The sequence below is a fragment of the Microbacterium wangchenii genome, assembly GCF_004564355.1.
Classification (GTDB): Bacteria; Actinomycetota; Actinomycetes; order Actinomycetales; family Microbacteriaceae; genus Microbacterium; species Microbacterium wangchenii.
Genome location: NZ_CP038266.1, coordinates 2,365,706 through 2,423,376, shown reverse-complemented (window position 1 = coordinate 2,423,376; position 57,671 = coordinate 2,365,706). Strand labels below are relative to the sequence as shown.

General features: G+C 72.0%; 47 protein-coding genes and 2 riboswitches (2 of these 49 running past the window's edge). Of the genes, 30 read left to right on the top strand and 17 right to left on the bottom strand.

Going from position 1 to position 57,671, the window contains the following annotated elements; genetic code table 11:
• A protein-coding gene (locus E4K62_RS11640; RefSeq protein ID WP_135067604.1) for a glycosyltransferase family 2 protein crosses the window boundary here: on the bottom strand, positions 1-656 show its 5' portion. Its footprint begins 286 nt before the window's first position; the window shows 656 of its 942 coding nt (coding positions 1-656); it begins with the start codon at positions 654-656; its stop codon lies off the left edge, out of view.
• A 155-nt stretch (positions 657-811) separates the two neighbouring features.
• Between E4K62_RS11640 and E4K62_RS11635 the strand changes: the two genes are divergently transcribed.
• The 4 genes from E4K62_RS11635 to gcvP all read left to right on the top strand — a co-directional run bounded on the left by E4K62_RS11635 (position 812) and on the right by gcvP (position 6,873).
• A complete protein-coding gene (locus tag E4K62_RS11635) occupies positions 812-1,984 on the top strand; it encodes a MarP family serine protease (protein ID WP_135067602.1) in 1,173 nt (390 codons plus the stop codon).
• Positions 1,985-2,169: 185 nt separating this feature from the next.
• Positions 2,170-2,258, top strand: a riboswitch (glycine riboswitch).
• Positions 2,259-2,369: riboswitch (glycine riboswitch) on the top strand.
• 45 nt (positions 2,370-2,414) lie between these two features.
• Complete coding sequence (locus tag E4K62_RS11630; protein ID WP_135067600.1) at positions 2,415-3,614, top strand: glycine cleavage system aminomethyltransferase GcvT; 1,200 nt, start codon at positions 2,415-2,417, stop codon at positions 3,612-3,614.
• A complete protein-coding gene (gcvH, locus tag E4K62_RS11625) occupies positions 3,611-3,991 on the top strand; it encodes a glycine cleavage system protein GcvH (RefSeq protein ID WP_135067598.1) in 381 nt (126 codons plus the stop codon). The genes E4K62_RS11630 and gcvH overlap by 4 nt, the downstream gene beginning before the upstream one ends.
• A gap of 71 nt (positions 3,992-4,062) precedes the next feature.
• Positions 4,063-6,873: an aminomethyl-transferring glycine dehydrogenase gene (gcvP, locus tag E4K62_RS11620; RefSeq protein ID WP_240742890.1), complete on the top strand. Its 2,811-nt coding sequence runs from the start codon at positions 4,063-4,065 to the stop codon at positions 6,871-6,873.
• Positions 6,874-7,001: 128 nt separating this feature from the next.
• Here gcvP and E4K62_RS11615 read toward each other — a convergent pair whose 3' ends face one another.
• Together E4K62_RS11615 and E4K62_RS11610 are read right to left on the bottom strand one after the other, a co-directional pair.
• Positions 7,002-7,949: a hypothetical protein gene (locus tag E4K62_RS11615; protein WP_135067594.1), complete on the bottom strand. Its 948-nt coding sequence runs from the start codon at positions 7,947-7,949 to the stop codon at positions 7,002-7,004.
• Between the two features lie 242 nt (positions 7,950-8,191).
• Entirely contained in the window at positions 8,192-9,010 is an 819-nt protein-coding gene (locus E4K62_RS11610) for a CPBP family intramembrane glutamic endopeptidase (RefSeq protein ID WP_135067592.1), read from the bottom strand.
• Positions 9,011-9,190: 180 nt separating this feature from the next.
• Here E4K62_RS11610 and E4K62_RS11605 point away from each other — a divergent pair, with 180 nt between their 5' ends.
• The 3 genes from E4K62_RS11605 to E4K62_RS11595 all read left to right on the top strand — a co-directional run bounded on the left by E4K62_RS11605 (position 9,191) and on the right by E4K62_RS11595 (position 13,784).
• Entirely contained in the window at positions 9,191-10,975 is a 1,785-nt protein-coding gene (locus E4K62_RS11605) for an ABC transporter family substrate-binding protein (protein WP_135067590.1), read from the top strand.
• A gap of 153 nt (positions 10,976-11,128) precedes the next feature.
• The gene (locus E4K62_RS11600) at positions 11,129-12,673 is read left to right on the top strand and encodes an ABC transporter permease (protein ID WP_135067588.1); all 1,545 of its coding nucleotides are present in this window, start codon (positions 11,129-11,131) and stop codon (positions 12,671-12,673) included.
• Positions 12,674-12,704: 31 nt separating this feature from the next.
• Complete coding sequence (locus tag E4K62_RS11595; RefSeq protein ID WP_135067586.1) at positions 12,705-13,784, top strand: ABC transporter permease; 1,080 nt, start codon at positions 12,705-12,707, stop codon at positions 13,782-13,784.
• Positions 13,785-13,798: 14 nt separating this feature from the next.
• Here the strand turns inward: E4K62_RS11595 and E4K62_RS11590 are convergent, their stop codons facing one another.
• Complete coding sequence (locus E4K62_RS11590) at positions 13,799-14,401, bottom strand: PH domain-containing protein (RefSeq protein WP_135067584.1); 603 nt, start codon at positions 14,399-14,401, stop codon at positions 13,799-13,801.
• Between the two features lie 62 nt (positions 14,402-14,463).
• Here E4K62_RS11590 and E4K62_RS11585 point away from each other — a divergent pair, with 62 nt between their 5' ends.
• The 9 genes from E4K62_RS11585 to E4K62_RS11545 all read left to right on the top strand — a co-directional run bounded on the left by E4K62_RS11585 (position 14,464) and on the right by E4K62_RS11545 (position 24,444).
• Positions 14,464-16,227, top strand: a complete 1,764-nt coding sequence (locus tag E4K62_RS11585; protein WP_135067582.1) for a dipeptide ABC transporter ATP-binding protein — start codon at positions 14,464-14,466, stop codon at positions 16,225-16,227.
• An 87-nt stretch (positions 16,228-16,314) separates the two neighbouring features.
• Positions 16,315-18,225 (top strand): translational GTPase TypA, encoded by a 1,911-nt coding sequence (gene typA / locus E4K62_RS11580; RefSeq protein WP_135067580.1) that lies wholly within the window; start codon positions 16,315-16,317, stop codon positions 18,223-18,225.
• An 81-nt stretch (positions 18,226-18,306) separates the two neighbouring features.
• A complete protein-coding gene (locus E4K62_RS11575) occupies positions 18,307-19,053 on the top strand; it encodes an AzlC family ABC transporter permease (protein WP_135067578.1) in 747 nt (248 codons plus the stop codon).
• Positions 19,050-19,364 (top strand): AzlD domain-containing protein, encoded by a 315-nt coding sequence (locus E4K62_RS11570; protein ID WP_135067576.1) that lies wholly within the window; start codon positions 19,050-19,052, stop codon positions 19,362-19,364. The genes E4K62_RS11575 and E4K62_RS11570 overlap by 4 nt, the downstream gene beginning before the upstream one ends.
• A 22-nt stretch (positions 19,365-19,386) precedes the next feature.
• Positions 19,387-19,821 carry a histidinol dehydrogenase gene (locus E4K62_RS11565; RefSeq protein ID WP_240742674.1) on the top strand — a complete coding sequence of 145 codons (435 nt, stop codon included), beginning with the start codon at positions 19,387-19,389 and terminating at the stop codon, positions 19,819-19,821.
• Entirely contained in the window at positions 19,818-20,138 is a 321-nt protein-coding gene (fdxA, locus tag E4K62_RS11560) for a ferredoxin (RefSeq protein WP_135067574.1), read from the top strand. The genes E4K62_RS11565 and fdxA overlap by 4 nt, the downstream gene beginning before the upstream one ends.
• A gap of 10 nt (positions 20,139-20,148) precedes the next feature.
• A complete protein-coding gene (gene dapC, locus E4K62_RS11555; protein ID WP_135067572.1) occupies positions 20,149-21,255 on the top strand; it encodes a succinyldiaminopimelate transaminase in 1,107 nt (368 codons plus the stop codon).
• Between the two features lie 187 nt (positions 21,256-21,442).
• Positions 21,443-22,738 (top strand): citrate synthase, encoded by a 1,296-nt coding sequence (locus E4K62_RS11550; protein WP_135067570.1) that lies wholly within the window; start codon positions 21,443-21,445, stop codon positions 22,736-22,738.
• Between the two features lie 101 nt (positions 22,739-22,839).
• Positions 22,840-24,444, top strand: coding sequence for an L-lactate permease (locus E4K62_RS11545; protein WP_135067568.1), 1,605 nt, complete (start codon positions 22,840-22,842; stop codon positions 24,442-24,444).
• A gap of 3 nt (positions 24,445-24,447) precedes the next feature.
• Here E4K62_RS11545 and dapD read toward each other — a convergent pair whose 3' ends face one another.
• The gene (gene dapD / locus E4K62_RS11540; protein WP_135067566.1) at positions 24,448-25,404 is read right to left on the bottom strand and encodes a 2,3,4,5-tetrahydropyridine-2,6-dicarboxylate N-succinyltransferase; all 957 of its coding nucleotides are present in this window, start codon (positions 25,402-25,404) and stop codon (positions 24,448-24,450) included.
• Between the two features lie 57 nt (positions 25,405-25,461).
• On the opposite strand from dapD, the gene dapE reads away from it, so the two are divergent.
• The 3 genes from dapE (at position 25,462) to E4K62_RS11525 (ending at position 27,983) form a co-directional block, all read left to right on the top strand.
• A complete protein-coding gene (gene dapE / locus E4K62_RS11535) occupies positions 25,462-26,538 on the top strand; it encodes a succinyl-diaminopimelate desuccinylase (RefSeq protein ID WP_135067564.1) in 1,077 nt (358 codons plus the stop codon).
• Entirely contained in the window at positions 26,520-27,728 is a 1,209-nt protein-coding gene (locus E4K62_RS11530) for a hypothetical protein (protein WP_135067561.1), read from the top strand. Before dapE ends, E4K62_RS11530 begins: the two co-directional genes overlap by 19 nt.
• 84 nt (positions 27,729-27,812) lie before the next feature.
• The gene (locus E4K62_RS11525) at positions 27,813-27,983 is read left to right on the top strand and encodes a DUF3117 domain-containing protein (protein ID WP_135067559.1); all 171 of its coding nucleotides are present in this window, start codon (positions 27,813-27,815) and stop codon (positions 27,981-27,983) included.
• A gap of 60 nt (positions 27,984-28,043) precedes the next feature.
• Here the strand turns inward: E4K62_RS11525 and E4K62_RS11520 are convergent, their stop codons facing one another.
• Positions 28,044-28,682, bottom strand: coding sequence for an O-methyltransferase (locus tag E4K62_RS11520; RefSeq protein WP_135067558.1), 639 nt, complete (start codon positions 28,680-28,682; stop codon positions 28,044-28,046).
• 71 nt (positions 28,683-28,753) lie between these two features.
• Here E4K62_RS11520 and E4K62_RS11515 point away from each other — a divergent pair, with 71 nt between their 5' ends.
• Complete coding sequence (locus tag E4K62_RS11515) at positions 28,754-29,134, top strand: twin-arginine translocase TatA/TatE family subunit (RefSeq protein ID WP_135067557.1); 381 nt, start codon at positions 28,754-28,756, stop codon at positions 29,132-29,134.
• A gap of 467 nt (positions 29,135-29,601) precedes the next feature.
• Here E4K62_RS11515 and E4K62_RS11510 read toward each other — a convergent pair whose 3' ends face one another.
• The 3 genes from E4K62_RS11510 to E4K62_RS11500 are packed head-to-tail and all read right to left on the bottom strand — an operon-like array spanning position 29,602 to position 32,596.
• Entirely contained in the window at positions 29,602-30,759 is a 1,158-nt protein-coding gene (locus tag E4K62_RS11510; protein WP_135067556.1) for an Mrp/NBP35 family ATP-binding protein, read from the bottom strand.
• Positions 30,756-31,283, bottom strand: coding sequence for a DUF1003 domain-containing protein (locus tag E4K62_RS11505; protein ID WP_135067555.1), 528 nt, complete (start codon positions 31,281-31,283; stop codon positions 30,756-30,758). Before E4K62_RS11505 ends, E4K62_RS11510 begins: the two co-directional genes overlap by 4 nt.
• On the bottom strand, positions 31,283-32,596 hold the full coding sequence (locus E4K62_RS11500) for a magnesium transporter MgtE N-terminal domain-containing protein (protein WP_135067554.1): 1,314 nt from the start codon (positions 32,594-32,596) through the stop codon (positions 31,283-31,285). Before E4K62_RS11500 ends, E4K62_RS11505 begins: the two co-directional genes overlap by 1 nt.
• Positions 32,597-32,665: 69 nt before the next feature.
• Between E4K62_RS11500 and E4K62_RS11495 the strand changes: the two genes are divergently transcribed.
• Positions 32,666-33,334 carry a YflT domain-containing protein gene (locus E4K62_RS11495; protein ID WP_187270454.1) on the top strand — a complete coding sequence of 223 codons (669 nt, stop codon included), beginning with the start codon at positions 32,666-32,668 and terminating at the stop codon, positions 33,332-33,334.
• The gene (locus tag E4K62_RS11490; RefSeq protein WP_187270453.1) at positions 33,331-34,011 is read left to right on the top strand and encodes an alpha/beta hydrolase family protein; all 681 of its coding nucleotides are present in this window, start codon (positions 33,331-33,333) and stop codon (positions 34,009-34,011) included. The genes E4K62_RS11495 and E4K62_RS11490 overlap by 4 nt, the downstream gene beginning before the upstream one ends.
• A gap of 17 nt (positions 34,012-34,028) precedes the next feature.
• On the opposite strand, the gene E4K62_RS11485 is transcribed toward E4K62_RS11490, so the two are convergent.
• Together E4K62_RS11485 and E4K62_RS11480 are read right to left on the bottom strand one after the other, a co-directional pair.
• Positions 34,029-35,444 (bottom strand): aminopeptidase P family protein, encoded by a 1,416-nt coding sequence (locus tag E4K62_RS11485; protein ID WP_135067553.1) that lies wholly within the window; start codon positions 35,442-35,444, stop codon positions 34,029-34,031.
• Between the two features lie 31 nt (positions 35,445-35,475).
• Positions 35,476-36,507 (bottom strand): endonuclease/exonuclease/phosphatase family protein, encoded by a 1,032-nt coding sequence (locus E4K62_RS11480; RefSeq protein ID WP_187270452.1) that lies wholly within the window; start codon positions 36,505-36,507, stop codon positions 35,476-35,478.
• Positions 36,508-36,589: 82 nt separating this feature from the next.
• On the opposite strand from E4K62_RS11480, the gene E4K62_RS11475 reads away from it, so the two are divergent.
• Positions 36,590-37,453: a PHP domain-containing protein gene (locus E4K62_RS11475; protein WP_135067552.1), complete on the top strand. Its 864-nt coding sequence runs from the start codon at positions 36,590-36,592 to the stop codon at positions 37,451-37,453.
• 22 nt (positions 37,454-37,475) lie between these two features.
• Here E4K62_RS11475 and E4K62_RS11470 read toward each other — a convergent pair whose 3' ends face one another.
• Positions 37,476-38,930, bottom strand: coding sequence for a DEAD/DEAH box helicase (locus tag E4K62_RS11470; protein WP_135067549.1), 1,455 nt, complete (start codon positions 38,928-38,930; stop codon positions 37,476-37,478).
• 151 nt (positions 38,931-39,081) lie between these two features.
• On the opposite strand from E4K62_RS11470, the gene E4K62_RS11465 reads away from it, so the two are divergent.
• Entirely contained in the window at positions 39,082-39,798 is a 717-nt protein-coding gene (locus E4K62_RS11465; protein WP_135067547.1) for a ferritin-like fold-containing protein, read from the top strand.
• An 18-nt stretch (positions 39,799-39,816) separates the two neighbouring features.
• On the opposite strand, the gene E4K62_RS11460 is transcribed toward E4K62_RS11465, so the two are convergent.
• On the bottom strand, positions 39,817-40,107 hold the full coding sequence (locus E4K62_RS11460; protein ID WP_135067545.1) for a hypothetical protein: 291 nt from the start codon (positions 40,105-40,107) through the stop codon (positions 39,817-39,819).
• A gap of 4 nt (positions 40,108-40,111) precedes the next feature.
• Positions 40,112-40,336 carry a DUF3107 domain-containing protein gene (locus E4K62_RS11455; protein WP_135067543.1) on the bottom strand — a complete coding sequence of 75 codons (225 nt, stop codon included), beginning with the start codon at positions 40,334-40,336 and terminating at the stop codon, positions 40,112-40,114.
• Positions 40,337-40,463: 127 nt separating this feature from the next.
• On the opposite strand from E4K62_RS11455, the gene E4K62_RS11450 reads away from it, so the two are divergent.
• Positions 40,464-43,586 (top strand): ATP-dependent helicase, encoded by a 3,123-nt coding sequence (locus tag E4K62_RS11450; protein ID WP_135067541.1) that lies wholly within the window; start codon positions 40,464-40,466, stop codon positions 43,584-43,586.
• A complete protein-coding gene (locus E4K62_RS11445; RefSeq protein WP_135067539.1) occupies positions 43,583-46,867 on the top strand; it encodes an ATP-dependent DNA helicase in 3,285 nt (1,094 codons plus the stop codon). Before E4K62_RS11450 ends, E4K62_RS11445 begins: the two co-directional genes overlap by 4 nt.
• On the opposite strand, the gene E4K62_RS11440 is transcribed toward E4K62_RS11445, so the two are convergent.
• Positions 46,851-48,197 (bottom strand): phosphotransferase, encoded by a 1,347-nt coding sequence (locus E4K62_RS11440; protein ID WP_135067537.1) that lies wholly within the window; start codon positions 48,195-48,197, stop codon positions 46,851-46,853. The two genes, E4K62_RS11445 and E4K62_RS11440, sit on opposite strands and share 17 nt — an antisense overlap.
• A 63-nt stretch (positions 48,198-48,260) precedes the next feature.
• Between E4K62_RS11440 and nudC the strand changes: the two genes are divergently transcribed.
• Positions 48,261-49,166: an NAD(+) diphosphatase gene (gene nudC, locus E4K62_RS11435; protein ID WP_135067535.1), complete on the top strand. Its 906-nt coding sequence runs from the start codon at positions 48,261-48,263 to the stop codon at positions 49,164-49,166.
• On the top strand, positions 49,145-50,914 hold the full coding sequence (locus E4K62_RS11430; RefSeq protein ID WP_135067533.1) for an ATP-dependent helicase: 1,770 nt from the start codon (positions 49,145-49,147) through the stop codon (positions 50,912-50,914). The genes nudC and E4K62_RS11430 overlap by 22 nt, the downstream gene beginning before the upstream one ends.
• A gap of 756 nt (positions 50,915-51,670) precedes the next feature.
• Here E4K62_RS11430 and E4K62_RS11425 read toward each other — a convergent pair.
• Complete coding sequence (locus E4K62_RS11425) at positions 51,671-53,098, bottom strand: zinc-dependent metalloprotease (RefSeq protein ID WP_135067531.1); 1,428 nt, start codon at positions 53,096-53,098, stop codon at positions 51,671-51,673.
• A gap of 127 nt (positions 53,099-53,225) precedes the next feature.
• Here E4K62_RS11425 and E4K62_RS11420 point away from each other — a divergent pair, with 127 nt between their 5' ends.
• On the top strand, positions 53,226-54,347 hold the full coding sequence (locus E4K62_RS11420) for a YlbL family protein (protein WP_167747778.1): 1,122 nt from the start codon (positions 53,226-53,228) through the stop codon (positions 54,345-54,347).
• Positions 54,348-54,431: 84 nt separating this feature from the next.
• The gene (locus tag E4K62_RS11415; protein ID WP_135067529.1) at positions 54,432-57,350 is read left to right on the top strand and encodes a UPF0182 family membrane protein; all 2,919 of its coding nucleotides are present in this window, start codon (positions 54,432-54,434) and stop codon (positions 57,348-57,350) included.
• A gap of 69 nt (positions 57,351-57,419) precedes the next feature.
• Here E4K62_RS11415 and E4K62_RS11410 read toward each other — a convergent pair whose 3' ends face one another.
• A protein-coding gene (locus E4K62_RS11410) for a prenyltransferase (protein ID WP_187270451.1) crosses the window boundary here: on the bottom strand, positions 57,420-57,671 show its end. Its footprint extends 645 nt past the window's final position; only the last 252 of its 897 coding nucleotides appear in the window; the start codon falls outside the window, past its right edge; its stop codon occupies positions 57,420-57,422.

Sequence of the window (57,671 nt, the reverse complement as noted above, 5' to 3'; positions counted from 1 at the left end):
CCGTCGGCGCGCTCGCGCCACTCCACGACCACGTCGGGCACGACGTCGAACGCGCGGGCACGGGCGTACATCTGCTGCGCGACCACCTGGTCCTCATACAGGCGCCCGTCGGGGAAGCGCAGACCCGCCCGGTGCCAGAACTCCGTGCGGGTCACCTTCGACCACGCCACGATGTTGGCGGATGCACCGGGGTGCTCGGCGAGCGTCGTCGCGGTGCGCGCCGGGGTCGTCGCCGCCGCCACCCACGGCTGCACGGCGCCCGCGGCATACCCGCCGACCCCGTCGGGACGCAAGCGGACGTACGCCCCGACGGCGAAGTCGCTCCCGGATTCATCCAGCGCGCCGATGAGCCGCTCCAGGGCGTGCGGACGCAGCCGATCGTCGGCGTCGAGGAAGCCGAGGAGGGGCGTGTCGACGAGGTCGAGGCCGGTGTTGCGCGCGGCGGCGAGGCCGCGACGGGTGTCGTGCCGCACGACACGGAAGCGCGGGTCGGCGGCGGCCGCCGCGGCGAAGAGCTCGCCCGTGGCATCCGTGGAGGCGTCGTCGACGAGGACCGCGGTCCAGTCGGTGCGGGTCTGCGCGACGAGGGAGTCCAGCGCCTCCTGGGCGTAGGACTGGACGTCGTGCCCCGGCACGATGACGGTGATCGCGCTCACGCGCCCGATCGTACCGCCGCCACCGATGCCGCCAGCGCGTCGCACTGCGACGGTCGCGCTCGGCCCCCGTTGCGTCGACCGACGCGGGCCCTCGGATGCGGACCGAGCGTCGTCGTCGTCGGGGGTCTCCCAGGGTGTCGCCCTAGCGTGAACCCGTGCTGCTCGTGGACGTCCTGCTGATCGTGCTGCTCGTGATCGCGGTCGTCGTGGGACTGCGCCGCGGGCTGCTCGCCAGCGTCGGGCTGTTCGCGGGCCTGGCCGTCGGCGCCCTCGCCGCGTACTGGCTCATGCCGGTCGTGGGGCGCTGGGTGCCCGTGGCCGGATGGCGCACGCTCGCGGTGGCCGGCGCCGGCATCTTCCTCCTGCTGGCGGGCGCGGCGATCGGATCGGCGGTGGGACGGATGCTGCGGCGCGGCGTCGACCGCATGCGCCTGCGCATCCCCGAGCGGCTCCTGGGCGCCGCGGTGAACCTCGTGGCGGCGGTGCTGGCGATCTCGTTCGTTGGCGGGGCGCTCGTCTCCACCGGAACCCCCGTCGTCTCCAGCGCGCTGGCGTCCTCCGCAGTGCTGCGCACGATCGATGCCGGCACCCCCGCCCCCGTACGCGCCGCGCTGGCGCAGCTGCGCGGATCGGTGTTCGACGAGGGGCTGCCCACCCTGGGCCGGCTCCTCGAGCCGGTCGTCACACCGGAGGCCCCCGACGTCGCCCTGGATGACCCGTCTCTGACCCGCGCCGCGCAGTCGGTGGCCAAGATCACCGGCGTCGCGTACGCATGCGGCATCACCGCCAGCGGCACAGGCTTCGCCGTCTCGCCCGACCTCGTCGTGACCAACGCGCACGTGGTGGCGGGCGTGACCCAGCCGGTGGTGGAGCTGCCCGGCGAGGCGGCGCGCGATGGACGTGTCGTGTACTTCGACCCCATCGACGATCTGGCCGTCGTGGCCGTGGACGATCTCGGCGCCGAGCCCCTCACCGTGGCCCCCACCCTGGCCGTCGGCGACGCCGCGGTCGTGCAGGGCTACCCGCACGGCGGGCCGTTCACCTCCGGCGCGGCGCAGGTGGTGTCGGTGGGCACCGTGGCCGTTCCCGACATCTCCGACTCCTCCGCCGCGCTGCGCGAGATCTACGCGCTGGCCGCGACCGTGCAGCCCGGCAACTCCGGGGGTCCCGTGCTCACTCCCGACGGCCGCGTGGCAGGTGTCGTCTTCGCCCGCTCCGACGTCGGTGAGGACCTCGGCTACGCGATGACGCCGGCGGAGCTGAACCCCGTGCTCGCCCAGCTCGACGCGTTCGACGCGGCTGTCCCCTCCGGCTCCTGCCGGCGCTGAGGCGGCGCGCCCGTCACGGCTCCGGCCATGACGCCGGGCTGACGTGGTGGTCACCGGGAGCGGCGAGTCCCGAGGTCCCACCTGGGCCGGCGCCTCCATGTCGCCCGACGACCGTGCGCGCTATGCTGGCCGCGCGTCCCGCCTCCGGGCGGCCGCCGGCTCCGGCTGACAATCGAACATCGGCCACGACCCTCGCGGGAGAGCCCCGGTCACCGGGCACCGAAGGAGCAAGCCTCCCCGCCAATCTCTCAGGTCCGCGTACCGCGCGGGTCAGGCCACTCTGGAAAGCGATCGGGATGCACCGCCCCGGTCCGCCGACGGTGAAAGCCGCCGCATCCGCTGGATGAGGCGACGAAACTCTCAGGCCTACGACAGAGGGGGAGTTCCCAGACACCATCGGGTGTCTACCCGCACGCGAACGGGAGAACTCATGCCAGGCCCCCGCACGACTCCGCTGCACGACCGCCACGAAGCGCTGGGTGCGTCCTTCACGGATTTCGGTGGCTGGCTCATGCCCGTCCGCTACAGCTCCGACCTCGCCGAGCACCACGCCGTACGGCAATCGGCCGGCCTGTTCGACATCTCGCACATGGCCGAGTTCTGGGTGCACGGCGGCCGGGCCGCGGACTTCCTCGACTATGTGCTGGCGGGACGGATCTCGGCGGTGCCGATCGGGAAGGCCAAGTACTCGCTCGTCCTCGCCGAGGACGGCGGCATCGTCGACGACGTGATCGTCTACCGCACCGGGGAGGAGTACTTCCTCGTCATCGCCAACGCGGGCAACCGGGACGCGGTGGCGGGCGCGTTCGCCGACGCGCAAGCGGCGTGGCCCCGCATCCTGCCGTTCCTCGACGGCCCCGTCGACGGCACGTGGGCGGGCATTCCCGGCGCGGAAGCTCCGCACGTCGAAGACCTGACCGACCAGACCGCCCTGATCGCCGTGCAGGGACCGCGCGCCTGCGACATCCTCGCGGCGCTCCCCGACCTCGACCTCACCGAGCCGGCGCGGCGGGCGGGGGAACCCCGGCTCCCGTGGGAGCTCGCCGACCTGCCCTCCTACGCCGGACGCGCTGCCCGGTGGCGCGACGCCGACCTCTTCATCGCCCGCACCGGCTACACCGGCGAGGACGGTTTCGAGCTCCTCCTGCCCGCCGCCGGCGCCGCCGGCCTCTGGGACGCGCTGCTGGCCGCGGGGGAGTCGGTGGGCCTCGTGCCCGCGGGCCTCGCCGCCCGCGACACCCTGCGACTGGAGGCGGGCATGCCGCTGTACGGGCACGAGCTCGGGCGCAGCATCCATCCGGCCCAGGCCGGGCTCGGCCGGGTGGTCGCCGCTGACAAGGCCGATTTCGTGGGCAAGGGCGCCGCCCCGGATCCGGATGCTCCGGTTCTCGTCGGGCTCGTCAGCGAGGGCCGCCGCGCCGGACGCGCCGGCTACGCCGTGTACGACGGCGATACCCGGGTGGGGGAAGTGACCAGCGGCGCCCTCAGCCCGACCCTCGGGCACCCCATCGCGATGGCCTTCGTCGCCCCGCCGGTCGCCGCATCCGGCACCGAACTCACCCTCGATGTCCGGGGGACCCGCATCCCCGCCACCGTGACCGCACTGCCGTTCTACCGGAGGAAGCAATGACCGATCTCGACGCCCTCATGTACACCGCCGAGCACGAGTGGATCGCCGTGGACGGCGACATCGCCACCGTGGGGATCACCGATTACGCCGCCGACCAGCTCGGCGACGTCGTGTTCGTCGACCTCCCGGCCGCCGACTCCGCCGTGCGCGCCGGGGAGGTGTGCGGCGAGATCGAGTCGACGAAGTCGGTCGGAGAGCTCTACGCACCCTTGACCGGATCGGTCGTCGCCGTCAACGATGCCGTCGTCGAGGACCCCTCGATCGTCAACAGCGACCCGTACGGACGGGGATGGCTCGTGAAGATCCGGGTCGAATCGGAGCCTGCCGGCACGCTCGACCGCGCCGCCTATGTCGCGCTCACCGGCGGCGACGCGTGAACGGCGCAACCTCCGGCGTCGCGCGCTTCGCCGATCGGCACATCGGCACCGACGCCACCGCCCAGCGCCGCATGCTCGATGTGCTCGGCTACGACAGCGTCGACGACCTCCTGCGCACCGCCGTGCCCGCCGGCATCCAGGTGCACGAGCGCCCCACGAGCGACATCCCCGCCGCCGCGAGCGAGGCCGAAGCGCTCGCCGAACTGCGCGAGCTGGCGGCGCAGAACCGCACCGCGCGGCCCATGATCGGGCTCGGGTACTACGACACCCTCACGCCGTCGGTGATCGCGCGCAACGTGCTGGAGAACCCGTCGTGGTACACCGCCTACACGCCCTACCAGCCGGAGATCTCGCAGGGGCGCCTGGAGGCGCTCATCAACTTCCAGACGATGGTCGCCGACCTCACCGGCCTCGCCACGGCGAACGCGTCGATGCTGGATGAGGCCACCGCCGTCGTGGAGGGGATGCTGCTGGTGCGGCGTGCCACGCGATCGGCTTCGAACGTCTTCCTCGTGGACGCCGACGCGCTGCCGCAGACGAAGGCGCTGCTTCGTCATCGCGCTGCGGCGGTCGGGATCGAGCTGCGCGAAGTGGGCTTCGCGGGGGCCGGCGACGCTCCCGTCGAGGCGTTCGGGGCCTTCATCCAGTACCCGGGTGCCTCGGGGCGCGTGTGGGATCCGTCGGCGGTCATCGAGGAGGTGCACGGACAGGGCGGGCTCGTCGTGGTGGCCGCGGATCTGCTCGCGCTCGCCCTGCTGCGCTCACCGGGGTCGCTGGGCGCCGACGTCGCGGTGGGCACGACGCAGCGTTTCGGCGTGCCGCTGGGTTTCGGCGGTCCGCACGCCGGCTACCTCGCCGTCCGCGCAGGGCTGGAGCGGCAGCTCCCGGGGCGCCTGGTCGGAGTGTCGCAGGATGCCGCGGGCCACCCCGCCTACCGCCTGTCGCTGCAGACGCGCGAGCAGCACATCCGCCGCGAGAAGGCCACGTCCAACATCTGCACCGCCCAGGTGCTGCTGGCCGTCATGGCGGCGATGTACGCCGTCTATCACGGCGCCGAGGGGATCCGCGCGATCGCGACCGACGTCGCCCGCAAGGCCGAGTCCCTCGCCGACGCCCTGCGCGGGTACGACTTCGCGCTGGCCTCGGACGCGTTCTTCGACACGATCCGGGTCTCCGTGCCCGGACGCGCCGGAGACGTCGTGCGCCGGGCCCGCGACCGCGGCTACCAGCTGCTGTGGGTCGACGACACCACCGTCGGGGTCTCGGTCGACGAGACGACCACCGCCGCAGATCTCGCCGCCGTCGCCGCCGCGTTCGGGCTGCCCGAGACCGGCGACCGGCGCCTGGACTACGCCACGGCCGATCCGGTGCGGGCCGTGCCCGACGGGCTGCGTCGCGAGGACGCCTACCTCACGCATCCGGTGTTCTCCGCCCATCGCAGCGAGACGGCGATGATGCGCTACCTGAAGCAGCTCGCCGACCGCGACTATGCGCTGGATCGCGGGATGATCCCGCTCGGCTCGTGCACGATGAAGCTGAACTCGGCCACCGAGATGGCGGCGGTGTCGTGGCCCGAGTTCTCCCGCGTCCACCCGTTCGCGCCGGAGGACGACGTGCGGGGATACCTCGCGCTCATCGAGCAGCTCGAGCGGTGGCTGGCCGAGGTCACGGGCTATGACGCGGTGTCGCTGCAGCCCAACGCCGGATCCCAGGGCGAGCTCGCCGGGCTCCTCGCCATCCGCGGGTACCACCGCGCCAACGGCGACCTCGACCGCGTCGTATGCCTCATCCCGTCCTCCGCGCACGGCACCAACGCCGCATCCGCCGTGCTGGCCGGCATGCGCGTCGTCGTGGTGGCGTGCGACGAGGCCGGCAACGTCGACGTCGACGATCTGCGCGCGAAGATCGCCGCGCACGCCGACGAGCTTTCGGCGCTCATGATCACCTACCCGTCCACGCACGGCGTCTACGAGCACGACGTGCTGGAGATCACGCAGGCCGTGCACGACGCCGGCGGCCAGGTGTACGTCGACGGCGCGAACCTCAACGCCCTGCTCGGTTACGCGCGGTTCGGCGATCTCGGCGGCGACGTGTCGCACCTGAACCTGCACAAGACGTTCGCGATCCCGCACGGGGGAGGCGGGCCCGGCGTCGGGCCCGTCGCGGCCAAGGCGCACCTCGCGCCGCACCTGCCGTCGCATCCCTTCTCCCAGCGCGCCGACCATGCGGGGGGCGTCTTCGACGGCGGGCCGGTGTCTGCCGCTCCGCACGGGTCGGCGGGCATCCTGCCGATCTCGTGGGCGTACGTGCGGATGATGGGAGCCGACGGGCTGCGGGAGGCCACCGCATCCGCCGTCCTCGCCGCGAACTACATCGCCGCGCGCCTGCGCGAGCACTACCCCGTGCTGTACGCGGGGGAGGGTGGGCTCGTCGCGCACGAGTGCATCCTCGACCTGCGTCCGCTGCGGGAGGAGACCGGCGTCACGGTCGACGACGTCGCCAAGCGGCTCATCGACTACGGCTTCCACGCGCCCACGATGTCGTTCCCCGTCGCCGGGACGCTCATGGTCGAGCCGACCGAGTCGGAGGACCTCGGTGAGCTCGACCGGTTCGTCGAGGCGATGATCGCGATCCACACGGAGGCGCACGCGGTGGCGGCGGGGGACTGGCCCGCCGACGACAATCCGCTGACCAATGCCCCGCACACGGCCGAGTCGGTCGTGAGCGGCGAGTGGACGCATCCGTATTCCCGCGAGCAGGCGGTCTACCCCGTGCGGTCCCTCGTCCGGACGAAGTACTGGCCCCCCGTACGCCGCGTCGACCAGGCCTACGGCGACCGCAACCTCGTGTGCGCCTGCCCCCCACCCGAGGCCTTCGCCTGACCCCGCCCGGCCCCGGCCCCTACCGCCCCTACCGCGAGACTGCACGCACCCGACGAGACCTCGACATAATGTCGCGGTCTGGCCGGTGGCGCGCAGTCTCGCGGGCGAGCGGGGTCCACGGGGCGGGGTCAACGGGGGCGGGACAGGGCGCGCTGAAGGGAGAACAGCGGCGCGTGCTCGCGGGGACGGATGCTGCGCAGCCCCGCCGAGCGGAGGAGCGAGTCGAGCGGATCGGCGGCCAGCGCCTCCGACCAGCCCCAGTGCGGTACCGCGCGGGCACCGTGGCGGAACAGCCGCGCGTCCCGCCGGTGCCGCTCCCGCAACGCGGTGAGCGGGTCGCCGAACCGGCCGTCGTACTTGAGGTCGCCATCGCTCTCACCGGCCACGGCGCGGTCGGCCCACCACTTGTCGACGCGGTCATCGCCGATGTGCACCTGCAGTTCCGGCTCGGGGAATCCCAGCCACTCGATCACCGCCCGGTCGATGGACTCCAACGGAGACTCCGGCAGGGCAGACGCCCGGTGCAGCGCCCAGCGTGCATGGCGCCGGCCGCGCGTGGACGAGCGGGATTCATTCGCCGCCACCAGCGCCTCCACGGTGAGCGACGGGTCTCGGCGCAGGGCCGCATCCGCCGTGGCGAGGGCGATCGCCGGATGGCGCACGCGCGCGATGTCGATCACCGTGTCGACCAGTCCGGTCAGGAGCGCGCCGCCCACGGTGCCGATCTCCCGGGCATCCCGCGTCGTGTGCGTCTGCACCCCGCCGATGAGCCGCGAGGTCGCGTCGGCGGATGCGATCACATGGACGGTTCCCGGATCGCCGAAGATCGGCAGGCCGTGCAGCGCCGCCGCCGACTCCAGGCACGCCGGATCGTCCGGCCGCAGCAGCACCAGCGCGTGGACGCGTGCGAGGTGCCGCTCCCACGGAGCCAAGCGCGCCCAATCCGCCGCGGGCGCATACACGCCGCGCAGCACCGGCACGAGCTCGCCGGCCCGCACGGCTCGCGTCGTGTGCGGAGCATCCCGCGCGTGGATGAGGGGGATCGGGCTCGTCAGGAGCGGCATCACGTCTGTCATCCGGCCACCCTCTGCTCCGGCCCGCCTTCCCTGCCGCCGCGCCGACGTTCTGTGGACAGCCGCCCCCACGGCGCGCCCTGTGCAGGCCGGGCCGCGACGCCTCGCGTCCCCGCGACACTGCACCGCACCGGCGAGACCGCGACATAAAGCCGCTGTCTCGCCGGTGGCGTGCAGTCTCGCGGATGGTGTGGCCGCAGGCCGCGCGGATGGTGCGGGCGGGCGGGCGGGACGGCGGGGGAGGGTCAGGGGGAGGGCGGGGCGAAGACGGCGGGCCACAGGGCGGCGGCCAGCGGATAGCCGACGAACGCGACGATGTCGATCAGGGTGTGGGCGATCACGAGCGGCATCACGCGGCCCCACCGGCGGTAGCACCACCCGAAGACGAGGCCCATCGCGAAGTTCCCGACGATCGCGCCGACGCCCTGGTATGCGTGGTACGCGCCGCGCAGGGCGGCGGTGGTGAGGATGATGCCCCACCACGACCACCCCAGTCGTCGGAGCCGGTCGAAGAGGTAGCCGAGGAAGATGATCTCCTCGGTCAGCCCCGCCCGCAGCGCCGAGAGCACCAGCAGGGGCACGACCCACCACGCCGAGTCCAGTGGGGAGGCGACGACGGCGACGTTCAGCCCCAGCAGGCGGGATGCGGCGTACAGCGCGAGCCCGGGGACGCCGATGACCGCCATGAGCACCGCGGCCCGGCCGAGGTCGCCCCCGAACCGGCGGAAGTCCAGGCCGATGCGCTGCAGGGCGCTGCGACCCGGCTCCCACAGGAGGTAGATCACGAGTCCGACGATCGCGAGGGAGAAGGCGATGTCGAGGAACCGGTACAGCACATCCCACAGCGCCTCGGCGTCGCGAGCGGGGTTCAGCTGCGTCTGCTGCTGGCCGATCGGGGTCGTGCGAAGCGACGCGCGGATGAGGGACAGCACCGAGTACAGCGCCGACTGGCCCACGCTCACCGCGAGGACGAGGCCGACCTCCCAGCACAGCCTCACACGGTCTGCGCGCGCGGAGACCGGCAGCGGCGGGGGGAAAGTCGCGGCGATCCGCGGGTCGGACATCCGCACCTTGTCAGATTGCCACACTTCGTTCCTCGCGAATTAAGGGTCTGTAACGTTTTCCACAGGAGTTTTGACCAACCCTGCACCCGTCCTTATCGTTTCCCTATCCGCGCCCCCCGGAATGGGCATCGCTGCCTGGGCGGGCGCATCACCCTTTGCACAGGAGGAAATGTGTCAGGAATGACATGGCGCAAGCGCGCCTTGACGGCAGGGGCAGGTGTCGCAGTGGCGGCTCTCGCGCTCGCCGGCTGCACCACCAGCGGTGGGACGGACGAGGAGACCGCGTCCGACGGCGGCACCATCACGATCGCCACGACGAACGCGTTCACGTCGTTCAACGGCGACACCCCCGACGCCAACCTCGACACCAACGGCATGATCGGGTACCTCACCGGCGTCAGCGGAGATCTCGGACTCGGTGGCTTCCAGCGCCTCGACTCCGACTACTCCGTCCTGCCCAACGAGGACTTCGGCACCTTCGAGAAGATCTCCGACGACCCGCTGACGGTCGAGTACACCCTCAACGAGGGCCTCACCTGGAGCGACGGCGAGCCCATCACCGCCGATGACATGCTCGTGAACTGGGTCATCGACTCCGGATGGTTCGACGACGCGATCATCGACCCCGCCACGGGCGACTCGACCAACGGCGGCACGCAGTACTTCACCCTCGCCGGCAGCACGGCGGGTCTGGACACCACCTCGTTCCCCGAGATCAGCGAAGACAACATGTCGATGACGCTGACCTACGAGACGCCGTTCGTGGACTGGGAGCTGGTCAACCCGATCGGCAAGCCCGCGCACGTGATCGCCGAGAAGGCCGGCGTGTCGCTCGAGGAGTTCATCGAGCTCATCAACACCCTCCCCGAGGGCAACCCGGAGGCCCCCGTCGCGCCGAACCCGACGCTGCAGGCGGCCGCCGAGTTCTGGAACACCGGCTACGACGTCACCGCGATGCCCGAGGATGAGAGCCTCCTCGTCGCGAGCGGTCCGTTCATCGTGACCGACTTCGTCCCGGAGTCCAGCATCACGCTGGAGAAGAACCCCGAGTACAAGGGCGACATGTCGCCGGCGTACGACCAGCTCATCGTCCGCTTCATCGGCGACGCCAACGCACAGGTCACGGCTCTTCAGAACGGCGAGGTCAACGCGATCCAGCCGCAGCCCTCGGCCGACACGCTGACGGCGCTCGAAAACGCCAACGCCACGGTCATCCCGGGCGACCAGCTCGCGTACGACCACCTCGACCTAAACTTCACCGGTGTCTTCGCCGACCCGGCCGTTCGCGAGGCGTTCCTCAAGACGATCCCGCGTCAGCAGATCCTCGAGTCGATGGTCACCCCGGTGAACCCCGAGGCCGGCGTGCTGAACTCGCAGATCTTCCTGCCCACCGACGCCGAGTACGGTGAGGCCGTGTCCGCGAGCGGATACGACCAGTTCACCGAGCCCGACATCGAGGGCGCCAAGGCGCTCCTCGCCGGTGCGACCCCGACGGTCCGCATCCTGTACAACACCAACAACCCCAACCGCGTGGACAGCTTCCGGGCCATCCAGCAGTCGGCTCAGGAGGCGGGCTTCATCATCGAGGACGCCGGCTCGCCCGACTGGAGCGCGCTCCTGGGCAGCGGCAGCTACGACGCGTCGATCTTCGGATGGGTCTCGCCGGGTGCCGGTAACGCCGCCCTGCCGCAGATCTTCAAGACCAACGGTGGTGGAAACTACAACTTCTACTCCAACCCCGAGGTCGACGCGCTCGTGGACGAGAGCCAGGTGACCCTCGACGAGGACCGCCTGTCGGAGATCAAGATCGAGATCGACGCGGCCACCGCCGCCGACTTCTACGGTCTGCCCCTCTTCCAGTCGCCGGGTCTGTTCGCAGACAACGGCACGGTCGAAGGCATCGAGTACTTCGGTGGCCAGACCGGCATCGTCTGGAACGCGCAGGAGTGGACCCTCGCCGGCTGATCCCCGCTAGGTGACACCCGGGCGCACACGCGCCCACGGGGCGCCGGAGTCCACGGGCTCCGGCGCCCCGCACGTTCGTGCCACGAGCGCGACTATCCTGTCCGAAGCGCGCACAACGCGTGACTCGGCCCGATCGAAAGAAGTGACAACGCGATGGTCGGATTCGTCCTCAGGCGCATCGCCGTCTCGATCCTGGTGCTGCTGGCAGCCTCGTTCCTCATGTACGTGCTGTCCGCGAACGCCGGCAACCCGCTCCAGGACCTCGAAGGCAGCAACGCCCCCAACCGCGAGCAGCTCATCGCCGCCCGCATCGCCGCACTCGACCTCGACGTGCCGCCGGTGCTGCGCTACTTCCTGTGGCTCGGGGGTGCCGCGCAGTGTCTCGTGCCGTTCGTGGGCACCTGCGACCTGGGCACCACGATCTCCAACGCGGAGGTCACCGCCATCCTTCCCATGGCGATGACCTCGACGCTGCAGCTGGTGACCATCGCCTTCTTCGTCGCGATCGTCCTGGGTGTGGCCGTCGGCGTCGTCACCGCTCTGCGCCAGTACAGCGGGTTCGACTTCGGCGTCACGCTGCTGAGCTTCTTCCTCTACTCCCTCCCCGCCTTCCTCGTGGCCGTGCTCCTCAAGGAGTTCCTGGCCATCGGCTTCAACAACTTCCTCCAGTCCGAGACGACGATCCCGATCTGGCTGATCGCCGTGGTCACCGTCGTCAGCGCGATCGTGTGGCAGGCCATGATCGGCGGCCCGATGCGCCGTCGGCTCGCCGTCGCGGGGATCTCCGGCGCCGCCACGGCGGCACTGCTGGTGTACTTCGACGTCACGGACTGGTTCCGCCAGCCCGGGCTCGGTCCGATCGGCCTCCTGCTCATCATCGGCGGGACCGTCATCCTGACCACGGCCCTCCTGACGGGTCTGGAGAACCGGCGCGCGCTCCTCGTGGCGGGCCTGAACGGTGCGATCGCGTACATCTGCTACTTCGCGCTGCAGGGACTGTTCGACGTCTCCAGCTTCGGCACGCTCGTGATCCTGGGGCTGGTCGCCCTCGCCGTCGGCATCGCGTCGGGGTTCCTCCTCGGCGGAACCGATCGCGGCCTGGCGGCACGCGTGGGAGCTATCGTCGCGGTCATCTCCTCGGGATTCGTCGTGCTGGACCGCTTCATGCAGGCCTGGCCGGTGTACATGGACAACCCCCGGATCAACGGCCGGCCGATCGCGACCGTCGGCGCGAGCACCCCGGGTTTCTCCGGCGACGTGTGGCTGTCGGGGATCGACTCGTTCACCCACCTGCTCCTGCCCACGATCGCGCTGCTGCTGATCTCCTTCGCCAGCTACACCCGCTACGCCCGCGCGGGGATGCTCGACGTGATGAACCAGGACTACATCCGCACCGCACGCGCCAAGGGCGTCTCCGAGCGCACCGTCGTCATGCGTCACGCGCTGCGGAACATGCTCATCCCCATCGTCACCCTCATCGCCACCGACGTCGGGACCCTGCTCGGCGGCGCGGTCATCACCGAGCGCGTCTTCGCCATCAGCGGCATGGGGTCGCTGTTCGTCGCCTCCATCGAACGTGTCGATGTGAACCCCGTCATGGGGTACTTCCTCGTGATCGCCATCACCGCGATCGTCTTCAACTTCCTCGCCGATCTCGCGTACGCCGTGCTCGATCCCCGCGTTCGGGTCGTCGCATGATCGCCGTCCCCCGACCTGCGGAGGTCACCCGATGACCCAGATGATGCCCGAACCGGCACTGACCCCGGCACCGCCCTCCCCGGAGGAGGAGCACACCGTCGGCGTCAGTCAGGGGCGCCTCATCCTCCGGCGCTTCCTCGGGAACAAGGTCGCCGTCGTCTCCGGCATCCTGTTCCTCCTGATCGCCGTCTTCTCCGTCTCGGCCGTCGGCCTCGGGCCCATCCCCGGATGGTGGAAGCACAACTACACCTCCCTCAACCCCCAGCTCGACGGCGGGGCGCCCACGCTCTCGCTCATCCCGCAGTGGCTGGGCGGCTCCGGCATCTCCTTCGGCGAGCACCCCTTCGGGCAGGACCGGATCGGCATCGACTACTTCGCGATGACGATGCGCGGCATCCAGAACTCGATCGTCGTGATGTTCGTCATCAGCATCGTCGGCACCGTCATCGGCACGGTCGTCGGCGCGATCGCCGGCTACTACCGCGGCATCGTGGACGCGATCCTGATGCGCATCACCGACGTCGTCATCGTCATCCCGATCATCGTCATCGGTGCCGTCGTGGGCCGGGCGACTGGCGGGCTGGGGGTGTGGCCGCTGGCGTTCTTCCTCGCGCTGATCTCCTGGACCACGATCGCGCGCCTGGTGCGGGCGGAATTCCTGAGCCTGCGCGAGCGCGAGTTCGTCGAGGCCGCGCGCGTGGCCGGGGCCAGCGATGCGCGCATCATCTTCAAGCACATCCTCCCCAACGCCATCGGCGTCGTGATCGTCGCGGCGACCCTGCTGGCAGCGGCCGCGATCCTCCTGGAGACGGCGCTGAGCTTCCTCCGCCTGGGCGTGCAGCCGCCGGACGTGTCGCTGGGCCTGATCATCTCCGACAACCAGTCCGCCTTCCAGACGCGGCCGTGGCTGTTCTGGTGGCCGGCGACGTTCATCGTGCTGCTGGCGCTGCTGGTCAACTTCGTCGGAGACGGGCTGCGTGACGCGTTCGACCCGCGCCAGAAGCGGTTCTCGCTGCGGCGGACGAAGGAGCCGGCCGCGAAGGACTCCGACGCTCCGGCGACGTCGTCGGTGGCGACGGCGCCCTCGTCCTCGACTCCGCCATCGCCATGACCCCGTCGCTCAGATCACGCCAGGAGGATCGCGCCCACCAGCCCGGTCACACCCAGGACAATCGCGACGATCGCCGTGAGCCGCGGGCGCGCCTGCAGCGGGATGCGGTCGGCCACACCGGATTCAATGCGGCCGGTGTCGCGCAGGTGGTGCCAGCGATCGCGGACCAGTTCCGCCGCCCGTCCGGAGTCGGTCGTGGGCAGCTCGCCCGGACGCACGCCCGGCTGGGCGGGCGCTTCGGAGCGCCGATGGGCGCGCGCGGCGCGGACGGAGGTCATGGCGCCGGGCGCCGGTGCCGCGGTGGCGCTGATGCGACGCTGCGGGGTGTGCAGCACGAGGGCGTAGCGGGTGTCGACGTGGATGAGCGCGGCCCACGGGACGCGGTACTCCATCAGCACGTTCGCGACCTCGGCGGCCTCGTCGTCGACCGCCACGTACGGCGACCACAGCAGCGCCCACACGAGGGCTGCGCCGCTGACGGCGCCCAGCACGATGCCGGGTGCGGCCGTGAAGGCGCCGGGCGTCAGCAGGGTGCCCAGGGCCACCGCCCCCAGCGCGACCCACGCGACGATGCTCAGCACCTGATTGAACCTCGAGCGGAACACGATGCGTGGCATCCGTTCATTCTCCCATCCCCCGACGTCTCGCTCCCGCCGCGCGGGACGGGAAGGACCCTCTCATGACCTCGACCGCACAGCCGGCGACCCCGGCGCTGGAGATGACCGACGTCAGCGTCGACTTCGCCGTCGACGACGTCTGGGTTCCCGCCGCCAAGAACCTGACCTACTCGATCCAGCGCGGCCAGGTGGTCGCCGTCGTGGGGGAGTCGGGGTCGGGCAAGAGCGCCAGCTCCATGTCGATCCTCGGGCTGCTGCCCCGCAACAGCCGCGTCCGCGGCAGCATCAAGGTGAACGGCCGCGAGATCCTGGGACTGAACCCGCGCGCGCTGCGCCAGCTGCGCGGCACGGAGGTCGCCGCGATCTTCCAGGAGCCGATGACGGCGCTGAACCCCGTGCTCACGGTCGGCTTCCAGGTCGTCGAGGCCATCCGCGCCCACACCAGCAAGAGCCCCGCCGAGGCCGAGGCGCGTGCCCTCGAACTGCTCGGGTTGGTGGGGCTGCCCGATCCGCAGAAGGCCTTCGCGTCCTACCCGCACCAGCTCTCCGGCGGACAGCGGCAGCGGGCCATGATCGCGCAGTCCATCAGCCTGGACCCGGCGCTGCTGATCGCGGACGAACCCACGACGGCGCTGGATGTCACGGTGCAGGCGGAGATCCTCGACCTGCTGCGCGACCTGCGCGACCGCCTGGATTCGGCGATCCTCCTCATCACCCACGACATGGGCGTGGTGGCCGACCTGGCCGACTGGATCGTCGTCATGAAGGACGGCGACATCGTCGAGCAGGGAGATGTCCGGCAGGTCCTCAGCGACCCCCAGCAGGAGTACACGCGCGAACTGCTCGCCGCCGTGCCGCGGCTGGGGGAGAAGTCCGCCGAGCACGGCGCCGTGGATGTCGTGGAGAGCCTCGCGCACGTCGTGGAGGAGGTCGAGGCCGGTGTCGACGCGGAGGCGATCGCCGCCGCCGCCGAAGCGCCCGTCATCGCCCAGCCCGTCCTGGAGCTGGACCACGTGTCGGTCGAGTACGGCAAGCGCCGCCGCGTGGCGGCGTTCCGCGCGGTGGACGATGTGACGCTCGGGATCGCGGAGGGGGAGATCGTCGGGCTCGTCGGCGAATCCGGCTCCGGCAAGTCGACGATCGGCCGCGCCGCGATCGGTCTGCAGCCGATCGCCGAGGGCCGCCTCGTCGTCGACGGGATCGACATCAGCTCCGGCTCGCGCAAGGTCGTGTCGTCCCTGCGGCGCAAGGTCGGCATCGTGTTCCAGGACCCGTCGTCGTCACTGAACCCGCGCATGCCGATCGGGGAGAGCATCGGCGAGCCGATCATGCTCGCCGGCGAGGCCAAGGGCAAGGACCTCGATCGCCGTGTCGAAGCGCTCCTGGATGAGGTGCGGCTTCCGCGCAACTATCGCAACCGCTACCCGCACGAGCTGTCGGGCGGTCAGAAGCAGCGCGTGGGCATCGCCCGCGCCCTGGCGCTGAAGCCGCGTCTGCTCGTGGCCGACGAGCCCACGAGCGCGCTGGATGTCTCCGTGCAGGCGCGGGTTCTCGAGCTGCTGAGCGAACTGCAGCGCGAATACCGGTTCGCGTGCCTGTTCATCAGCCACGACCTCGCCGTCGTGGACGCCCTCGCCGACCGCATCGTGGTGCTGCACCGCGGGCGGATCGCGGAGCAGGGCACGCGCGATGAGATCCTGCGTGCCCCCAAGGAGCCGTACACGCAGCGGCTCATCGCGGCCATCCCGGTGCCCGATCCGGAGGTGCAGGCGGCCCGTCGCGACCTGCGTCACCAGCTGCTCCTGGCCGAGGGCGAAGCCTCCTGATCTCCGGGTGCAGCCGGTTCGCAGCGCCGTCCCGGTAGAATGGGTCGGCCCGATTCCGGGCGCACCCCGACTTTCAAGGATTCCTTCATGGCGCATGCCCTCCGTTCCGATCTGCGCAACGTCGCGATCGTCGCTCACGTCGACCACGGCAAGACGACGCTCGTTGACGCCATGCTGCGCCAGACGGGCTCCTTCGGCTCGCACGAGCACATGGAGGAGCGCGCCATGGACTCCAACGACCTGGAGCGTGAGAAGGGCATCACGATCCTCGCCAAGAACACGGCGATCACCTACAACGGCGCCCACACCGACGTCCCGGTGACCATCAACGTCATCGACACCCCCGGCCACGCCGACTTCGGCGGCGAGGTCGAGCGCGGCCTGTCGATGGTCGACGGCGTCGTGCTGCTGGTGGATGCGTCGGAGGGGCCGCTGCCCCAGACGCGGTTCGTGCTGCGCAAGGCCCTCGAGGCGAAGCTGCCCGTCATCCTCCTGGTGAACAAGACCGACCGCCCGGACGCCCGCATCGCGGAGGTGGAGGCCGAGAGCCACGACCTCCTGCTGGGTCTGGCCTCCGACCTCTCCGACGACGTCCCCGACCTCGACGTGGACGCGCTGCTGGACGTGCCGGTCGTGTACGCCTCCGGGCGTGCCGGCGCCGCATCCCGCAACCGGCCCGACAACGGCTCGCTGCCCGACAACGACGACCTCGAGCCGCTGTTCGAGGCGATCCTCGAGCACGTGCCGGCCCCGTCGTACGACGACGAGGCGCCGCTGCAGGCGTGGGTCACGAACCTCGACTCCAGCCCGTTCCTCGGGCGCCTGGCGCTGCTGCGCGTGTTCAACGGCACGCTGAAGAAGGGCCAGACGGTCGCCTGGGTGCGCGCCGACGGCACCACCAGCAACGCCCGCATCACGGAGCTGCTCAAGACCCGTGCGCTCGAGCGGTACCCGGCCGAGAGCGCCGGGCCCGGTGACATCGTCGCGATCGCCGGGTTCCCCGACATCACGATCGGCGAGACGATCGCCGACCCCGAGGACGTGCGTCCGCTGCCGCAGATCCACGTCGACGAGCCGGCCATCTCCATGACGATCGGCACCAACACCTCGCCGCTGGCCGGCAAGGTCAAGGGGCACAAGCTCACCGCGCGCCTCGTGAAGGACCGCCTCGACCGTGAGCTGATCGGCAACGTCTCCCTCAAGGTCGTCGACATCGGCCGGCCGGATGCGTGGGAGGTGCAGGGCCGCGGCGAGCTGGCGCTGGCCATCCTCGTCGAGAACATGCGCCGCGAAGGCTTCGAGCTCACCGTCGGCAAGCCGCAGGTGGTCACCAAGAAGATCGACGGCAAGACGTACGAGCCGTTCGAGCACCTCACCGTCGATGCTCCCGAGGAGTACCTCGGTGCGATCACGCAGCTGCTGGCCAGCCGCAAGGGTCGCATGGAGTCCATGACCAACCACGGCACCGGCTGGGTGCGGATGGAGTTCGTGGTGCCCTCGCGCGGACTCATCGGCTTCCGCACCGAGTTCCTCACCACCACTCGCGGCACCGGCATCGCCAACGCGATCTCTCACGGCTACGAGCCCTGGGCCGGCCAGATCGTGACGCGCCAGAACGGCTCCATCGTGGCCGACCGCTCCGGCGTGGTCACCCCGTTCGCGATCATCGCCCTGCAGGAGCGCATGTCGTTCTTCGTGCAGCCGACCGAAGAGGTCTACGAGGGCATGGTCATCGGTGAGAACTCGCGCAACGACGACATGGACGTGAACATCACCAAGGAGAAGAAGCTGACGAACATGCGTCAGTCCACCTCCGACACGTTCGAGTCGATGACCCCGCCGCGTCAGCTGTCGCTCGAGGAGAGCCTGGAGTTCGCCCGCGAGGACGAGTGCGTGGAGGTCACCCCGGAGAAGGTCCGCATCCGCAAGGTCGTGCTGGATGCGACCGAGCGCGGCCGTGCCACGGCGCGGCTCAAGCGCCAGGATGCCAACGTCTGATCCCGCACGTGCGGCGAGGCCGAGAGCGGAGCGGCGGCGGACGGTGCGCCGACGTCGCCGGTCCTCGGTAGGCTCCCACGAGTGAGTGCAGCGCCCGAACCCGCCGACGAACAGCGCAGGGCGACGCGGCAGGGCCTCGCGGTGGCGCTGGCCACGAGCGCGTACGGAGTGTCCTTCGGCGCCCTGGCCGTCGCATCCGGCCTGGACGTGTGGCAGACGTGCGTCCTGAGCGCGCTGATGTTCACGGGCGGATCGCAATTCGCCTTCGTCGGCGTCGTGGGCGCGGGGGGAGTGGCCGCCGCGCCCGCGGCCATCGCCTCCTCGGCGCTCCTCGGGGTGCGCAACGCCGCTTACGCCATGCGCATGTCGCCGGTGATCGGACCGGGCTTCTGGCGCCGCGCGGGCGCCGCCCAGTTCACGATCGACGAGTCCACCGCGGTGTCGCTGGCGCAGACCGACCCTCGCGCACGCACGCGGGGTTTCTGGGTCACCGGCATCGGCATCTACATCGGCTGGAACATCTCCACGCTCCTTGGGGCGCTGCTGGGCGACGTGCTCGGCGACCCGCGCCAGTACGGGCTGGATGCGGCGGCAGCCGCGGCGTTCCTCGCGCTGCTGTGGCCGCGGCTGCGCGGACGGCAGGCGCTGGCGGTGGGGGCGGCGGCCGCCGTTCTCGCCGCGGTCCTCACCCCGGGCCTCATGCCGGGTCTGCCCGTCATCGTCGCGGCAGCGGTGGCGGTGGTGGTCGGCTGGTTCAACTGGCTGGGGCGATCCGAGCGTCCGGCGCCCGAGCCGCCGGACGTGCCCGAGCGAGAGGGGCTCCCGTGACCCTGTGGAACGCCGTCCTCCTGGCCTCCGTGATCTGTGTCGCGCTGAAGGCGGTCGGATACCTCCTGCCCGCCCGCTGGGTGGAGGCGCCGCGCCCCGCCCGCATCGCCGACCTGCTCACCGTGGCGCTGCTCGCGGCGCTCGTGGCGGTGCAGACCCTCGGAGCCGGTCAGGCCGTCGTCGTGGATGCGCGCATCCCGGCGGTGCTCGTGGCCGGCGGCCTGCTCGCGGTGCGCGCGCCGTTCCTGGTCGTCGTCGTGGCCGCCGCCGTCACGGCGGCGCTGCTGCGGCTGTGGGGATGGGCGGCATGATCGCGGCGCCTAGACTGTCGCGGTGACCTCCCCGGCGTTCCCCGTGCTGGCAGCACGCGTCCTGACCTGGACCCTGTCGCTGGTCATCGGCGCCGTGTACGGCACCGCGGCGACCGTCGCGCACGCCTACACCGTCGCCGGCCTGCCGCTGGGACTCGTGCTGGCGATCGTGGGCACGGGCGCGCTGCTGGTCGCCTTCCGCACCTTGACGGGGGATCGGTGGACCGCGCTGGCCGGGGGCCTGGGCGTCGTGGCGGCCACCCTGCTGTTCAGCAACGTCGGACCCGGCGGATCGGCGATCGTGGCCCCCGCGTCCCCGGCGACGGAGTGGATCCCGCTCACGTGGACGCTTGCGGTGCCGGTCCTGGTCGCGATCGTGGTCGCCTGGCCCGACCTCTCGCACCTCCGCGCCTCGGGGCCGCCGGCCCCCGCGAGCCCACGTAGACTGGATGCGTGACGTATGTGATCGCCCTCCCGTGCGTGGATGTCAAAGACCGTGCGTGCATCGACGAGTGCCCCGTGGATTGCATCTACGAGGGCGAACGCTCGCTCTACATCCACCCGGACGAATGCGTCGACTGCGGTGCGTGCGAGCCGGTCTGCCCCGTCGAGGCGATCTACTACGAGGACGATCTCCCCGAGGAGTGGTCGGACTACTACAAGGCGAACGTGGAGTTCTTCGACGACATCGGCTCGCCCGGCGGTGCGGCGAAGGTGGGGGTCATCCACAAGGATCACCCCGTCATCTCGGCGCTGCCGCCGCAGGGCGAGTGAGCCCCCGCTGATGGGGGTCGCCGAACTGGCGGACTACCCGTGGGACGCCGTCGCCCCGTACGCCGAGAAGGCGCGTCGCCACCCCGGCGGCATCGTGGATCTGTCGATCGGCTCGCCCGTCGACCCCACTCCCGACGTCGTCGCGGCCGCGCTGGCCCGCGCCACCGACGCCCACTCCTACCCGCTCACCTCGGGCACCGCTGCCCTGCGTGACGCGATCGCTGCATGGTACGAGCGCCGCAGGGCGGTGCCCGCCCTCACGGCGGCGCACGTCATCCCCACCGTGGGGTCGAAAGAGCTCGTGGCCCTGCTGCCCCTGCTGCTGGATCTCGGCCCGGGGGATGTCGTCGTGCACCCGCGCGCCGCCTATCCGACGTACGACGTCGGGGCCCGCGTGGTGGGAGCCGCCCCCGTCGCCGCCGACGACCCGGACGAGTGGCCGGCGGCCACGCGGCTGGTGTGGCTCAACTCGCCGGGCAACCCCGACGGCCGCGTGCTGGACGTCCCCGCCCTCCGCCGTGCCGCAGACGCGGCGCGGGAGCGCGGGATCGTGCTGGCCTCGGACGAGTGCTACGCCGAACTGGGCTGGGAGGGGCCGTGGCAGGATCAGCCCGTCCCGAGCGTCCTGGACCCGCGCGTGACCGGTGGAGATCTCACCGGGCTGCTGTCGGTCTATTCGCTGAGCAAGCAGTCGAACCTCGCCGGGTACCGCGCCGCGTTCGTCGCGGGAGATCCGGCCCTCGTCGACCGGCTGCTGACCGCGCGGCGCCACCTCGGGCTCATGCCGCCGGCGCCCGTGCAAGCCGCCATGACGGCCGCTCTCTCCGACGACCGGCACGTGCAGGAGCAGAAAGAGCGGTACCGGGCGCGGCGGATGCTGCTCAAGCCCGCTCTCGAGGACGCGGGCTTCCGCATCGATGCGAGCGAGGGCGGCCTCTACCTGTGGGCCACCGAGGGCCGCGACGCGTGGGTGAGCATGGACGGCCTGGCGGAACTGGGGATCCTCGCCGGACCGGGGCACTTCTACGGTCCGCACTTCCCGCAGCACGTCCGGATCTCGCTCACGGCGTCGGACGAGCGCGTCGCTGCCGCCGCCGAGCGCCTCCGCGGACGGTAGGCGTTGGCGACCCGAGCCATCAGGACGGCCGTTCCTTTGGCCGTGTCCGCAGTACCCGCGCGGGCACATTAGGCTGTACGAGCACGGGGATGAGGTGACCTTCCGCGTCGTCCGTGCCGACCCGGCGAGCACCGACCCGCCTCCGGGGCGACCTGATGGGCGCGACCAGAAATCGCAAGGAGGCGCAGTGAGCGACGCGGGAAACCAGGATCAGAAGGCCACCTTCACGGTGGGTGATCGGACGGCTGAATTCCCGGTGCTGAACGGCACCGACGGCACGCCGAGTGTCGACATCTCGACCTTCATGCGGCAGACCGGCCACACGACGCTGGACTACGGCTTCGTCAACACCGCGGCCACGAAGTCGGCGATCACCTTCATCGACGGCGACCAGGGGATCCTCCGCTACCGCGGCTATCCGATCGAGCAGCTGGCCAAGAACAGCACGTACCTCGAGGTGGCGTGGCTGCTGATCTACGGCGAGCTGCCCACCGCCGACGAACTGTCCGCCTTCGACGAGCGCATCCGCCGTCACACGCTGCTGCACGAAGACCTCAAGCGCTTCTTCTCCGCCCTCCCGCACACCGCGCACCCGATGTCGGTGCTCTCGGCGGCCACGGCGGCCCTCTCGACGTACTACGAGAACGAGTCCGACCCCCACAACCCCGAGCACGTCGAGCTGAACACCGTGCGGATGCTGGCCAAGCTCCCGGTGATCGCCGCCTACGCGCACAAGAAGAGCGTCGGGCAGGCTTTCCTGTACCCCGACAACTCCCTCGGCTTCGTGGACAACTTCCTCAAGCTCAACTTCGGAGTGCTCAGCGAGGACTACGACGTCAACGCGGTGATGTCGCGCGCCCTGGAGCGGCTGCTCATCCTGCACGAAGACCACGAGCAGAACGCGTCCACCTCCACGGTGCGGCTGGTCGGGTCGACGGGGGCCAACCAGTTCTCCTCCATCTCGGCCGGCATCAACGCGCTCTACGGGCCGCTGCACGGCGGCGCGAACGAGGCCGTGCTCGACATGCTCGGACGCATCCGCGATTCCGGCGAGAGTGTCGAGCGGTTCGTGGAGCGGGTGAAGAACAAGGAGGACGGGGTCAAGCTCATGGGCTTCGGCCACCGGGTCTACAAGAACTACGACCCCCGCGCCAAGCTCGTCAAGGAGTCGGCCGACGAGGTGCTCGAAGCCCTCGGCGTGAGCGACCCGCTGCTGGACCTGGCGAAGGAGCTCGAGGAGATCGCCCTCAGCGACGACTACTTCAAGGAACGTCGCCTCTACCCGAACGTGGACTTCTACACGGGCGTCATCTACAAGGCGATGGGCTTCCCGACCCGCATGTTCACGGTGCTCTTCGCCATCGGCCGTCTTCCGGGCTGGCTCGCGCACTGGCGCGAGATGCAGGGCGACGCGCAGACGAAGATCGGGCGCCCGCAGCAGCTGTACACCGGGGCCACCGAGCGCCAGTACCCCGGGGTCTGATCCGGGTCGTTCGTCCCGCCGGCACCGCCAGGGGGTGACCCCGGCCGCCGCCCCGGGTACTTTGTGGACCGCGGGACGAATCCGCACGAGCGGAGGCGGCGATGTGGGAGCAGACGACCGACCCTCTCGGGAGTTTGTGGCTGTCGGCGCTCGTGGCGGCGATCCCGATCCTGCTGTTCCTGTTCTGCCTCGTGGTGCTCAAGCTCAAGGGCATCATCGCCGCGGTCATCGCGCTGGTCGCTGAGATCGTCGTCGCCCTCTGGGCGTTCGGGATGCCGGGATCGGCCGTGGCCGGTGCGGGTCTGATCGGTGTGCTCACGGCGATCTGGCCGATCGCCTACATCATCGTCATGGCGGTGTGGCTGTACCGTCTCGCCGTCGCCAGTGGCAGGTTCGATGTCATCCGCTCGTCGATCGGCGGGATATCGCCCGACCAGCGCATCCAGGTGCTCCTCATCAGCTTCGCCTTCGGGGCCTTCCTCGAAGGCGCCGCCGGGTTCGGCGTGCCCATCGCCATCTGCGCCGCCCTGCTCGTGCAGCTGGGTTTCCGCCCGGTCAAGGCGGCCATGATCTGCCTCGTCGCCAACGCCGCAGCCGGCGCGTACGGCGCCATCGGCATCCCGGTGATCGTGGCGTCGCAGGTCACCGGCATCGACCTCACGATCCTGTCGCGGTCGATGGTCGTGATCCTCCAGCCGTTGACGATCCTGATCCCGTTCCTGCTCGTGATGATCCTGGACGGATGGCGAGGCCTGAAGGAGACGCTGCCGGCGACCCTCACCGTGACGATCGTCTTCAACGGCATCCAGGGCGGCGTGCTGTGGTTCCTCGGCCCGGAGCTGGCCGACATCGGCGCGGGTCTGGGGGCGATGGTGGCCCTGTTCGCGCTCGGACGGGTGTGGCAGCCCCGCAGCCACTTCCGCGAGGACGGCGGCGCGGCGCCCGTGATCGAGCGGCACGGCGTCCGGGCGATCGCGGTCGCGTGGAGCCCCTTCTACATCCTCACCGCGTTCGTCCTCATCTGGAGCCTCCCGGCGTTCAAGGGTCTGTTCTCGGCCGGCGGCCCGCTCGCCGGTGCCGTCTTCCCCTTCGCGATCCCCGGGCTCACCGGGGAGATCGCCAACGCCGCGGGCGATCCGGTGACCGCCACGTGGGACTTCACGCCGCTGAACGCCACCGGCACGGCGATCCTCCTGGCGGTGATCGTGTCGGCGCTGACGACACCGAACATCGACGCGAAGGTGCTGTTCCGCGAGCTCGGGGGGACGCTGCGCACCCTGTGGCAGGCGCTCGTGCTGATCGCGCTCATCCTGGCGCTCGCGAACATCGCGAACTACTCCGGCGGGTCGAGCTCCATGGGGTCGGCGCTGGCCGCACTCGGCCCCGTCGTACCACTGCTGGCACCCATCATCGGCTGGATCGGGGTGTTCCTCACCGGCTCCGTCGTCAACAACAACACACTCTTCGCGCCGCTGCAGGTGGTCACCGCGGAGGGGATCGGCGCCGATCCGGCGCTCACCGTCGCCGGGAACACGGCGGGTGGCAACACCGGCAAGGTGATCTCGCCCCAGTCCATCGCGATCGCCGCCGGGGCGGTGGGGCTGTCGGGGAGGGAGAGCGAGATCCTGCGCGCGTCGATCCTCTACAGCCTGGGGATGCTCGCCGTCATCTGCCTCTGGAGCTTCACCCTCTACCTGGTGTTCTGACGCTCAGGCGTGCAGTGCGTCGTTGAGCACCACGCCGACGCCCTCGCGCCGGACCGCCTCGACCGCGCCGGTGAGGGAGTTGCGGCGGAAGAGCAGGCCCGGCCGGCCGGAGAGCTCCGCGCCCTTCACGACGGGGTGCGTCCCGTCGGGCCGGGGGGCCTCACCCGCGAGGCGGATCTTGGTCCCGGCGGTCACGTACAGCCCGGCCTCCACGACGCAGTCGTCGCCGAGCGAGATGCCGATGCCCGCGTTCGCGCCGAGGAGCGTCCGCGCACCGATCGACACGCGGTGCGTCCCGCCGCCGGAGAGGGTTCCCATGACCGAGGCGCCGCCCCCGATGTCGCTGCCGTCCCCGACGACGACGCCCTGCGAGATGCGCCCCTCGACCATCGAGGCGCCCAGGGTCCCGGCGTTGAAGTTGACGAAGCCCTCGTGCATGACGGTCGTGCCCGGGGAGAGGTAGGCGCCCAGCCGCACGCGCGACGCATCCGCGATGCGGACGCCCGGCGGCGTGACGTAGTCCAGCAGGCGCGGGAACTTGTCCAGGCCCTGCACCTGCACGCCCTCGCGCAGGAGGATCGGGCGCAGCCGCGTCGCGTCGTCGGGATGCATCGGGCCCGCAGTCGTCCACGCCACGTTCGGGAGATGCGCGAAGATGCCGTCGAGGTTCACCTCGTTGGGGCGCACCAGACGGTGCGACAGCGCGTGCAGCCGGAGGTATGCGTCCGAAGTCGAGGTGGGCGGCGCATCCAGGTCGATCTCCCGCGTCACGACCTCGACCGACACCGCGCGGCGCGCGTCGTCAACGGCGAACTGCTCCAGCCCGGCGGGCGGCATGGCCGGGTTGAACCCCATCGGCAGGCGGCCCAGGGCCGGCTCCGGATACCACGTGTCCAGCACCGTGCCGTCGCCGGACACCGTGGCGAGCCCGACACCCCACATCCACCGCTCATCGCTCATCCCTCCACGGTACCGCCCGCCCTCGGCCGCGCCGATCCGCCTCGGTAGGATCGGGGAGTGCCCGACCTCGACCTCACCGCATCCTCCGTCGACCTGACCCGCGTGATCTGCGACATCCCCAGCGTGTCGGGGGAGGAGACCCCGCTCGCCGACGCCATCGAGGCCGCCGTCCGCGCCCTGCCGCACCTGGAGGTGCTGCGCGAGGGTGACACGATCATCGCGCGCACGGATCTCGGCCGCGCCCAGCGGGTGGTCATCGCCGGCCACATCGACACGGTGCCGATTCACGACAACCTGCCCACGCGCGACATCGACGTCGACGGTGAGGCGTACCTGTGGGGGCGTGGCACGGTCGACATGAAGGCGGGCGTCGCGGTGCAGCTGCGCTTGGCCGCCGAACTCGTCGCTCCCCGGGTCGACATCACCTGGATGTGGTACGACCACGAGGAGGTCGACGCGGACCTGAACGGCCTCACCCGCCTCTCGCGGACGCGACCGGAGCTGTTCGCCGGCGACTTCGCGATCCTGGGGGAGCCCTCCAACGGCGAGGTCGAAGGCGGATGCAACGGCAATCTGCGCGCCCTCGTGCGCACGACCGGCGTCCGAGCGCACAGTGCCCGCGCGTGGGTCGGGGAGAACGCCATCCATCGCGCCGCTCCGATCCTCGCGCGCCTCGCGGAGTACCGCCCCCGCGATGTCGAGGTGGAGGGCCTGGTGTACCGCGAAGGGCTCAACGCCGTGCGGATCTCCGGCGGCGTCGCGGGCAACGTCATCCCCGACGCGTGCGAGGTGGAGGTGAACTACCGCTTCGCCCCCAGCCGCACCGCCGAGGAGGCCACGCAGCACGTGCACGATGTGTTCGCCGGCTTCGAGGTCGAGGTGGTCGACCTCGCCCCCGGTGCCCGCCCCGGCCTGGACGCGCCGCTCGCGCAGGAATTCGTCGCGGCCGTCGGCGCCGAGCCCAGGCCCAAGTACGGGTGGACGGATGTCGCGCGCTTCTCGGCGATGGGCGTGCCCGCGGTGAACTACGGACCGGGCGACCCGCACCTGGCCCACCACGACGAGGAGCGCGTGCCGCTGGCGCAGATCGTGTCGGTCGAACGCGGTCTGCGGGCGTGGCTGAGCGCCCCCTGACGCGGGGGCGCCGGCTGCCGGACGCGGCGGTCGTCGCCGTCGTCTACCTCGCCGCGCGAGTGGTCACGACGGCGTTCTTCGTCCTCGCCGCCGCGCTGTCGGGCCCGGGGTCGCGGTTCGGTCCTGATGCCACGATCGCCGATCTGGCTCTCGGCTGGGACGGGCAGTGGTACTGGTTCGCCGCCGTCAACGGGTACCCCGCCGACCTGCCGCTGACGGAATCCGGCGCCGTGGCCGAGAACGCGTGGGCGTTCATGCCCCTGTACGCCTACCTCGCGGCGGGCCTGGGCGCACTGCTCGGCTCCTGGGGTGCGGGGGCCGTGGTCATCTCGCTGCTCGCCGGCTACGGCGCCTGCTGGGCGCTGCACCGGCTCCTGCACCCGCGACTGGGGCCGGCCGCATCCATCTGGGCCGTCGCGTTCTTCGCGGCGGGGCCGCTGGGCGCGCTCTTCCAGATCGCGTACGCCGAGGCGCTGTTCGTGTTCCTCCTGCTGCTGGCCCTCACGTGCGTCGTCCGGCGACGCTACGGGTGGCTGTACGCGCTCGTGCCGGTGATGGGCTTCACACGTCCCGGCATCCTCGCCTTCGCGCTGTTCCTCGGACTGTTCGGCATCTGGCGCTGGATCCGCCGCCGTGCAGAGCCGCTGCCGGTGTCGGAGATCGTCCACATCGTCGCCCTCGGGGCCCTCGCCACCGGGGTGGGGTTCGCGTGGCAGGGGGTCGCGGCGATCATCACCGGCGACCCCGGCGCCTACCTCGCGACCGAGCTGGCGTGGCGGCGCAACTGGATCCCCGATGCATCCGGGGTCTTCGTGCCGTTCGAAGGATTCCCCGCCGCCGCCGCATTCTGGTTCCAGGCGTGGGGGCTCGACGCGATCGCCGGGTACATCGCGCTCGGCGTGCTGGTGGCCGCGGTCGCCGCCGCCCTGCTGTTCGAGCCGCACGTGCGGCGACTCGGGGTGGAGGTGCGGCTATGGTCGGCCGCCTACCTCGTGTACCTGGTGGCGGTGTTCTTCCCGCAGTCGAGCATCTTCCGCCTCCTGTTCCCCCTCGCCCCTCTGGTGGGCGCCCTCGCCGCTCCCCGCTCCCCGGCGTGGCGGATCGGCGTCCTGGTGGCGGGCCTGGTGGGCCAGTGGTGGTGGATCTACAACATGTACGCCCTCGGCAACACGTACTGGCAGATCCCCTGAGGTCGCCGCGCCCGGGGACAACGTGCCACCACAGACGGCTAGCACGATAAACTAGGAGCGACCTATGACGAAAGGGAGCCCGCAATGGCAGCCATGAAGCCGAGAACCGGTGACGGACCGATGGAGGCTGTGAAGGAGGGGCGCCTCATCATCGTCCGTGTCCCGCTCGAGGGCGGGGGCCGTCTCGTCGTTTCGGTCAACGACGCCGAAGCCAAAGAACTCTACGACGTGCTGGGCGGTGTCGTCGGCGCGTGACGCCCGGCGCCTCCACGGCAGCAGAACGGTCGGTCCCTTCGGGGGCCGGCCGTTCTCGCGTCAGCGGCCCTCGGTGATCGAGGTGAGCTGCAGCAGGCCCTCGGCCGAGGTGGACAGCGCACCGATGACGGCCGGGGAGGACTGGGTCTCCTGGATGAGGGACCGATAGGCCGTCGTGACGGGGTCGCGGCGCACGGGGTCGGCCACGGCGCCACCGGCCAGGACACGCGGCACCAGCACCGTCCCGCCCGCACGGATGAGGCGCAGCCCGTGCTCGACGTACTCGATGACGCCCTCCGGCTCGGCGTCGACGAAGACGATGTCGTAGGACGCCTCGTTCATCCGGGGGAGGACGTCGGAGGCGCGCCCGGTGATGAAGCGCGCCCGCGCGGCCGGGATGCGTGCCTCGGCGAACGCCGCGCGCGCGGCGCCGAGGTGCTCGGGCTCGCTGTCGATGGTCGTGAGGGTCGCGCGCGGCGAACCGTGCAGCAGCCACAGGCCCGAGACACCGCCACCGGTGCCGATCTCCACGATGTTCAGGGCGCGGGAGGCTGCGGCCAGGACCGCGATCTGCGCGCCGATGGGCGGGCTGATCGGGTCGGCGCCCAGTTCCAGAGCGTGCGCGCGCGCCCGCGCGATGTGCTCGGGCTCCACCGTCGCCTCGAGAACGAACCGCTGATTCGCCTCTGTTCCGCTCATGCCGACCTCCTCGGACAGACTACGCGGCGACGTCCCGCCGATCGCCGAGGCGCGGCGGGTAACCTGAAGACATGTTCTTCGGGCTCACGATCGAGAAGCTGCTGCTGATCGGCCTGATCGCAGCGATGCTCATCGGGCCGGAGCGTCTGCCCCGGTATGCCGAGAACCTCGCCCGCTTGGCCGTGCGTGCCCGTGACATGGCCCAGGGCGCCCGTTCCCGCATGCGGGAGGAGATGGGCCCGGAGTTCGACGAGGTCGACTGGCGCAAGCTCGACCCCCGCCAGTACGACCCGCGGCGCATCATCCGCGAGGCGCTGCTGGAGGACGCGCCGGTGGCCACGGTGCGCACCGCCGCCGTCGCCGGGGTCGCCGCATCCGCCGCCGCGCCGCCGCCCTCGCCCCCGGCGTTCCGCGCCGGCGAAGCGCCGCCGTTCGACTCCGAAGCCACCTGACCCGGAGCCGCCTGACCCGCGTCGCCCTCGCCCGCGTGCGACGTCAACACGCGCCTCAGGTGGGCGTCCCGCCCGAACTCCTCAAGTTCGGCGGCCGCAACCGGTTCCGCCCGCTGTTCGGCCGGTATCCGGCGTGTTCTTGCGGAGTTTGGGCATCCGCCGGCGCCGCCCCTGTTCGCAGCGCGCCCGCGATCGCGACGATGCGGCCTGCCCGCCCGCCCCCGCCCGCGCGGCAGCCCGGCACAACAGCGGCGCGGGGGAGCGTGAGCCCGACCCCGCCCGCGCGGCAGCCCGGCACAACAGCGGCGCGGGGGAGCGTGAGCCCGACCCGAACTCCTCAAGTTTGGCGGCCGCAACCGGTTCCACCCGCTGTTCGGCCGGTATCCGGCGTGTTCTTGCGGAGTTCGGGCGCGCGACGACCGCCGGGCCGGCGCGGGCCGCTCGCCGGCGCCGCACGCCCGCGACGGTCAGCGCGGCGTGAAGGGGAGGGAGCGACCCGCGAGCCCGCGACCGCCGGTGGCGACCGAGGCGGCCAGCGCGTCGATGGCCTGGGCAGCCGGATCGGCCGGATGCGCGATGACGACCGGAACACCGACGTCCCCGCCCGTGCGCAGGGCCGGGCTCAGCGGGACGGAGGCCAGGAGCGGCACATCGCCGCCGGAGTCGTCCGAGAGCGCGCGGGCGACCTGCTCGCCGCCGCCGGCGCCGAAGAGGTCGAGCGTCGAGCCGTCGGGGAGGGTCATGGCGGCCATGTTCTCCACGACACCGATGAGGCGCTGGCCGGTCTGGCGGGCGACCAGACCGCTGCGCACGGCGACATCGGATGCCGCGGCCTGGGGAGTCGTGACCACGAGGACATCGGCGTGCGGGAGCAGCTGGCCGACCGAGATCGCAACGTCACCGGTGCCCGGTGGCATGTCCAGCAGCAGGATGTCGAGGTCACCGAAGTACACCTCGGTGAGGAACTGTTGGACGGTTCGGTGCAGCATCGGTCCCCGCCACGCCACCGCCCCGGCCGCCGAATCGCCCGGGCGCCGCAGGAACATGCCGATCGAGATGACCTTCACGTCGTACGCGACAGGGGGGAGCATCAGGTCGTCCAGCCGCGTGGGTGCCGGCGGCAGTCCGTCGGCGTCGACGAGACCGAGCAGGCCCGGGATGGAGAAGCCGTGCACATCGGCGTCGACGAGCCCCACCCGAAGCCCACGGCCAGCGAGGGCGACGGCGAGGTTCGCCGTCACGGTGGATTTCCCCACGCCGCCCTTGCCGCTGGTGACCGCGATCACACGCGTGAGCGAATCTGGTCCGAACGGCATCGTGCGCGCGGGCCGCCCGCCACGCAGCCGCTCGGTCAGGGCGCGGCGCTGCTCGGGCGTCATGACGCCGATCGTGAGGTCGACCGCGGCGATCCCCGGCACCATCGCCGCCGCGGCGCGCACGTCGCGCTCGATGCGGTCGGCGGCGGGGCACCCCACGATCGTGAGGGCGATCTCCACGTGGGCGACGTCGCCCTCCACCGCGACGGCGCGCACCATGTCGAGCTCGCCGAGGGGACGGCGCAGTTCGGGATCGCCCACGGCGGACACCGCCGAACGCACCGCGTCGGTCTGCGCGGCGTCGGTCACTGCGCGGTCGCCTCGCGCTCGGGGTGATCGAGCTCCTTCAGCAGCGAGCGCAGCTCGGCGCGCAGCGTGTCCTTGGTGAGGGTGTCCTGCGTCATGTCGTGCACCGCCATCCGCAGCGCCACGATCTCGCGTGCGAGGTACTCCGTGTCGGCGAGGTTGCGCTCGGCGCGCTGCCGGTCCTGCTCGATCTGCACGCGGTCGCGGTCATCCTGCCGGTTCTGGGCGAGGAGGATCAGCGGGGCGGCGTAGGAGGCCTGCAGCGAGAGGATCAGGGTGAGCAGGGTGAAGTTCATCGACGACGGGTCGAACTGCCACTCGCGCGGGGCGGTGGTGTTCCACACCAGCCACACCACGACGAACGCGGTCATGCCGAGGAGGAACGCGGACGTGCCCATCGCCCGCGCGAACGACTCGGAGAACCGGCCGAAGCGATCGCGGGAGGGGCGCGGGGTGCGCGGCGGCAGCACGCCACCGCGGCCGAGGGGCGCGTCGAGGGCGGCGGATTGCCGTGGGGAGCGGGCCATCAGCGCCTCCTCGGGGTGGTCGTGGGGATGCCCGCGTTCGCGGGCTGGGGACGGGTGGCGGTCCGGGTTCTCGGATCATCGCCGTCGTGCGAGCGCCAGTCCTCCGGCAGGAGGTAGTCGAGCATGTCGTCGACGCTGACGGCGCCGACCAGCCGGTGCGCCGGATCCACCACCGGGAGCGAGACGAGGTCGTAGCTGGCCAGCAGGCGTGCCACCTCGGCGGCCGACGCGGACGCCGGCACCGGTTCCAGCGTGTCGTCGATGATCGCCCCCAGCCGCTCGTGCGGCGGGTAGCGCAGCATCCGCTGGAAGTGGACGGTCCCCAGCAGCCGCCCCGTGGGGGTCTCGTACGGCGGCAGCGTGACGAAAACGGATGCGGCGAGGGCGGGGTGCAGCTCGTGCCGGCGGATGAGGGCCAGTGCCTCGGCGACGGTGGAGTCGGCGGAGAGCACGATGGGTTCGGGCGTCATGAGACCGCCCGCGGTGTCGGGGCCGTACTTCAGCAGCGCACGGACGTCGTCGGCCTCTTCGGGCTCCATGAGCTCCAGCAGCTGCTGCAGGCGCTTCTCCGGGAGCTGGCCGAGGAGGTCTGCGGCGTCGTCGGGCTCCATGGCGTCGAGGATGTCGGCGGCCCGCTCGTCGCCCAGGCGCTCGAGGATGCGCACCTGCTCGTCTTCGGGCATCTCCTCCAGTGCGTCGGCGAGCCGCTCGTCGGGGAGCTCCTCGGCGACGTCGAGGAGACGCTCCTCCGGTAGGTCCAGCAGGGTGTTGGCGAGGTCGGCGGGCTTGAGGTCGGCGTAGGTGGCCACCAGCTGCTCGGCCGACTGGGCCTGCCCTGCCGTCTGCTGCTCGCGCACTTCGCTCCACGTCGCGAACGTCGTCGGGCCCTTGGCGAAGGGGGAGGCGCTGGTCTTGGGGCGGCGCAGGAACAGCTGGCCGACGTCCCAGTCGCCCAGTCGGCTGCGTTCGATCGCGACGTCTTCGATGACGGCGGTGCCCGAGCCGTCGTTGAGGTACACGCGCCGGCCGACCAGCTCGGCGAGGACGCGCACCTCGCCGCCGCGCTGCTGGAACCGGCGCACATTGATCAGGCCGGTCGTGATGACCTGACCGCTGGCGATGGAGGTGACCCGGCCGATGGAGAGGAACACATGGCGCCGGCCGGGGATCTCCACGACCAGACCCACCACGCGAGGCGGATCGGCGGCGCGATAGATGACCACGACATCGCGCACCTTGCCCAGCCGGTCACCGGCCGGGTCGAAGACCGCGCAGCCGGCCAGCCGTGCGACGAAAACCCTCTGCGTGCTCACGCTAACAGCGTAGCCCCGGGGCGTCCTGCGACAGGGGGTGCCCGGATGCGCGCGTGACAAGATAGAGCGATGAGCATGCTCGGTGGACGCGTTCCGGCCGGCCGCGAGGCGGTCGGAGAGACGCTGGCGTCCTACCCCACGTACGAGGCCGCCCAGAAGGCCGTGTCGACTCTCATCGCCGCGGAGATCCCGGCACGCGACATCGCGATCGTCGGTCAGGGGCTGCGCTCGATCGAGCGGGTCACCGGCCGGCTCGGCTACGCCACGGCAGCCCGCTCCGGTGCGCTCAACGGCCTGCTGCTGGGCCTGCTGTTCTCGTTCATCTTCGTCCTGGGCACGCCCACCGTGCAGATCTCCGTCTTCCTCGGAGTGCTGCTGGTCGGTGTGGCGATCGGGATGCTGTTCAGCCTGGTGACGTACTCGATCGTGCGTCGCCGCCGCGACTTCGCCTCGGTCATGCAGGTGACCGCCGACCGGTATGAGGTGTGCATCGTGCCGGCGAGCCTGGCCAAGGCGCGCCAGACCCTCGGTGCGGCAGCGACCGTAGCCGCGCCCCCGCCGCCCCCGCCCGCCGCCGGTGGCGAGCCGCCGCGCTACGGCGAGCGCCTGCCGGATCCGGTGGGTCCGCCCGTGGCGGGCCCGCCCGCCGCACCGCCTTCCGATGCCGCGCCGGGCGCCCAGGAGCCGGGGCGGACCCCGCCGGAGCCGCCGCGGTACGGCGAGCGCACCGAGGGGTGACCGCCGCGGCGGGGGCTGCCCGCATCCCCGTCGAGCTTCCGGCGGGGACCGTCACCATCTCCGCCGACTCCGTCCGCCCGCCCTCGGCGTGGGCGACGATCGCCATCGCCCACGGTGCCGGCGCCGGCCGCACGCATCCCTTCCTCACCGGATTCGCCGACGGGATGCAGCGGGCCGGGGTCGCGACGCTCCTGTTCGACTTCCCGTACCGCGAGGCGGGGCGGCGGATGCCGGGACCGGCCGCGCACGCCGTCGCGACGTGGCACGCCGTGCTGGCCTGGCTCGCCGAGCGCGCAGCGCCGGGCCCGGTCTGGGCCGCGGGGAAGTCGTACGGCGGGCGCATGGCGTCGATGGCGGCCGCCGAGGGCGTCATCGACCCCGCCGGCCTCGTCTACCTCGGCTATCCGCTGCATCCGCCCGGCGATCCGGCCAAGGCCCGCGTCGCGCACCTGCCCGACGTGCCGCAGCCGCAGCTGTTCGTCTCGGGGACACGCGACCCCTTCGTCGACCCGCACGAGCAGCTCGAGCAGGCGGTGGCCACGTGCCAGGATGCGCGGCTGGTGTGGATCGACGGCGCGGCGCACTCCTTCGAGGGAGCAGGACGCCCGCGCGACCCCGCGCGCCTGGGCGCGGACCTCGCGCCGCTGGTCGCCGGCTTCCTCCGCGAGCGCGCCTGACGGACGCAGGCCGCAGGTCAGCGGGCGCGTGCGACCCAGGCCTCGACCTCGTCCGCGGTGCGCGGAAGGGCCGCGGAGAGGTTCACCGCACCGTCGGCGGTCATCAGGACGTCGTCCTCGATCCGCACGCCGATGCCGCGGTACTCCTCGGGAACGGTCAGGTCGTCGGCCTGGAAGTACAGCCCCGGCTCGATGGTGAACACCATGCCGGGTTCGAGGATCCCGTCGTAGTACATCTCCCGCCGCGCCTGGGCGCAGTCGTGCACGTCGAGGCCGAGGTGATGGCTCGTGCCGTGCACCATGTAGCGGCGGTGCTGACCGCCGGCATCGGCATCCAGCGCCTCCTCGGCGGTCACGGGGAGCAGTCCCCATTCGGCCACGCGCTGCGCGATCACGGTCATGGCCGCCTCGTGCACGCTGCGGAACTTCACGCCGGGGCGCGCCGCGGCGAAGGCGGCGTCGGCGGCCTCGCGCACGGTCTCGTAGATCTTGCGCTGGATGGGGGAGAACCGGCCGTTCACCGGGATCGTGCGGGTGATGTCGGCGGTGTAGAGGGTGTCGATCTCCACGCCGGCGTCCACCAGGATGAGGTCGCCGGGGTGCACGGGGCCGTCGTTGCGGGTCCAGTGCAGGTAGCACGCGTGCGGGCCCGAGGCGGCGATCGTGTCGTAGCCCTCGGTGTTGCCGTCGGCGCGGGCGCGCGTGTGGAACACACCCTCCACGAGCCGCTCGCCGCGCGGGTGCGCGATGATGCGGGGGAGGTCGGCGACGATGTCGTCGAAGCCGCGCGCCGTGACCTCGACGGCGTGACGCATCTGCGCGATCTCGAACTCGTCCTTGATCAGGCGCAGTTCCGACACGAACCGCGTGAGGTCGGCGTCCTCGTCGACGACGAGGTCCCCGTCCTGCCGGTCGAGGCTGTCGATGTGGGCGGTGGCGAGGCCGAGTTCGGCGGCCACGCCCGCCAGAGCGGGACGGGGCCCGATCCAGAATTCGCCGATGGAGGCGTCGCTGTAGAACTCCGCCGAGGTGCGGTCGGCCCGCTCGCGGAAGTACAGCGTGGCCTCGTGACCGGCCCGGCCCGTCGGATCGAGCACCAGCACGGAGTCGGGCTCGGCGTCCGACCCCCACCCGGTCAGGTGCGCGAAGGCGGAGTGGGCGCGGAAGGGGTAATCGGTGTCGTTGCTGCGCTGCTTGAGGCTCCCGGCGGGCACGACGACGCGTCGTCCCGGGAAGGCGCGCGACACCGCGTCGCGGCGAGCGACGGCCCACGTGGCGGCCTCCCGTCGGGGCGGGATGATCTCGGGGCGGTCGGCCCAGCCGGTGGAGATGGTGTCGAGGAAGCCGCGGGGGAAAGGCTGACGGCGGTTCGTCGTGGTCGATTCCGTCGCATCCGCCGGAGTCATCGTGTCGCTCTCGCCTGTCGTGTCCATGACTCCCAGTCTCTCACCGACGTCGCCGGATTCAGTTCCCGGATGGCTCCAACTGCACGACCAGCGGCCGGTGGTCGCCGCCCTGCCCGTCCAGCGAGGTCAGCACGGCGGAGCCGGTGGCGGTCCAGTCCGGGGTGGCGAGGATGTGGTCGATGGGCGCGCCGAGCAGGGCCGGCATCGCGGTCGGCCATGTGCCCACCGCCCCGTTGCCGGTCTCCACGGTGGTCGCTCCGCACCGCCCCAGCACGCCGCCGTCCACGCCCATCCCCTGCATGTGATCCAGGGTGGCGTTGAAGTCGCCGGCGAGGATCACGTTGCCGCTCGCGCACTGATCGGCCAGCCACTGCAGGTCATCGCGCCACGCCTGCATGTACTCCCCGCGGGGGGCGACCGCGTGCGCGGCCACGACGGTGGGCCCCTGACCGTCCACGGGCATGGCCACGGCGCTGGGCACCGTGGAGGTGTTGCTCGTCCCATCCTGCGAGGAGGCGATGACGGAGTAGTCGCCCAGCTCGGGGGAGATGAGCATGGTCGTGGACGTGGCATCCCACCCGTCCACACCGTATTCACCGTACGCGGCGTGATGGGCCCACATCGGCGCCCCGAGCTCGCGCATCGTCACCGCGACCTGCTCGCCGGTCTGGATGGTCGTCTCCGGCAGCGTCACGATGTCGGCGCGCATCGCGACGGCGATCTGGGCGATCGTGTCTGCGGTGGTCGCCGACCCTGCGGTGTTCCAGGTGAGGACCCGGATGCTGGTCTCCGTCTTCTCCGGCATTGCGTCGTTGCCGAGCCCGCGCCCGGCCAGGATGCCTCCGTTGACGACGGCGGCGGCGCCGAGGACGAGGGCGAGGGTCAGCGCGAACACGCGCATCGGGCGGGCGAGGGCCAGCAGCAGGAAGACGAGGGCGAGGGCGCCGAAGACGACCGCGATGGGCCCGCGGAACGCGATCACCTGGGCGACGGGGAGCATGCGCTCCAGGTGGAAGAACTGCGGCCACGTGAGCACGGCGGCACCCACGATGCACACCGCAGCTCCGAGGAGACCCAGGATGCGACGCACGTCGGGAACTCTATGGCAGCAGTCTGGGAGGTGGGCGGATGCGACACCCCGTCGGGCGATACTCCCGCGCTACGCTCGAAGCGTGGAGCACGCGCGCAGGTTCGAAGGCCCGACCGACCTCCACCTTCACTCCATCCACTCCGACGGCACCGAGCCGCCCGCTCTCGTGGTGGCCGCCGCCCACCGGCACGGCTTGCGCACCGCGGCCCTGACCGACCACGACACGACCTCCGGATGGGCGGAGGCCGCGGACGCAGCGACCTCCCTCGGGATGACCTTCGTGCCGGGGATGGAGCTGTCGGCCCGGCATCAGTGGCGCAGCGTCCATCTGCTGGCCTATCTCATCGATCCCGACGACCCCGGCCTGCGTGCGATGACCGATCGCATCCGCTCCTCCCGCCTCGAGCGCGCCCAGGTGATGGCCGACCGCATCTCGCGCGACTACGACCTCGGCTGGGACGACATCCTGGCCCAGACGACCGACGGCGCCACGGTGGGACGGCCGCACATCGCCGACGCGCTGATCGCGCGGGGTGTCGTGCGAGACCGGGCGGAGGCGTTCCGGGGCATCCTCAGCCCGGGCGGGGAGTACTACGTCGCACTGTACGCGCCCGACCCGGTGACCGCCGTGCGACTGATCGCCGACGCCGGCGGCGTGCCCATCATGGCCCACCCCGCCGCGCGAGCGGGTCTCCTGCCCTCAGGGCTGCTGGACGAGATGCTCTCGGCGGGACTGGCCGGATTCGAGCTCGGTCACAGGGAGAACCTCCCTGCCCCCACGCGCACCCTGCGCCGGATCGCGGAAGAGCGCGACCTGATCGTCACGGGCTCCAGCGACTACCACGGGCTGGGAAAGCCCAACGAGCCGGGCGAGAACACGACCTCCGACGACATGGTGGAGCGCATCCTCGCCGCCGGCTCGGGGAGTGCTCCGGTCTTCCCGTAGCAGTCCCCGACGGCGGAGTGGGTCAGGCCGCGGGAGCGCCGTCGGCGCGTGAGCCGCCCCGGCGCCGACGACGCCGGCGAGGCGCCGAGTTGCCGTCGTGGTGCTCCTTGCCGCCGCCGTCGTGCGTGCCGCCGCCTCCGGGCGAACGGTCGGCGGAGGACTCGGCGGGCGCGCCTTCCTCCCCGGCGGTCCGGCGCCGCCGACGCCGACGCGGCGCGTCCGAGGAGCCCTCGGCGGGCTTGTCGGCGGGGCGGCGTTCGGTCGTCTTCTTCTCCGCCGACGCCTTGGGCGCGGTGACGAGGCGACCCTTGGTGCCCTCGGGGATGCCGAGGGCCGCGTAGAGGTGGGGGCTGGACGAGTACGTCTCCACCGGGTCGGGCTGGCCGAACTCGAGCGCGCGGTTGATGAGAGCCCACTTATGCAGGTCGTCCCAGTCGACGAAGGTCACCGCGATGCCGGTCTTGCCGGCACGGCCGGTGCGCCCCACGCGGTGCAGGTACGCCTTCTCGTCGTCGGGGATGGTGTGGTTGATGACGTGGGTGACGTCGTCGACGTCGATGCCGCGGGCGGCGACATCGGTGGCGATGAGCACATCGCGCTTGCCGGCCTTGAAGGCGGCCATGGAGCGCTCGCGCGACTCCTGGCTCATGTCGCCGTGCACGGCGGCGGCGTTGAAGCCGCGGTCGCCCAGCTCGTCGACGAGCTTCTGCGCGGCGCGCTTGGTGCGCGTGAAGATGACGGTCTTGCCGCGACCCTCGGCCTGCAGGATGCGGGCGATGATCTCGTCCTTGTCGAGCGAGTGCGCGCGGTAGACGAGGTGCTCGATGTTGGCCTGCGTCAGGCCCTCGTCGGGGTCGTTGGCGCGGATGTGGATGGGGTTGGACATGAACCGCCGCGCCAGCGCGACGATCGGCCCGGGCATGGTCGCGGAGAACAGCTGCGTGTGCCGGACGGTGGGGAGCTTGGTGAAGATCTTCTCGATGTCGGGGAGGAACCCGAGATCGAGCATCTTGTCGGCCTCGTCCAGCACGACCTCGGTCGCGTGCGAGAGGTCGAGGAGCCGCTGGTTGGACAGGTCGATGAGGCGCCCGGGGGTGCCGACGACGATCTGGGCGCCGGCCTTGAGCTGCTCGATCTGGCCCTCGTACGCCTTGCCGCCGTAGATCGCCACGACGCTGGTCGAGCGGTTCTGGGTGAGCATGTCCATGTCTTCGTACACCTGCACCGCGAGCTCGCGCGTGGGCACCACGATGAGCGCCTTCACGCCGTGCTCGGGATCCAGGCCCAGACGCTGGACGACGGGGATGCCGAAGCCGAAGGTCTTGCCGGTTCCGGTCTTGGCCTGACCGATGATGTCCTGGCCGGGCAGGCCCAGCGGAATGGTCTGCTCCTGGATGGGGAAGGCATCGATGATGCCCTTCGACGCGAGTGCGTCGACGATGTCCTGGTCCACGCCGAGCTCGGCGAAAGTCGTCACGATAGATGCCTGTCCGGCGGACGAGTGCCGCCTTGTGTCGAGGGGTCCACGCCCTTCCTCAGCCACAGGCGCGGGGCCCCGATCCGATGCCGGGGCACTTCCAGGATACCGGTCCCGCGGCTCCACCCCGGTCACGCCTAGGCTGTACCCCGTGTTCGAGTGGTTCCGTCGTCGTAACCGGCCCGAAGGGCGCCCCCTGACTCTGCGGTCCCGCGGCGATCTGGGGGATGCCACGCGCGTGGACTTCGAGGAGCTCGCGCCCGACGTCGACACCTACCTCGGCCAGGCGGCCTACCTGCAGCTGGGGTTCTTCGAGACGCTCAGCGAGCTGATCGCCTCCACGCCCGAACTGGCGCAGAAGGAATCGCTCTCCCGGGCCGCCGGCGCCGCGCTGCGCAAGCACGAGGAGCTCGTGGCCCTCATCCGGGAACGCGGCGACGACCCCACGGCGCTCATGCTCCCCTTCCGTGAGCAGCTGGACGCGTTCCGCCGTGCCACGCACGGCCTGCGCCCGCAGGAGACGATGCTCTCGGTGCACATCACCGCCGGAATGCTGGACGACTTCTACCTCGCGCTCTCGGCCAGCTACGGCGACACCGGACGCCGTGTCGCGCGCATCCTGCGCGCCGACGACGATCGTCAGGCGATCGTCGAGATCACGCAGCAGACGATCGCGAGCGACCAGGAGTGGGCGTCGCTGCTGGCGCTGTGGGGTCGCCGCCTGGTGGGCGACACGCTCCTGGTGGCGCGCTCGGCGCTGCGCACGCGCGCACTGGATGCGGCGGACGAGGCCAAGGTCGAACCGGTCTTCACCGACCTCATGCGCGGTCACGCGCGACGGATGGACGCGATGGGCCTGGCGGCCTGAGACCGGCGGGGGAGCGCGTCAGCGCAGGCGCAGCCGCTCGCGCTCGGCGGTGTCGCTGCGCACGCGTGCAGCCGACAGCACCGTGACCACGGGCACGGTCACGAGTGCCGGGACAGCCAGCGCCGCGACCCAGATGAGCGGATCCTCCGGACCCAGGCCCGCCCACGTCAGCCCTGTCCAGGCCACTGCGCCGGAGGCCGCCGCGATCAGCGGAGCCAGCGCGACACCGCGGGTGAGCCGCCGCGGCAGCGCGAAGTGCGCCGCCACGCCGATCACGGCAGCGACGAGGATGCCGAGGAGGATCTGCACGGGATCAGGCGACGAAGCCGACGCGGCGGGTGTCCTCCGTGCCGATCTCCACGAACGCGAGCCCGGCGGTGGGGACGAGGTAGGCGTTGCCCTTGCTGTCGGTGAAGGTCACGTGCGTCGCGGAGGCGTCCAGCGCGTCGGCGACGGCCTTCTTCACGACCTCCGGCGACTCGTTGGTCTCGAAGGTGAGTTCGCGGCCGGTGTTCGCGATTCCGATACGGATCTCCACGGGAACTGCCTTCCTGCCGGGGACGGTCCGGCACCACGAAAGACTCTACGACAGCCCTCCGGCCTCCCCGACCGGCGGCGCAACGCTCTGGGCGAACGATGTCGGAAACCGGAGGTAGCGTAGCGGCATGGTTCGGGGCGAGACGTTCGTTGCGGATGCCGCCCTGGACGAGTCGCAGCGCACGGTGACGGCACTGCCGGCGGACGCATCCGCCGTCGTGGCCGGCGCGCCGGGATCCGGCAAGACCGCGTCGCTGGTGGCGCGGGTGCGTGCCCTCGTGGCCGCAGGACTGGACCCGGACGACCTGCTCGTGCTCACCCCGACGCGTCCGAGCGCGACCGCCCTGCGCGATCCGCTGGGTCTTGCCGTGGGCCGCGCGACGGCCGGTCCGATGGCGCGCTCGGTGGCCTCCTTCGCCTACCACCTCGTCCGCGGGGCCGAGGTGCACGCCGGTGGCGAACCGCCGCAGCTGCTCACCGGCCGCGACGAGGACCAGATCATCCAGGACCTCCTCGCCGGCGATGCCGAGGACGAAGCCGCCGGACTGCGCCGCTGGCCCGACGACCTGGGGGCGGGCATCCGCGGGACGCGGGGCTTCCGCAGCGACGTGCGGGCTTTCCTGGCCGAGTGCACGACGCTCGGGATCCAGCCGGACGACCTCGACGCGCTCGCGGCGCGCTGCGACGTTCCGGCGTGGGCCGCACTGGCCTCCTTCGCCCGCGAGTACCACCGCGTCCGCTCCGACATGCGCGGCGCGTACCGCGATGCGGCGGGTCTCGTGCGCGAGGCCATCGGCATCGTGCGCACCGCCCCGGCCGCCGTCCTCGGCCGGTTCGCGGGGTTGCGCTGCATCCTCGTGGACGATGCCCAGGAGCTCACCGCCGGAGGCGTCGAACTTCTCGAGGCGTGCCGCGCCCGCGGGATCGGCGTCGTCGCGTGGGGAGACCCCGACGTGGGTTCGGGGGCCTTCCGCGGTGCCACACCGGAGAATTTCGCGCGCCTGGCGCACGTGCTCGGCAGGGTCGAGGTGCTCGGCACGGTGCACCGCGGCACCCGTGCGCAGGTCGACCTGGTCCGCTCGGTCACCGCGCGCATCGGCGCGGCCGGCGTGGTCGCGCACCGCCGGGCGCCCGAGGGGGCGGCCCCGGACGGCTCGGTGCGCACCTACCTGCTGCGCTCACCCGGCGAGGAGCTCGACGCCATCGCCCGGCTCCTGCGCGAGCGGCACGTCCTGGACGGCGTGCCGTGGCGGGAGTGCGCGGTCATCGCCCACGACTCCCGGCAGGTCTCCGCGCTGGAGACCGAGCTCGCCGCGCGCGAGGTGCCGGCGCGGGCGAGCGGCCCCGGCCGCCCCCTCGGCGCGCAGCGCCCCGTGCGGGACCTGCTCGCAGTGGTCGAACTGGCCGTGCAGGACCCGCAGGAGTGGACCGCGCCGGCCCTCACCGACGCGCTGCTGGGCGTGTGCGGCGGACTGGACCCCATCGAAGTGCGGCGGCTGCGGATGCTGCTGCGCTCGGCCGAGATCGCCGACGGCGGAGAGCGCACGGCGGGCGACCTGCTGGTCTCGGGCCTGCGGCATCCACTCGAACTCGAAGCGCTCGACACGCGCGAGGCGCGACGGGCCGCCCGCCTGGGGCTGACGCTTGCGGCCGTGCGCGCGCAGGCGGACGAGCACGCCACCGCCCACGAGCTGCTGTGGACCGTGTGGGAGCGCAGCGGACTGCAGCGGGCGTGGCGCGAAGCCGCCCGGGGAAACGGGCCCGTCGCCGATCAGGCCAACCGCGACCTGGATGCGGTCGTCGCACTCTTCCAGGCCGCGAAGCGCTTCGGCGAGCGTCAGCCGGGCGAACCGGCCGCCACGTTCGTTCGGGCCGTGCGCGACAGCGACGTCGCCGAAGACCGCCTCGACGACGTCGAGCGGGCCGACGCCGTGCACGTCCTCACTCCCGCAGCCGCCGCGGCGCGATCGTTCGACACCGTGATCGTGGCCGGGGTGCAGGACGGGATCTGGCCCAACACGCGCGTGCGCGGCGGGCTCCTGCAGACCTGGCGGCTCGCGGATGCGGTGCTGCGCCCCGATGCGCCCACGGCGGGCATCCTCGACCGCCGGCGACAGGCGATGCACGACGAGCTGCGCCTGTTCGCCCGCGCCGTCTCCCGCGCGAACAGGCGCCTCGTGGTCACGGCCGTGGACGACGACGACCAGGGTCCCAGCGTGTTCTTCGAGATGCTGCCGGCCCCTGAGCCGGCCGGCTCGCTGGCGGAGCATCCGCTGTCGCTGCGAGGCCTCGTCGCCCAGCACCGGCGCACGCTGACCTCAGCACGGTCCACCGCCGCACAGCGACGGGCGGCGGCGGGACAGCTCGCCGTGCTCGCCGGTGCGGAGGTCGCCGGAGCCGCCCCGGAGTCGTGGTACGGGATGCTGCCGCCCACCTCCACCGCGCCGCTGCGCGACCTCGACCGCGAGCCCGTGCGGGTGTCGCCCTCGCGGCTGCACGCGCTGGAGGAGTGTCAGCTCGACTGGGTCATCTCCGACCTGGGCGGAGACCGCCAGGGTATGACCGCCGGCATCGGGACGGTCCTGCACGCGGCGCTGGAGACCGCCGAGTCGCCGGACGAGGAGGCGCTGTGGGCGGCGGTGGAGGCGCGCTGGGGCGAACTGGAGTTCGAAGCGGCGTGGCGCGAGCGTGCCGAGCGCACGCGGGCGCGCGACCTCGTCCGCCGCCTCGCGCTGTACCTCGCGCGGTTCGCCGCCGACGGCGGCCGCCTCCTCGGCGCCGAGCGGCACTTCGAAGTGCCCATCCCGCTGGAAGACGCCGGCGCGCACGGCGCCGTGCTCAGCGGCGACATCGACCGCGTGGAGCTCGCCCCCGACGGTTCGGTGGTGATCGTCGATCTGAAGACCGGCAAGAGCGAGCCGCAGACCGACGCGAAGGTGGCCGAGAACCCCCAGCTCGCGGCGTACCAGCTCGCCCATGCGGCCGGGGCGATCGACGCCGTCGCCGGCATGCCGTCGGGCGGGGCCAAGCTGCTGGTGCTGCGGCCCACTGCCGCGACGGCGGACTACGTCACGCCCCGCCAGCCCCCCTTCGACGACGATCAGCGGGCCGCGTTCGTCGCGCGCGTGGCCGATGCCGTCGACGTCATGCGCGGCACGAGCTTCGCGGCCGCGTACGAGGAGCACTGCCGCGACGAGTACGCGTACGGGGTGTGCCGCATCCACACGATCGCAGCGGTGAGCGCGTCGTGAGCGGCGTGATCCCGGCCGCGACGATCGCGGCCGCCCTGGGGCAGTTCGCGCCCACGCCCGAGCAGGCCGCCGTCATCGAGGCGCCGCTGGAGCCGGCCCTCGTGGTCGCCGGCGCCGGCAGCGGGAAGACCGAGACGATGGCCGGACGCGTCGTGTGGCTCGTGGCCAACGGACTGGTCCGCCGCGACGAGGTGCTCGGACTGACCTTCACCCGCAAGGCCGCCGGCGAGCTCGCCGAGCGCATCGGCCGGCGCCTGCACCGCTTGAGCGAGTACGAGCGTCGGGGCCTGCTCCCGCTCCTGCCCGAACTGCACCGCGCGGGAGAGCTGGCGCCGCTGGCGGACCTCGGCGAGGGCGCGCGCGCCGACGCGGAGCGCGCCGCGATCCTCGACGGCCTCGCCCAGCGCGCGGGGGCCCGGCCTGCCGAGGGGGACGGCGACGAGCTGCTGCACCGTCCCACGGTGGCGACCTACAACAGCTTCGCCGACGCACTGGTGCGCGAGCACGGCCTGCGCATCGGCCGCGACGCCGAAGCGGCGATCCTGTCCGAATCCGCCGCGTGGCTGCTGATGCGCCGCGTCGTGTTCGCCTCCGACGATCCCCGCCTCGAGCAGCGTCCGGAGGCGCCGCGCACGATCATCGACGCGGCCCTGCGGATCGCCCGCGACGGCGTGGACAACCTCGTCGACCTCGCCGCGCTCGCCGCCTTCCCCGCCCGGTTCGCCTCCGTGCTGCAGCTTCCCTCCGCCCGCAAGGGCACGGGGGTGCTCAAGCCCGTCGAGACCGCCGTCGGCCGTGTCGACGCGCTGGGGATGCTCGCCGAACTGGCGCGGGAGTACGCGCGCGAGAAGGAGCGGCTCGGGGTCATGGACTTCGCCGACCAGGTCGCGGGGGCCCTGCAGATCGTGCGCGGTCATCCCGCCGTCGTCGACGAGGTGCGCGCCCGCTTCCGCGTCGTGCTGCTGGACGAGTACCAGGACACCTCGGTCGTGCAGACCGACCTCCTCTCCGCGCTGTTCGCCGGCACCGGCGTCATGGCGGTGGGCGACCCGCACCAGGCCATCTACGCGTGGCGCGGGGCGAGCGCGGGCAACCTGGCCGGCTTCCCCGCGGCCTTCGGCGGCGACTGCCTGCGCTTCTCGCTGCTGACCAGCTGGCGCAACAGCTCGCGCGTGCTGACAGCGGCCAACGCGGTGCTCCAGCCGCTCGCGCGCGGCGCCGCGGTCGACGTCGAAGAGCTCCGCTCCCGCCCGGGAGCCCCCGCCGGGCAGATCACGGCGGTATTCGAGCGGGACCTCGACGCGGAAGCCGACCGCGTCGCGGAGTGGTTCGTCGGCGTCCGCGCCGCGCGCGCGGCGGAGGGCTCGCCCACGACGGGAGCCGTGCTGTTCCGCAGCAAGAAGCACATGGTGCGCTTCGGCGACGCACTCGGGCGTCGCGGCATCCCACACCGCATCCTGGGGCTGGGCGGGCTGCTCACCACGCCCGAGGTCGTCGACGTGGTGGCCGCGCTGCGGGTGCTGAGCGACCCCGACGCGGGGTCGTCGCTCCTTCGGCTGCTGTCGGGTCCGCGGTGGGCGATCGGCCTGGCCGACCTGCGCCGCCTCGCGCTGCTGGCCCGCCGCCTGGCCACCTCCGATGCCGCGCTGCAGCCGCTGGATGCCGTCGTGACCGAACGGCTGCGCTCGATCCCCGGTGCCGACCGGGCCTCGCTCGTCGACGCACTCGACTTCGTCGCGCGCCAGCGGGACGACCACGGGTGGCTGGCGGAGTTCACCCCTGCCGCGCGGGCCCGCCTGCGGGAGGCCGGCGCGGTGCTCGCGGGCCTCCGGCGCGCGATCGGCGCCCCGATCCCCGAACTCGTGCGCCTCATCGAGCTCGAGCTGCGCCTGGACGTCGAACTCGCCGCCAACGAGACGCGGGGGCCGGCCCGCATCGCCTCCGCGCAGCTGCGGGCGTTCGTGGACGAGATCTCCGGTTTCCTCGCCGCCGACGAGTCCGGTTCGGTGCCCAACCTGCTGGCGTGGCTGGATCATGCCGAGAAGCTGGACGAGTTCGCCCCGCGCACCGAGCCCCCCGAGGACGACGTGGTCCAGCTGCTCACGATCCACGGCTCGAAGGGGCTGGAGTGGGACGCCGTCGCGGTGGTGCGGTTGGTCACCGACGAACTCCCCTCGCTGCCGCGCGACACCGCCGGATGGCTCGGCTTCGGCGTGCTGCCCACCGCCTTCCGCGGAGACGCGCCGTGGCTGCCCGAACTGGCGTGGCGCTCGGCCGCGACCCAGCAGGAGCTCAAAGCGGCGATCGACGACTACGTGGCGGCCAACCGCAGACGGCAGCTCAACGAGGACCGGCGCCTGGCATACGTCGCCATCACGCGCGCCCGCGATTCCCTGCTGCTCTCCGGCTCCAGCTGGGCGGGCACCAAGCGGCCGCGCACGCGCAGCCCCTTCCTCACCGAGGTGGTGGAGGCCCTGGGGATCGAGCTGCCCGAGGATGACCCCGGCGACAACCCGTACGGCGACGAGCGGCGGCTGCTGCACTGGCCGATGGACCCGCTCGGGGTGCGCCGGCCCGCGGTGGCCGCGGCCGCGGCGGAGGTGGAACGTGCCCGCAGGGAGCCCCTCCCCGAGCCGGATGAGGAGGCCGGGCTGCTGCTGGCCGAGCGCGCGGAGCGGATGCGACCGCTGCAGCGCACCGCGCCGGTGCGCATCCCGGCATCCCGCTACAAGGACTACGTCGCCGACTACGCCGGCGCTGTGGAGGCGCTGGATCGGCCCATGCCCGAGCGGCCCTATCGCCAGACGCGCCTGGGCACGCTGTTCCACGCGTGGGTCGAGCGCCGCTCAGGCCTCGTGGGTGCGGGCGGCGGCCTCGACGACGCTCTGTGGGACGACGGGCTGTGGGATGACGACGTCTCCGACGCGCTCCCCGCCGACGCGGCCGACCTGGCCGTCCTGCAGGAGAACTTCGAGCGGTCGGAGTGGGCGCCGCTGCGACCTCTGGAGGTCGAGACCGAGATCGACTACGTCGCGACCGACCTGGACGGCCGTCCGCACATCGTGATCTGCAAGCTCGACGCGGTGTACCGCCGCGGCGAGCGGATCGAGATCGTGGACTGGAAGACGGGGCGTCCGCCCGTCACCGACGCGGAGCGACGCGAGCGGATGCTGCAGCTGGAGCTGTACCGCGAGGCGTACGCGCAGCGGCACGGGGTGCCTCGGGAGCGGATCGACGTGGCGCTGTTCTACGTCGCCGACGGCCTCATCCTCCGGAACTGAGACGCGTCGAGCCGTCGCGTCCCCACCACCGCAGCGCCGCGCGCGATGCGCGGGCCGCTTCCTCCTCGAGCGGGCCGTCCTGGTCGGATGCGTCGGGCCCCGCGGGGGATCCGGTGTCGGCGGGGACCGGCGAGCCGTCGTCTGAGCGGTGCGCCCACCCGGTGATGTCGATCGGAGCCGTCGCGGTCTCCTCCGGGTGGCGCAGACCGTCGAGACCGAAGTCGGGGGAGTCGGCGGAGTCGGGCGGGCTGTCGGTGCGGTCGCGTTCGGTGGCGATGAACAGCGAGAGCATCTCGGGGTCGTACGTGTCCGTCTGCATCGAGGTGTCCGCCGCGACGGTGCCCGGCTCCGGCATGCGCTCCACGAACGCCATCGCGCTCTCCAGATCGACCGGCGCATCCGGCACGATCCGATCCCCGCGCACGCCGTCGGCGAGTGCATCCAGGAGGGCGACGGCGTCGTCGACGACCGTGTCGTCGCCGGTGTCGACGCCGTGCACGAGCCACCGGGCGAACTCCAGCTCGGCGTACAGGCGGGCGCGTTCGCGCAGCAGCGCGTCGGGCGCACGGGCGGCGTCGGCGGTGTAGCCGGACAGCACGGCGTCTGCCGCTTCCGGTGCCGAGGCGAGCCACCGCAGGTCGGTGGCGGGATCTCCCACGCTCAGGCCGGCCCACTCCAGTGCGCCCACGACGCGGACGTCATCGCCGTCGTCGGCGAGCAGGAAGGTGGACGACGTCGCGCCGCCGAGGACGACGGCCGACTCGAAACGCCACAGCTCGTCGGATTCGACCGCCCGGCGCCAGCGCTCGGCGAGCACGTCGGGTGCCCGTCGCGTCCCCTCCACGCGGTCGAGGAGTCGCACCACGTCGTCGCGCACCTGCTCGGGAGTGCGCACCGGCAGGCCATCGGTCCGCACGATCGAGGGCGGCAGCGCGTGCACGGCGGCGAGGGCGGCGCCCACGGCCGTGGCGATGCCGCGCCCCTTCGGCAAGTGCGCGGGGTCGACCCGGTAGCCGGGAAGGAAGTCCACCACCAGGACGCGGGCGGCACCCGAACCGCATTCGCCGAGGACCTCCGGCGCGCGGAAGGGCAGCAGAGCGCGCACGCCGGGGGTGAGGGCGACGAGCGCGCGGGACTCTGCCGCCAGGTCGGCCGCGGAATCCTCGCCGGCAGGCATGCGGACGACCGCGTCGCGCCCGTCCTCCAAGCGCACGAAGGCGGCGTCGAAACGACCCGCCGCGTGCTCCGTGAGGGGACCGGCTCCCACCACGGCGATGCGCGGCAGGGCCGCCGTCGCCGACGCGGCTAGAGTGAGTGGTGAGCGTGCCATGCGCCCAGGGTAGGCCGGGCCCGCCGCCCCGACCCCGCGCCACGCCTGTGAGAGAGGTACTCGATGACGGTTCCCGTCACGTCTTCTCCGCGTTTCGGCCCGGTCGACAGATCGCCCACCGAACGCATGACCGACGACCTGATCGCCCTCGCGCAGCGCGATCCGCGCACGAGAGTGCTCGTCGTGCGCGGCGACGCCGCCCCGCTCGCCCCCGACGGCGGCCTGACCGCGGTCGCGGTCGCGGACGTGCCGCAAGACGCCGTGTGGGCGTTCCTGGGCCGCCGGCCCGACGGCGCCGCGGTCCTGGCGGCCGCCTTCCCACCCGACCGCGATGACCCCGTCGATGCTCCCGGCGGATGGGGGGCGCTGCGGTCGATCGGCGGCGACCTCCCCGCCGACGACACGGCGGTGCTCATGCCCGCCATCGCGCTCGGACGGTGGCTCGTGGATGCCCCGTTCTGCCCGGCGTGCGGCACGCGCACCGAGCTCCAGCACGCCGGGTGGGCGCGGCGCTGCCCGCACTGCGGGCGCGAGCACTTCCCCCGCACCGACCCGGCCGTCATCGTCGCCGTCACGCGCGCGGACGACCCCGATCTGCTGCTGCTCGGCTCCAACGCGCTGTGGGGCGCCGACCGTTACTCGTGCTTCGCCGGCTTCGCCGAGGCAGGGGAGTCGCTCGAGGACGCCGTCGTGCGCGAGGTGCGCGAGGAGGCCGGCGTCACCGTCGGCGCGCTCCGGTACCGCGGCTCTCAGGGCTGGCCCTACCCGCGCTCGCTGATGCTCGGGTTCACGGCGGTGGCCACCGCGCCCGAGATCGCCCGGGCCGACGGTGAGGAGATCGTCGCGGTGCGGTGGTTCACGCGGTCCGAGATCGGTGACGCGCTGGCCGGGCGCGGCGCCCTCCAGCTGCCGGGCCCGGCCTCCATCGCCTCCCGCCTGATCCGTGAATGGCACGACGGCACACCGTGAGCGCACTGGACAACCTCGACGAACACCAGCGGGCCGCCGCATCCGCCCTCCGCGGCCCGGTGTGCGTGCTCGCCGGCGCCGGTACCGGCAAGACGCGCGTCATCACGCACCGCGTCGCGCACGGCGTGGACACCGGGGCGTACTCGCCCGGTCGCGTGATGGCGGTGACGTTCACCGCGAAGGCCGCGGGCGAGATGCGCGGGCGGCTGCGGGCGCTGGGGATCGACGGCGTCGCGGCCCGGACGTTCCACGCCGCGGCCCTGGCGCAGCTGAACTACTTCTGGCCCTCTCTCACCGGCGACGGGGCGCCGAACCTCGTCAGCAACAAGGTCAAGCTCCTCGCCCACGCGGCAGACGGCATCGGGCTGGCGCCGGACACCCCGACCCTTCGGGATGTGGCCAGCGCCATCGAATGGCGCAAGATCACGATGCGCAGCGTCGACGCCTTCGTGGCGGCACGCCCCACCCCGATCGGCCGTCTCGACGTGCAGCAGGTGGCCGATCTGCAGCGCGCGTACGAGAAGCTCAAGGACGAGCGCCGCCAGATGGACTTCGAAGACGTCCTGCTCACGTGCGCGGGGATGCTGGAAGCCGAACCGCGCGTCACGCAGGAGGTGCGCGAGCAGTACCGCCACTTCACCGTCGACGAGTTCCAGGACGTCTCGCCGCTGCAGTACCGCCTCCTGCAGCTGTGGCTGGGGGATCGGCGCGACCTGTGCGTCGTGGGGGACGCGAGTCAGACGATCTACTCGTTCGCCGGCGCCGACGCCCGCTACCTGCTGGATTTCCCGCGCACCCACGAAGACGCCCAGCTGTTCCGGCTGGAGACGAACTACCGATCTGCCGCGCCGGTGCTGGAGGTGGCCAACGCCCTCATGCGGGGCCGCCCGGGCGCCCTGGAACTCGTCCCCGCCCGCCCCGGCGGAGCTGCGCCGACGCCGGTGGTCCGCGCGTTCGACGACGACGAGGCGGAGGCCGCGGCGGTGGCACGTTCGATCGCCGACGCCATCGCCGGCGGCGTGGAGCCCTCCGCGATCGCGGTGCTGTACCGCTCGCATGCGCAGTCCGCGCCGCTCCTGGCCGCGCTGGCTGCTGCCGGCGTCGCCACGACGGTGCTCGGCGGCCGGCGCTTCTTCGATCAGCCCGAGGTCCGCCAGGCGGTCCTCGCCCTGCGGGCCGCCTCGGTCGCACCCATCGAGACCGACTTCGTCACCACGGTGCGTGACATCCTGCGCTCGCTGGGGCTCACGGACGAGCCGCCGCCGGCCGGCGGCGCGCTCCGGGAGTCGTGGGAAGCGCGCGCCGCGCTCCTGCGGCTCGCGGAGAACGCCGAGCCGGGAACCAGCCTGCGCGCCTTCACGGACGGCCTGGTCGCGCGCGCGAAGGACCAGCACGAGCCGACCACGCGCACCGTCACCCTCGCCACGCTGCACGCGGCGAAGGGCCTGGAGTGGGACCACGTGCATCTGGTCGGCCTGAGCGAGGGGCTGCTGCCGATCTCCTACGCCACGAGCTTCGAGGACATCGACGAAGAGCGGCGCCTGGCCTACGTCGGCATCACGCGGGCCGGGCGAACCCTGTCGGTGAGCTGGTCGCGCGGACGCGGGCGGTCGGCGCGGAATCCGTCGCGGTTCCTGCAGGAAATCGGCACGCGCAGTCTTCGTGCGGGGGATGCACCCGCCACACGCGGTTCGGTGCGTCCGCGCGCAGACGCACGGACCGCGCGGGAGTGGTCGTCGGGGCGGTGATCAGCTGCGCCGCCGCGCGCGCCGCCTCCACCGCGAGATCGGCATCGACGATGCACGGGCGCCCCACCAGCTGACTGGCCACGACCGGCCATGCCGGGTCGGCGTCGCGGGCGTGCGCCGCGTCGCACGCCAGACACGCCGTCACGCCGGGCTCGACGACAGGGCCCACGGTGGCGCCGGCGCCGTCGAACACCAGCGGAGCATGGCGGGCGTCGGCGGAGACGAGGGCGGCCGCCCGCCGCGGTTCGACCAGGTGTGCCGCCAGCAGGACGGCCGTCCACCCCGCAGGGACGACGGTGGCGGCGAACGGCGACCAGTGGGCTTCCCGTACGTGCGCACCTCTGCGGGTGAGGGCGTCGGCCACCGTCGCCCGCAGCCCCGGGTCGAGGTCGTCCGTGGTCTGCAGCACGATGCGCGCCTCAGGCGCGGTGCGCTCGAGCACCGGCTGGAGCTCCGCGAAGAACGCCTCCGCCTCGGCGCGGCCGATCCGACGCGTCTTCAGCAGCCCCGGGAGGGCGGATTCGGGGACGCCGCGGGCCAGGTCCGCCAGCAGGACCTCCTCCCACGGCTGCGGCTCCTCCAGCCGTGCGACGTCGTCGACACCGAACTGCAGGGTGGTGGCATCGCGCCACAAGGGGGGATGAGCGGGGTTCAAGCGCAGCATCCCCCGATTGTGCTCGTCGCACCCCGCGCTCTCGTCGGGCTGTCCACACCCGCCCGCGGCCGGCGGGCGGGTGCACGCCTGGGGAGGAGAGATCAGACGGGGCGGGGCCCCTCCGCATCCGGCTCGCCGGGGTCGGTGTCACCGGAGCCGGCGTCGCCGGCGTCGGGAGCGGCGGTGTCCTCCGACGTGCCCCCCTGCGCCTCCTCGGCCAGCAGCTGGGCGAGGGCGTCGTCGAGTTCGTCGTGCTGCGGCGCTTCGCCCCGCGCCTGCGCCGACACGCGGGCGACCAGTGCGGCCGGGTCGTCGATGTCGTCGGCGCTGGGCATGAGGTCGGGGTAGTCCCACAGGGCGTCCCGCGCGGCTGAGCCCACGGCGTCGGTCACGGCCTGCCACATCGCCGCCGCCTCCCGCATGCGCCGGGGGCGCAGCTCCAGGCCCACGAGCGATCCGAGCGCCTGCTCGGCCGGCCCGCCCACGGCGCGGCGGCGGCGCACGGCCTCCGCGATCCGGTCGGCGGAGGGAAGTCGTGTCGTGGCCTCGGCCGTGACGACATCCACCCAGCCCTCGATGGTCGCCAGGAGGTTCTCCAGCCGGGTCAGGGCGGCCGTCTGCTCCTCCGAGCGCGCCGGCAGCAGCGCGCCGCTCTCCAGCGCGCGACGCAGCTCCTCCGGCTCGGAGGGGTCGAACCGGCCGGCCAGGTCCTCCAAGGCGTCGGTGTCGACGTGGATGCCGGCGGCGAAATCACGCACCTGCGAGATGACGTGCAGTCGCAGCCACCGCGCGTGGCGGAACAGGCGGGCATGGGCGAGCTCGCGCGTCGCGAGGTACAGGGCCAGCTGATCGTCGGGGATCTCCAGATCCCGTCCGAAATCGGCGAAGTTCTGCGGCAGGATCGCCGCGTCGCCGTCGGGCATGACGGGGATGCCGACATCGCCGCCGCTGACCACCTCGGTGGAGAGGCGGCCCACGACGTGGCCGAGCTGGGTCGCGAAGAGCGATCCGCCCACCGTGCGCATGAGGCGTCCGGCGCCGGCGATGAGCTCCTGCATGTCGTCGGGCGCCTGCGAGCTCAGCGCGCTGGTCAGCGCGTCGGCGATGCTGGTGGCCACCGGCTCGGCGAGCTCCTGCCACACCGGCAGGGTCGCCTCCACCCATGCGCCGCGCGTGAGAACCCGCGGCGGGGCGGGCAGCTCCGAGATCGTCGTGGCCTCGCTCAGCCACAGGGCGGCGAGGGCGAATGCGGCATCGAGGTCGGTGCGCTGGCCCGACGTGATGGCCAGGCTGCTCTGATTGGCGATGTGCAGGGCCTGCCGCTTGGCCAGGTCCCACGAGATGCCCTCGTCGCCGGAGGCGAAGGCGCCCTGCAGGTGGCGCATCATCGTCTGCATCGTCGCGGGGTCGATGGGCATGCCCGACAGGCGCGACAGCTGCTCCGGGTCGATCCCGCCGCCCTCTCCGGCCAGAAGCTTGCGCAGGAGCTCCTGGAACTCCTCCTCGGGACTGCGGTCGTCGTCCGCCACTTCAGCCGCCTTTCAGCCGGGTCTACTCCTGGCGATCTACGCTAGTCGCACGCATCACTCGCACTCCCCGGCTGCCCCCGCGCTTCCTTACGCCGGTCGCGAACGACCAGGCGAAGAAAGGTTCCCCGTGGCGCTGTTCGACCAGGACACCACGATCGTGCCGCGCACGCGACCCCGGTTCAGCCGAGGAACCGTCGCCGGGCTGTGGGCACTGGTCATCGCCCTCGTCGTACTCCTGGTGATCACGTTCCTGCCCACCGCCTACGTCATCCAGCAGCCCGGCCCCGTGTACAACACCCTCGGCACGGTGAAGACCGCCGACGGCGAAGAGGTGCCGCTGATCTCCGTCGAGGACGCCGAGACCTACCCGCCCGAGGGGGCGCTGGACCTGCTGACGGTCCAGGTGGTCGGGAATCCCGAGCGCCGCCCGTCGTGGTTCGAGCTCGCCGTGGCGTGGTTCGACCCGTCCCGTGCGGTGCTCCCCCTGGAGGCGGTCTTCCCGCCGGGGCAGACCACCGAGCAGCGCAACGAGCAGAACGCCGCCCTCATGGTGGACTCGCAGCAGGAGGCCGCCGCCGCAGCACTGTCCGAGCTGGGGTACGAGGTGACCTCTCGCATCGCGGTCCACTCGCTCACCGACGACTCCGCCGCCGAGGGTCTCCTGGAGGCGGGGGATGTCATCCTCACCGTCGACGAGGCCCCCGCCGCCGATGCCCAGCAGGTGCGCGACGCCGTCGTGGCCGGCGAGGGAGACGCCGTCACGCTCGTGGTCGAGCGGGACGGGCAGCGCAGGGAGGTCACGGTCACCCCCCGCGAGGTCGAGTCCGAGGGTGAGACGACGTGGCTCATCGGCGTGCAGCTGATGGCGGAGTTCGACCTTCCCGTCGACGTCACCATCCAGCTCGACGATGTCGGAGGACCCAGCGCCGGGATGATGTTCGCGCTGGGGATCATGGACGTGCTGACTCCGGGCGACCTCACCGGTGGCGAGCGCATCGCCGGCACCGGGACCATCGACGCCGCCGGCGAGGTCGGACGGATCGGTGGCATCCGGCAGAAGCTGTACGGCGCGCGCGACGCGGGCGCGGAGTACTTCCTCGCGCCGGAGGGCAACTGCGACGAGGTGGTCGGTCACATCCCGTCGGGCGTGGAGGTGTTCGCCGTCGCCGATCTGGATGATGCCCTCGACGTGCTGGAAGCCATCCGCACCGACGCCGATCTCAGCGCGCTGCCCAGCTGCAGCCGCTGAGACCCGCGACCCCCTTCGCGCACGTGGTCGGGGGCCGCCGTGACGCACGGCGAACCCGCAGGGCCAGCCGCCTAGGATGGAGGGGTGACCACGACCTCGACACCGAAGCCGGCCACTCCCAACCGATCCCGCCGCATCATCGCGATCAGCCTCGCGATCATCGCGGCACTCGTGGTGGGTTTCTTCGTCTTCGCGAGCCTGTACGCCGACTGGCTGTGGTTCGCGCAGCTCGGGTTCAGCGGGGTGCTGACCACGCAGTGGATCGCCCGCGTGGTGATGTTCGTCGTCGGCTTCCTCGCCATGGCCGTGCCGGTGTGGGGCGCCATCCAGCTCGCGTACCGTCTGCGCCCGGTGTACGCGCGTCTGAGCTCGCAGCTGGACCGCTACCAGGAGGTCGTCGAGCCGCTGCGGCGCCTGGCGATGTGGGGCATCCCCATCTTCTTCGGCTTCTTCGCCGGATTCGCCGCATCCGCGCAGTGGGAGACCACGTGGCTGTGGTTCAACGGCGTGGCCACCGACGTCGTGGACCCGCAGTTCGGCATGGACACCGGGTTCTACCTGTTCGCCCTGCCCTTCTACGGCGCGGCGCTGGGATTCGCCTCCGCCGTGGTGCTCGTCTGCCTCCTGGTCACCGCACTCGTGTCGTACCTGTACGGGTCGGTGCGCGTGGGGCAGCGGGAGCTGCGGATCTCCAAGTCCGCCCGCATCCAGCTCGCCGTCCTCGCGGGCCTCTACGTGCTCCTGCAGGGCGCGAGCCTGTACCTCGACCGGTATCGCACGCTCGTCGAGGCCGGCGACCGCATCACCGGCCCCGGCTACACCGGCGTGAACGCCACCATCCCCGGGCAGACGATCCTCGCGATCATCGCGGTGCTCGTGGCGGTGCTCTTCTTCGTCACCGCCATCATCGGCCGCTGGCGCTACCCGCTCATCGCGACGGCCCTGCTGGTCGTCTCGGCCATCGTGCTGGGGGCCGGCTACCCGTGGGTGGTCAACACCTTCCAGGTGCGGCCGAACCAGCTGGCGCTGGAGAGCGAGTTCTATCAGCGCAACATCGACATGACCAAGCAGGCCTACGGCATCAACGAGCTGGAGAAGCAGAACTTCACCGCTGAGACGACCGCCGAGGCCGGGCAGCTCCGCGAGGATGCCGCCACGACGACGCAGATCCGCATCATGGACCCCGCGATCATCGGCCCCACCGTGCGCCAGCTCGAGCAGTACCGCGCCTACTACCAGTTCCCCGACGTCCTGGACGTCGACCGCTACGAGATCGACGGTCAGTCGCAGGACACCATCGTCGCGGTGCGCGAGCTCAACATGGAGCAGCTCTCCGACGCCGCCTCGTGGCAGAACACCACGCTCGTGTACACCCACGGCTACGGCCTGGTGGCCGCGGCCGGCAACGAGCGCACGACCGACGGCGACCCTGTGTTCCTCGAGCAGGCGATCCCCGCCAGCGGCTTCCTGACCGAGCGCGGCGACTTCCAGCCGCGCGTGTACTTCGGCGAGTACTCGCCCGAGTACTCGATCGTCGGGGCACCCGAGGGCACCGACCCCATCGAGCTGGACTACCCGATCGGCAGCGACGGCGACAGCGACACCCGCACGACGTTCGAGGGCGAGGGCGGTCCGAGCATCGGCAGCGTCTTCAACCGCCTCATCTACGCGCTGAAGTTCCAGTCCGAGCAGATCCTCTTCTCCGACTACGTCAACGAGGACTCCCAGATCCTGTACGACCGCGACCCGCGCGAGCGCGTGGCGAAGGTGGCGCCGTACCTCACGCTGGACAGCGACCCGTACCCGACGGTCGTGGACGGCCGGATCAAGTGGGTCATCGACGGCTACACCACGAGCGCGAACTACCCGTACTCCTCGGGGGTGAGCCTGTCGCAGGCCATCGCCGATTCGAACAACGTGGCGCCGCGCTACGCGCTGGATGAGATCAACTACATCCGCAACTCCGTCAAGGCCACCGTCGACGCGTACGACGGCAGTGTGACCCTGTACGCGTGGGACGACGAGGATCCGGTGCTGCAGTCGTGGCAGAACGTGTACCCGACGACGCTGAAGCCGTACAGCGAGATGTCGGCCGACCTCATGGCCCACGTGCGCTACCCGACCGACCTGTTCAAGGTGCAGCGGGCCATGCTCGGGGTGTACCACGTCGACGACGCGCGGTCGTTCTACCAGCGCGACAACGCGTGGGCGACGCCGGATGACCCGCAGGATGGCGACCGCCTCCAGCCGCCGTACTACCTGACGATGCAGATGCCCGGTCAGGAGGAGCCGTCGTACTCCATGTTCACGACGTTCATCCCGTCCTCCCAGGGGGCGAGCCGCAACGTGCTCACGGGCTACCTCGCCGTGGATTCCAGCGCCGGCTCCGAGGAGGGCGTCAAGGGCGAGGGATACGGGAAGCTGCGGATGCTCGTCATCGACTCCGCCACGACCGTCCCCGGACCCGGACAGGTGCAGAACACCTTCGACTCCGACACGGCGGTGTCCTCGCAGATCAACATCCTGCAGCAGGGTCAGTCCGAGGTGCTCAACGGGAACCTGCTGACCCTCCCGGTCGGCGGCGGGCTGCTGTATGTCCAGCCGGTGTTCGTGCAGTCCTCCGGTGGCACGCAGCTGCCGCAGCTGCGGCGCGTGCTGGTGGCCTTCGGCGACCAGATCGCGTTCGAGGAGACGCTCAGCGAAGCGCTCGACGTCCTCTTCGGCGGCGACTCCGGTGCCGACACCGGCGACGGCGAGGTCATCCCGACCGAGCCCGACCAGGCCCCGACCGAACCCGGTGAGGAGACCGGCGAGGAGCCGGAGACCCCCACGGTCCCGGTCGACGAGTACCAGGCCGCTCTCGAAGAGGCCCGCACGGCGCTCACCGAACGCCAGGCCGCACTGCAGGCCGGCGACTTCGCCGCCTTCGGCGAGGCCGACGCCCGCCTGACCGCCGCCGTCGAGCGTCTGCTCGCGCTCGAGGAGTCGCAGGGCGAGGAGTGAGGTCCGGCTGCGGCGGGTTCTGATCCGTCAGAACCTGCAGCAGCCCGATCAGGCCACGGCCGGCGTGGCTCAGGCGGTGGGACGGATCATCGACCACCAGATGAGCAGCAGGGTGGCTCCGAATCCGGCCAGCTGATTCACCCACAGGAAGCGGCGCCATCCGGTGGTCGCCCGCTCGGCGGTGTCGTCCGTCACCGTGCGGTAGGGCCACACGACGATGAGGTAGGGCAGCACGAGGAGTGCCGCCAGCGGCCCGGGCCATGTCGTCGGCAGCATCGTCAGACCCGCCAGCGCGTAGCACGCCAGCGCGAACCACACCGT

Coding starts and splice junctions, on each gene's coding strand:
- E4K62_RS11605 (WP_135067590.1), top strand. CDS start 9,191: ATGACATGGCGCAAGCGCGCCTTGACGGCAGGGGCAGGTGTCGCAGTG.
- E4K62_RS11515 (WP_135067557.1), top strand. CDS start 28,754: ATGTTCTTCGGGCTCACGATCGAGAAGCTGCTGCTGATCGGCCTGATC.
- E4K62_RS11585 (WP_135067582.1), top strand. CDS start 14,464: ATGACCTCGACCGCACAGCCGGCGACCCCGGCGCTGGAGATGACCGAC.
- E4K62_RS11485 (WP_135067553.1), bottom strand. CDS start 35,444: ATGGACACGACAGGCGAGAGCGACACGATGACTCCGGCGGATGCGACG.
- E4K62_RS11520 (WP_135067558.1), bottom strand. CDS start 28,682: ATGAGCGGAACAGAGGCGAATCAGCGGTTCGTTCTCGAGGCGACGGTG.
- E4K62_RS11440 (WP_135067537.1), bottom strand. CDS start 48,197: ATGGCACGCTCACCACTCACTCTAGCCGCGTCGGCGACGGCGGCCCTG.
- E4K62_RS11590 (WP_135067584.1), bottom strand. CDS start 14,401: ATGCCACGCATCGTGTTCCGCTCGAGGTTCAATCAGGTGCTGAGCATC.
- E4K62_RS11450 (WP_135067541.1), top strand. CDS start 40,464: ATGGTTCGGGGCGAGACGTTCGTTGCGGATGCCGCCCTGGACGAGTCG.
- dapD (WP_135067566.1), bottom strand. CDS start 25,404: ATGAGCGATGAGCGGTGGATGTGGGGTGTCGGGCTCGCCACGGTGTCC.
- E4K62_RS11595 (WP_135067586.1), top strand. CDS start 12,705: ATGACCCAGATGATGCCCGAACCGGCACTGACCCCGGCACCGCCCTCC.
- E4K62_RS11600 (WP_135067588.1), top strand. CDS start 11,129: ATGGTCGGATTCGTCCTCAGGCGCATCGCCGTCTCGATCCTGGTGCTG.
- gcvP (WP_240742890.1), top strand. CDS start 4,063: ATGCTCGATGTGCTCGGCTACGACAGCGTCGACGACCTCCTGCGCACC.
- dapC (WP_135067572.1), top strand. CDS start 20,149: ATGGGGGTCGCCGAACTGGCGGACTACCCGTGGGACGCCGTCGCCCCG.
- E4K62_RS11430 (WP_135067533.1), top strand. CDS start 49,145: ATGGCACGACGGCACACCGTGAGCGCACTGGACAACCTCGACGAACAC.
- E4K62_RS11525 (WP_135067559.1), top strand. CDS start 27,813: ATGGCAGCCATGAAGCCGAGAACCGGTGACGGACCGATGGAGGCTGTG.
- gcvH (WP_135067598.1), top strand. CDS start 3,611: ATGACCGATCTCGACGCCCTCATGTACACCGCCGAGCACGAGTGGATC.
- typA (WP_135067580.1), top strand. CDS start 16,315: ATGGCGCATGCCCTCCGTTCCGATCTGCGCAACGTCGCGATCGTCGCT.
- E4K62_RS11545 (WP_135067568.1), top strand. CDS start 22,840: ATGTGGGAGCAGACGACCGACCCTCTCGGGAGTTTGTGGCTGTCGGCG.
- E4K62_RS11505 (WP_135067555.1), bottom strand. CDS start 31,283: ATGGCCCGCTCCCCACGGCAATCCGCCGCCCTCGACGCGCCCCTCGGC.
- E4K62_RS11615 (WP_135067594.1), bottom strand. CDS start 7,949: ATGACAGACGTGATGCCGCTCCTGACGAGCCCGATCCCCCTCATCCAC.
- E4K62_RS11610 (WP_135067592.1), bottom strand. CDS start 9,010: ATGTCCGACCCGCGGATCGCCGCGACTTTCCCCCCGCCGCTGCCGGTC.
- E4K62_RS11495 (WP_187270454.1), top strand. CDS start 32,666: ATGAGCATGCTCGGTGGACGCGTTCCGGCCGGCCGCGAGGCGGTCGGA.
- nudC (WP_135067535.1), top strand. CDS start 48,261: ATGACGGTTCCCGTCACGTCTTCTCCGCGTTTCGGCCCGGTCGACAGA.
- E4K62_RS11630 (WP_135067600.1), top strand. CDS start 2,415: ATGCCAGGCCCCCGCACGACTCCGCTGCACGACCGCCACGAAGCGCTG.